This is a genomic window from Pseudomonas brassicae, assembly GCF_010671725.1.
Classification (GTDB): domain Bacteria; phylum Pseudomonadota; class Gammaproteobacteria; order Pseudomonadales; family Pseudomonadaceae; genus Aquipseudomonas; species Aquipseudomonas brassicae.
In genome coordinates this window covers 1-47,896 of sequence record NZ_JAAHBU010000170.1, presented here as the reverse complement: position 1 = coordinate 47,896, position 47,896 = coordinate 1, and the positions used below count along the sequence as shown (strand labels likewise).

Sequence of the window (47,896 nt, the reverse complement as noted above, 5' to 3'; positions counted from 1 at the left end):
CTGGCTTGCCAGCGAAGGCATCAACACGGTGTCGCTTCTGGAACACTCAGACCAGCTTGTGCTCCATCGCATACTTCACCAGCTCTGCCAGCGAGTTCACATTCAGCTTCTGCATCAGGCGCGCCTTGTGCGTACTGATGGTCTTGTTGCTCAACGCCAGTTGCTGGGCGATGTCATTGACGTTGGCGCCCTGCGCCAGGCGCTCGAACACCGAGAACTCGCGCTCCGACAGCAACGAATGCAACGGCCGCGAATCGGTCAGGCCGACTTCGAACACCATGCGGTCCGCCAGGTCGGGGTCGATGTAGCGCCCGCCACCGGCCACCCGGCGAATCGCCGTCAGCAGCAGCGCCGGGTCGCTGTCCTTGGTGGCATAGCCCGCCGCGCCGATCTTCAGCGCCCGCGCCGCCATCTGCGCCTCGTCATGCATCGACAGCACCAGGATCGCCGGCGGTGCGCTCAAGGCACGAATCCGCGGAATGGCCTCCAACCCGTTCACCCCGGGCATCGAGATGTCCAGCAACACCACCTCGCATTCGTTGTGGCGCAAGGCTTCAAGCAACTGCTCGCCATTGCCGGCCTCGCCCACCACCTGCATGTCCTTGGCCAGGCCGATCAACTGCTTGATGCCTTCGCGCACGATGGTGTGGTCTTCGGCAACCAATACTCGAATCACTGTCAGCTCCTGTCGTTGTTCAGGGGGATACGTACGCTCAAACTGGTGCCCTCGCCCGGCTCGCTGTCCAGGCACATGGTGCCACCCAGCATCAGCACCCGTTCGCGCATGCCCACCAGGCCAAACGAGGTGGGCCGCTGGTCACTCTGCACGAAACCCACGCCATCGTCGCTGATGATCAGGCACAGCATGGCGCCGTCCAGGCTCAGGGTGATCTCTACGGTATGCGCCTGGGCATGGCGCATGACGTTGGTCAGCGCCTCCTGCAGAATGCGGAACAGGCTGGTGGCCTTGGCGTCGCTCAAGGGCGGCAGGTTGTCAGGCACCTGTACCAGGCACGGGATCTGCGTGCGCGCCTCGAAACGTCGAGCCTGCCATTCGATGGCCGAAGCGATGCCGGCATCCAGAATCGGCGGGCGCAACGCGGTGGCCACATCGCGCACCAGCTGGAACAACTGCGCGATCAGCCGCTTCATGCTGCCCAGGCGCTCGTTCAGGCCCGGGTCCAGGCCGGCATAGGCCAGTTCGCACATCGAGGTTTCCAGCTTGAGCACGGTGAGCATCTGGCCCAGTTCGTCATGCACTTCGCGGGCGATGCGCGCCTTTTCTTCCTCGCGCACGCTTTCCAGGTGCGCCGACAGCTCGCGCAACTGCTCTTGGGAGCGCGCCAGCTCGAGCTCGGCGCGCTTGCTCTGGCTGATGTCCCACACCACCCCGTCCCACACCACGCGGCCATCACCCAGGCTGCGGGTACTGGCCTTGATGTCGGCCCAGCGCTGCTCGCCCTGGCGCGTCAGCATGCGGCCCTGCCATGACCAATCCTGGTCGGTGGCCAGTGCCTGGTCCTGCACACGGTGGTAGTCGGCGCGGTCATCGCCATGCACCAGGCTACGCAAGCCCATGTCCGGGTGCTGCAGTTCGGCTGGCGAATAACCCACCAGCGCCTCGCTGCCTTCGCTGATATAGGGAAACTCCAGGTCACCGACCGCCGGGTTGCGTTCAAGGCGAAACACCAGCCCCGGCACGTTGCCGGCAATGCCCTTCAGGCGTGCCTCGCTCTCGCGCAACGCGGCCAGCGCGCGACGCCGCTCGGTCACATCATTGAGGAACACCACCAGGTACTCGGCATCGCGAAAGCGCAGGAAGCTCAGCGACACATCCACCGGCAACAGGCTGCCATCGGCGCGCAGGCACTGGGTCTCGAACCGCTGCGCCGCTTCATCGCTGGCCCGTGCGCGTTTCCACAGGTCCAGCCAGCGGTCCATGTGCAGGTTGGGCTCGATGGCGATCAGCGGGCGGTCGATCAGCGCACCTGCGCTGTAGCCGAGCATGCTCTCGGCGGCGCGGTTGGCATAGCGGACGTGGCTGTCCCAATGCACCCAGAGAATGCCCACGGTGCTCTGATCTAGGGAGAACTGGCTCAGGCGCAGTGCCTCCTCGCGGGCCAGGCGCTTGGCGATGTTCTCCCGCGCCGCCAGCAGGCTCTGCTCCAACTGCTGTTGCTGACGCCGCTGCCAGATCACGATGGCGACGCAGCTGAACAGCAGCGCCGCGAACAGCAGCGCCAGGTTCTGCCAGAAGCCCGGCGACTCGCTCAGGCGCGGGTACCTGGGCTGCAGCCAGCGGCTGTGCAACTGCTCCAGGTCCTTGGCCGGAATCGCCTGCAAGCCGCGCTCGATGATGTCGGCCAACTGCGGCCAGTCGCGCCGGGAGCCCACGCGCAGCAGTTGCGGCAGGCCGATGTCACCGACCACCACCAGGTCGCTGAACTCGTTCTCGCGTGACAGCCGGCTCAATTGCGCCTCGTCCACCACGGCATAGCGCACCTGTTCACTGAGCAGCAGTTGCAGCGCCTGGCGCTCCATGGGCACGCCCTGCAGGTTGAGGTTGGAGTAGGTCGCGCGCAGGTAGTCCGCCACTGCACTGGGCATGCGCACGGCCACACGCTCGTTGCTGGCCAGCTTCTCGAGGTCGACCGCCACCGCGCCATTGCGCGGCCCGACGACCAGTTGCGGCACACGCATGTAGGGATCGCTGAACAGCCAGCGACGCAAGCCCGCCGGGGTCTGGGTCAGGCCAGGCGCCAGGTCGATCTCGCCCCCGGCGAGGGCATGCTCCAACGCGGCCTGGTCGGTAAAGTTGCGCCAGGTCAGGTCCAGCCCCAGCGCCCTGCCCAGCCAGTTCATCAGCTCGACGTTGACCCCGGACAGTTGCTGCAGGCGCCGGTCAAACTGTGCGAACGGTGCCTGCAGCACCAAGCCGACGCGCAGGCTGCGGTGCTGTTCCAGCCATTGTTGCTGGGCAGGGTCCAGTTGGACCGCGACCGGCGCTGGCACCTGTGCCGCAACCACCATCAAGGGCCAGGCAAAACAGCCGATAAGCAACAGGCAGCGCAAACGCATCATCTTCACTCTCGTCAATGCAGGGACCGCCATCGAGCATGGCCGTCCCGGACAAATACCATTAGGCTGCCGGTATCACTCTGGCCTGGATCGATCAATGTTCGTACTCAAACGCACGGCGCTTTCAGCGCTATGCCTGTCCTTGATACTACCTTGTACCGCACAAGCGCTGGCTGAAGAAGCGCCCGCCGCGCCCACACAAGCTGGAGCAGCCCCTGTGCAACGTCAGGCACTGGCCGAACGCAGCCAGGAAGATGCCCAGGCACTGGAGCGGCAAATACCCAAGGACGAGCAACAGACCCTGCAGGCCGGCAGCGACAGCTTCCTGGCCCTGTGGAAAACCGCCAACAGCCCCGCCCCCGAAGGCGTACTGGTGATCGTGCCGGGGGCCGGTGAAACCGCCGACTGGCCCAGGACCGTCGGGCCACTGCGGCGCAAGTTCCCCGACGCGCAATGGGCCAGCCTGAGCGTGAGCCTGCCGGACCGGCTGGCCGACAGCCCGGTAGCGCGCACTGAAACCGCGGCTGCGCCGCCGCAGCCGGAAAAAGACGTCAAGGGCGCACCGGCCAAGGATACGCCGGCCGATGCCAATGCCAACATTGCCCAGGCAACCGCGGCAGAAAGCGAAAACGCCGACAGCGCCGAACCGCCCACCCACACCGACCCAGGCGCCACCGACAAGGCCGACGCCGAACGCATCTTCGCGCGCCTGGACGCCGCCGTCGCCTATGCACAGCAACAGAACGCACGCAGCATCGTACTGCTTGGCAACGGCAGCGGCGCCTACTGGGCCGCGCGCTACATCAGCGAACGCCAGCCACCCCAGGTGCACAAGCTGGTGATGGTCGCTGCACAGACGCCAGCGCGGGTCGAGCACAGCCTCGACAGCCTGACCCCAAGCCTCAAGCTGCCCACTGCCGACTTCTATTACGCCAACCAGGCCTCGGCCAAACAGGCCGCCGTGGCACGCCTGCAAGCCAGCAAGCGGCTCAAGGACAACCACTACCGCCAGGTCGCCCTGACCGCCGTGCCCGGCAACCAGGCCGCCGAGCAGGAACAGCTGTTCCGGCGTATCCGCGGCTGGCTGAGCCCACAGCAGGTCGACTAGAAGCCGCGCCGCTTGCGGATGACCGAGTAGGCCTGGTGCAGTTCACGCGTGCGCTCGGTAGCGTCGCGCACCTGCGCCGGGCTGGCACCGCTGCCCACCAGCTTGTCCGGGTGATGCCGGCTGAGCAGCCGGCGGTAGGCCTGCTTGATCTGCGCCGGCTCCGCCTCCACCTGCACCCCCAACAGGCGCAAGGCATCGGGATAGCTGATGACCTGCGCATCCAGCGCCGCCCTGTGGGGTTCATAATCGCTGGCCAGTGCCTGCACCTTGGCCGTTGACCAGCCCAGCTGTTGGCCCCACTGCAGGATCAGCTCGCGCTCGTGACGGCCGACCCTGCCATCGGCCCAGACCATCCGCCAGCATGCGCGCAACAGGCCTTCTGCGGCATGCGGCTGCTGCTTGAGGCGGCGCAAGTGCGTCTTGAGCCGTTCGCCGCCATTCTTGCCGCGGTTGAACGCGGCAATCGCGCGCAGGCGAGCCGGTTCGCTCATTTCCAGGCGCTGCATCTCCTGGCGCGCCTGCTGGATGTGCCCATCCAGCACCCGGCCTTCACTCTTGGCCAGACGCCCCAGCAGCACGAACAGCACCTCATCGTCACGCAGCACCGCCTGCCCGCCCAGTCGCTCGCGCAGGTGCGCCCAGCTGTGCAATTGCAAACGGCGATCCATCGCCTGACCGAGCAACGCCCCCAGTAACGCCCCTGGAATACTGGCAACGACAAACCCCGCCCCCGCACCAATCACTGTGCTTGGCCACAACATGTCAGCGACGCTCGGCGAGCAGGCGCTCGGCTTCGGCCAGGCGCTCAAGGGTGCCCACATCGACCCAGCGACCGGTGAAATGCTCACCGCTGACCTGGCCGTGGCGCATCGCGTCACGGTACAACGGTGCAAGCTTGAAGGCCCCCGCCTGGCAACCGTCAAACAGTGCCGGGTGCAGCACGGCAATGCCGCTGTAGGTGAGTGTCGACGCGGCGCCATCGGCGTCCGCGACCTGGCCCTCCTGCAACTGGAAATCCCCCTTGCCGTGGTGCGCGGGGTTGTCGACCAGCACCAGGTGCGCCAGGCCGTTGAGCGTCGCGGGCAACTGGCTGAAGTCGTAGGCGGTCCAGATGTCGCCGTTGACCAGCACGAAAGGGCCATCACCGAGCAGGGGCAGCGCCTTGAAGATGCCACCACCGGTTTCCAGCGGCTCGCCTTCGGGCGAGTAGCGAATGCTCACGCCAAAGCGCGCACCATCGCCCAGGTGATCCTCGACCTGCTGCCCCAGCCAGGCATGGTTGATCACCACCTCGCTGATGCCTGCCGCCGCGAGCGCGCGCAGGTGGTACTCGATCAGTGGCACACCGGCCACCGGCACCAGCGGCTTGGGCGTGTGCAGGGTCAGCGGACGCATGCGCTCGCCCTTGCCGGCGGCCAGGATCATCGCCTTCATGCGCGCGCTCCGCCTGCGGCCTGCAGGCTTTCAATCAGCGTGTCCAGCTCGGCAAGCTCGGGGCGCCGGGCAATCACTTCATCTATATAGGCAAAGAAGCGCGGCACATCGGCCAGGTAGCGTGGTTTGCCGTCGCGGTGGCAGATGCGCGCGAAAATACCGATCACCTTGAGGTGACGTTGCACCCCCATCAGGTCGCTGGCCCGCTGGAAGTCCTCGAAGTCAGCCTGCACCGGCACACCCTTGGCTTGCGCGCGCTGCCAGTAAAGCTTGAGCCAGCCCTGCACCCGCGCCTGAGGCCAACTGAGGAAAGCATCCTTGAACAGGCAGGTGATGTCATAGCTGACCGGCCCGTACACCGCATCCTGAAAATCCAGCACACCCGGGTTGGGCGCGCTCTGCATCAGGTTGCGCGGCATATAGTCGCGATGCACCAGCACCTTGGGTTGCGCCAGGGCGCTGTCGATCAGCAAGGTGCTCACGCGCTGCCACATCGCCTGCTGCGCGTTGTTCAACGCCAGCCCCAGCTCACGCCCTGCGTACCATTCAGGAAACAGCTCCAGCTCGCGGCGCAGCAAAGCCACGTCGTAGCTGGGCAAGGGAGCCTGCATCGGCAGTTGCTGGAAGGCCAGCAGCGCATCGATGGCGTCGTCGAACAGCGCATCGGCGTTCTCGGAGGTGATCACATCCAGGTACGTGTGGCTGCCAAGGTCGCTGAGCAGCAGGAAGCCGCGATCCAGGTCCTGGGCATGAACAACCGGCACATGGACCCCGGCGCTGGCCAACAATTGTGCAATTTCGACAAAAGGCCGGCAGTTTTCCTGCGGCGGTGGTGCGTCCATCACGATAAAACTGCGACCGTCGGCGGCCCAGCGAAAGTACCGCCGAAAGCTCGCATCACTGCTGGCGGCGGTCAGGCAGCCCGCAGGAACCGGACCCCAGCCCTGGTTTTGGAAAAGATTTGCCAGCTGTTCGGCCAGCCACACATTAAGGTCTTGCAGGCGTACATCTTGATCGGGCATTACAAGGGTCTCCGACGGCGCTAGCCGTCAAGCGGGTCATGCTTTATTATCCAGCATCTTTTTCAGACCATCGAGAGGCGTGCGGCCCCACACGCGGGCAGATGGCACGCAGGAAGCCCGGACTAATAAGATGGCATTGAAATCCCCCGCGTTTCGTAAAAAATTCCCGTTGCTCGTCACCGGCGGTCTGCTGGCGATGCAACCCCTGGCCACGTCGTACGTGGTGGCTGCCGAGCAGTTCGACTGCCAAGTTTCCGCTGCCGGAGGTTGGGACTGCAAGCCCAAAACCAGTACTGCTGAACTGCCACCGCGCCCAGTGCACGACGGGGCAGCGCTCAGCTCGTCCGCCGAAACGCCAGCCCAGAGCGCCGACGGCAGTGCCGCAGCGCCTGGCCAGGGCTCGGCGTTGGTCACCGAAGCCAAAGGCCGCGGGCTGAAGGCGCGCAGCGCCGACTACAGCCACCTGGACTGGGTGCCGCGCGAGCAACTGACCCCAGCCCAGCTCGCCGAAACCGGCCCGTACTGCGCCGCGCCTACATCGAGCCGATCCGTCCGGGCATGGACGACACCACGCCCAAGGACGAAGCCCCGACGTTCATCGGCGCCAAGGTCTCGCGCTACCAGCAGGAGCAGCAGATTGCCACCCTCGCCGGTGACGTCGTGATGCGCCAGGGCAGCATGCAGGTGGAAGCCGACGAGGCCAACCTGTACCAGGCCGAGAACCGTGGCGAGCTGAGCGGCAACGTGAAGATCCGCGACAACGGTTCGCTGGTGGTCGGCGATCACGCCGACATCCAGCTCGACACCGGTGAGGCCAAGGTCGACAACGCCGAATACGTGATGCACAAGTCGCGCATCCGCGGTAACGCGCTGTACGCCAAGCGTGCCGAGAATGCGATCATTCGCCTCAAGGACGGTACCTACACCACCTGTGAGCCGAACAGCAATGCCTGGCAGCTCAAGGGCAACAACATCACGCTGAACCCGGCCACCGGCTTCGGCACCGCGACCAACGTCACCCTGCGGGTCAAGGATATTCCGGTGTTCTACACACCGTATATCTACTTCCCGATCGACGATCGTCGCCAGTCCGGCTTCCTGCCACCGTCGTTCAGCACCAGCAGCGACACCGGCTTCACGCTGGTCACGCCGTACTACTTCAACCTGGCGCCCAACTACGACGCCACCTTGTACCCACGCTACATGGCCAAGCGCGGCCTGTTGATGGAAGGCGAGTTCCGCTACCTGACCGAGTCCAGCGAAGGGCAGTTCGGTGGTGCCTGGCTGAACGACAAGGAAGACGAGCGCAAGCTGCAGTCCGACTACCGGGACCAGCGCTACATGGTCAACTGGCAGCACAAGGGCGGGCTGGACGAGCGCCTGATGAGCGAGGTCGACTACACCAGGATCAGCGACCCGTATTACTTCCAGGACCTGGAATCGGATCAGATCGGTGTCCAGAGCAGCGACTATGTTAACCAGCAAGGTGCGCTGACCTATCGCGCTGACGACTACACTGCCCGGTTGAACCTGCAGGCTTATCAGCTGGCGACCATCAGCAAGATCACGCCCTATGATCGACTGCCGCAGGTGACGTTCCTGGGCAAGCTGCCTTACGAACCCTACGGCCTGAACTTCACCTACAGCACTGAGTTCGTGCGTTTCGATCGTGACCTGCGCACAGGCAACTTCGTGGACAAGGACGGCACGTCGGAACGCCGCTATGACACTCGCGTGCGGGGCCTGGCTCGCGCCAACGGTGACCGTATCAACCTCGCGCCGGCCATCAGTCTTCCGTTGGAAGCATCGTATGGTTTTGTCAAACCCTCGCTGACGTATGTCTACACCAACTATCAGCTGGATCTTGACCAACAGGGCAAGAACTACCTTGCCTCACCCGCGAACTTGAATTCTCCTACGAGACAGTCCTTCAGCAGCACTCAAGACCGAAATGTGCCGATCTTCAGTGTCGACAGCGGCCTGTATTTCGACCGTGACACCCAGTGGTTCGGCAAGAATTATCGCCAGACCCTCGAGCCACGCCTGTTCTACCTGAACGTTCCCTACAAGGATCAGACCGACATCCCTGTGTTCGATAGCAGCGAATCGGTGTTCAGCTACTCCTCGCTGTTCCGTGAAAACCGCTTCAGCGGCTCGGACCGTATCGGTGACGAGAACAAGCTGTCGCTGGGTATCACCAACCGCTGGATCGAAGAAAACGGTTTCGAGCGTCAGCGCTTGAGCGTCGGTCAGGCCTACTACTTCAAGGACCGCAAGGTCCAGCTGCCGCGCATCAATTACCGCACGCGCACCGACTCGCAGTCGGACGTGTCGCCGTACGCGCTCGAATACCAGTTCCGCTTCAACCGCGACTGGCGCCTGAACGCCGACTTCAACTGGGACCCGGACACCCACCGCACCCGCTCCGGCAGCACCATGTTCAACTACCAGCCGGAAGACAACGTCAACAAGATCGTCAACCTGGGCTACCGCTACCGCAACGACGCGGTGCGCTACAACCAGAGCACCGGTCTGTGGCAAGTGGGCCAGAGCGACTACGGCACCCCGGGCAACGCGAACTACGTCAAGGACTACTACAAGATCCAGCAACATGACTTCTCGGTCATGTGGCCGATCGTCCCGCAGTGGACCGCGATCGCACGCTGGCAGCATGACTACAACCGCAACCGCACCCTGGAAGCCATGGGCGGTTTCGAATACGACAACTGCTGCTGGAAGCTGCGTCTGATCAACCGTTACTGGATGGATTACGACGAGTTCAGCCAGAACGCTCCATCCAACGAAAAAGGCGACCATGGGATCTTCCTGCAGATCGTGCTGAAAGGCCTCGGTGGTGTAGTGGGCAACAAGGTTGAAAGTTTCCTCGACGAAGGCATTCAAGGTTACCGTGCACGTGAAGACCAAGCTTATTGATTGTCTGCGCCCGCTGATGCTGGGCGCGGTATTGCTGAGCAGCGCGGTGCATGCCGCGGTGCAACCCCTGGACAGCGTCGTGGCCATCGTCGATAACGACGTGGTGATGAAAAGCCAGTTGGACCAGCGCGTGCGCGAAGTCCAGCAGACTATCGCCAAGCGCGGTGGCGCTACGCCACCGGCCGGCGTGCTCGACCAGCAGGTACTGGAGCGTCTGATCGTCGAGAACCTGCAACTGCAGATCGGCGATCGCTCCGGCATCCGCATTACCGACGAAGAGCTCAACCAGGCCATCGGCACCATTGCCCAGCGCAACGGCATGAGCATCGAGCAGTTCCGCGCGGCCCTGGCCCACGACGGCCTGTCCTACGATGATGCCCGCGAGCAGGTACGTCGCGAGATGATCATCAGCCGTGTACGCCAGCGCCGGGTGGCCGAACGCATCCAGGTATCGGAGCAGGAAGTGAAGAACTTCCTCGCCTCGGACCTGGGCAAGATGCAGCTGTCCGAAGAGTTTCGCCTGGCCAACATCCTGATCCCGACCCCGGAAAGCGCCAACTCGGCCACCATCCAGGCCGCGGCCCAGCAGGCGGGTGCGATTTACCAGCAACTCAAGCAAGGTGCCGACTTCGCCCAGCTGGCTATCGCTCGCTCGGCCAGCGAAACCGCGCTGGAAGGCGGCGAGATGGGCTGGCGCAAGGCCGCGCAACTGCCGCCTCCGTTCGACCGCCTGCTCAGCTCCATGGCCGTTGGCGAGGTGACCGAGCCTATCCGCACGCCGGGTGGCTTCATCATCCTCAAGCTGCAAGAGAAGCGTGGCGGCCAGGCCATGGTGCGTGACGAAGTGCACGTTCGCCATATCCTGATCAAGCCAAGCGAGATTCGCAGCGAAGCGGCGACCAAGCAACTGGCCGAGAAACTCTACGACCGCATCAGCGCAGGCGAAGACTTCGCCGAGCTGGCGAAGAGCTTCTCCGAAGACCCGGGTTCGGCACTCAACGGCGGCGACCTCAACTGGGTCGACCCGAATGCACTGGTACCGGAGTTCCGTGAAGTCATGACCAGCATCCCGCAAGGGCAGCTGTCCAGGCCGTTCCAGACCCAATACGGCTGGCACGTACTGGAAGTACTCGGTCGCCGCGCCACCGACAGCACCGAACAGGCCCGCGAACAACAAGCCATGACCGTGCTGCGCAACCGCAAGTACGACGAAGAGCTGCAAACCTGGCTGCGTCAGATCCGCGACGAAGCCTACGTTGAAATCAAGCTTCCTGGCGCCGACCAGGCAGCCCAGTGAACCACCAGCGCTTCGCCCTGACACCCGGCGAACCGGCCGGCATAGGTCCCGACCTGTGCCTGCTGCTCGCCGCGTACGCCCAGCCCCACCCCCTGATCGCCATCACCAGCCGTGACCTGCTCCTTGAGCGGGCCGCGCAACTGGGGGTGGCCGTCACCCTGCTGCCGGTCAGTGACGACGCGTTACCGAACGTGCCGGCGCCTGCCGGCAGCCTGTATGTGTGGGATACGCCAGTGGCCAGGCCGGTAGTGGCCGGGCAACTGGACACGGCCAACGCCGCCTTTGTGCTGCAGACCCTGACCCGGGCTGGCCAAGGTTGCCTTGACGGCCATTTTGCCGGGATGATCACCGCCCCGGTGCACAAGGGCGTGATCAACGAGAGCGGTATCGCGTTTTCCGGGCACACCGAGTTTCTTGCCGAACTGACCGGCACCGCGCAAGTGGTGATGATGCTCGCCACCCGCGGCCTGCGCGTGGCACTGGTGACCACTCACCTGCCCTTGCGCGAGGTGGCCGATGCGATTACCGCAGAGCGCCTGGAGCGGGTCACGCGGATCCTGCACGCCGACCTGCAAACCAAGTTCGGCATCGCCAGCCCGCGCATCCTGGTGTGTGGCCTGAACCCCCACGCCGGCGAAGGCGGCCACCTGGGCACCGAAGAACTCGACATCATCGAACCCACATTGGCGCGCCTGCGCAGCGAAGGCATGGACCTGCGCGGCCCGTTGCCCGCCGACACCCTGTTTACCCCCAAATATCTGGAGCACTGCGATGCAGTGCTGGCGATGTACCACGACCAGGGCCTGCCCGTGCTCAAGTACAAGGGCTTCGGCGCCGCCTTGAACGTCACCCTGGGCCTGCCGATCATCCGCACGTCGGTCGATCACGGCACCGCACTGGACCTTGCCGGCACCGGCAGGATCGATACCGGCAGCCTGCAGGTCGCGCTGGAAACCGCCTACCAGATGGCCGAGACCCATTTATGACCGAGCAATACCAACACAAGGCGCGCAAGCGCTTTGGCCAGAATTTCCTGCATGACGCCGGCGTGATCGACCGTATCCTGCGTTCGATCAGTGCCAAGCCGGGCGACCGCCTGCTGGAAATCGGCCCGGGCCAGGGCGCCCTGACCAAAGGCCTGCTCAACAGCGGCGGCCAACTCGACGTGGTAGAGCTGGACAAGGACCTGGTGCCGATCCTCAACCAGCAGTTCGCCGGCCGTGACAACTTCCGCCTGCACCAGGGCGATGCGCTGAAATTCGACTTCACCAGCCTGGATGCCGCGCCGAACAGCCTGCGTGTGGTCGGCAACCTGCCGTACAACATCTCCACCCCGCTGATCTTCCATCTGCTGGCCAATGCCGGGCTGATCCGCGACATGCACTTCATGCTGCAGAAGGAAGTGGTCGAACGCCTGGCCGCCGGCCCTGGGGGCGGTGACTGGGGCCGCCTGTCGATCATGGTGCAGTACCACTGCCGGGTGGAGCACCTGTTCAATGTCGGCCCGGGTGCGTTCAACCCGCCACCCAAGGTCGACTCGGCGATCGTGCGGCTGGTCCCGCATGCCACCTTGCCGCACCCGGCCAAGGACCACCGCCTGCTCGAGCGCATCGTGCGCGAAGCCTTCAACCAGCGTCGCAAGACCCTGCGCAACACCCTGAAGGCCCTGCTCAGCAGCGACGAGATCGCCGCTGCCGGCGTCGACGGCAGCCTGCGCCCCGAGCAACTGGACCTGGCCGCCTTCGTGCGCCTGGCCGACAAGCTCGCCGAGCAAGCGCCTGCCGCATAAGCCCTGCTATCGCCAGTCATGCCTGCATGACTGGCCCTGCACCCCGCCGATGGCCTAGACTGATGCAATCGCCGTATTCCGCGTCTGTTGCCAAGGCCCCTTGCATGTCTGATCCCCGCTACCAGATCGACGTCAGCGTCGTGACCCGCTTTCTCAACGAACAATCCGATCCTGACAATGACCGCTTCGCTTTCGCCTACACCGTCACTGTGAAAAACACAGGATCGGTGCCGGCCAAGCTGATGTCACGGCATTGGCTGATCACCAATGGCAATGGCCAGGTCGAGGAAGTCCGCGGCCCTGGCGTCATCGGCCAGCAGCCACTGATCGAACCCGGCGACAGCCACACCTACAGCAGTGGCGCGGTACTGAGCACCAAGGTCGGGACCATGCAGGGCAGCTACCAGATGTTTGCCGAGGACGGCATTCGCTTTGACGCCCCGATCAAACCATTTCGCCTCGCCGTGCCCGGGTCGCTGCACTGATGGCGGTGTATGCCGTCGGCGACCTGCAGGGTTGCCTGCAGCCGCTCAAGTGCCTGCTCGAACGGGTCCGGTTCAATCCATCGGTCGACCGCCTGTGGCTGGTCGGCGACCTGGTCAACCGTGGCCCCGAGTCGCTGGAGACCCTGCGTTTTCTGTATGCCATGCGCGACTCGCTGGTGTGTGTGCTCGGCAACCATGACCTGCACCTGCTGGCCGCCTGGCATAACATCGAGCGCCTGAAGAAAAGCGACACCCTGCGCGAGATTCTCGACGCCCCCGACGCCGACGTGCTGCTCGACTGGCTACGCCGGCAAAAGTTGCTGCACTACGACGAGCAGCGCAGTGTCGCCCTGGTCCACGCCGGCATCCCGCCGCAGTGGACCCTGGGCAAGGCGCTGGAGCTGGCTGGCGAAGTGGAGCAGGTGCTGCGCGACGACAACCGCCTCAAGCCCTACCTGGATGGCATGTACGGCAACGAGCCGAACAAGTGGAACAAGAACCTGACGGGGGTCGAGCGCCTGCGGGTCATCACCAATTACTTCACCCGCATGCGCTTCTGCACCGCCGAGGGCAAGCTCGACCTCAAGGGCAAGGAAGGCGCCGACACCGCGCTGCCTGGCTACAAGCCCTGGTTTGCGCACAAGGACCGTCGTTCGCGCCATGTGAAGATCATCTTCGGGCACTGGGCCGCGCTGCAAGGCGAATGCAAGGAGCCTGGCGTGTACGCCCTGGACACCGGCTGCGTGTGGGGTGGTGCGATGACCCTGCTCAACGTCGACAGTGGCCAGTACCATCGCTGCGACTGCACCGAACAGGGCACTCCTCGCCCGCTACCTGCCCTCGTACAACCGGCTAGAATGGCCGATCAATCCTGAAGGAAGCGCCCCCATGAGCGAATTCAAACGTATCCCTCCCGAACAGGCCCAGGCCTTGCGCGAGCAAGGTGCGGTCGTGGTCGATATTCGCGACCAGCCCACGTTTGCCGCTGGCCACATCAGCGGCGCCACGCACCTGGACAACCAGTCGGCAGCCGATTTCATCCGCGCTGCCGACCTTGATGCCCCCACCGTGGTGGTCTGCTATCACGCAATTCCAGCCAGAGTGCGGCGGCGTACCTGGTCAGCCAGGGCTTTTCGGATGTCTACAGCCTCGACGGCGGCTTCGAGCTGTGGCGCGCCACCTTCCCCGCAGAAATCGCCCAAGGTACTCCCGAATAATTTTTTTCAGCGCCTGTAGCCCGCGTCCTGCGCGGGCTCGCGCCTGACCAGACGAACGGTCGTGGCGAACTAATCGCCCAACCGCCCTTGACCTCGCCGATTACCAACTATCCTTAAGCCCAGGCCATCCAAAAAGGGGAGAGCCGGTACACCGGCGTGCGGGTCATCGGTAGCGTTTCAAGGGTGTTCTGGGGGGTATACAGCAGTCGGCAGTTGCCGCTTGCATGCCAGCATCAACTGATTGATCCGACGTCGGCTCCACGTATCGAGCGAGGTGACGTCATGAGTATTTTTAGCCACTTCCAACAACGTTTCGAGTCCACCCGCCAGGAAGAGCTCTCGCTGCAGGAGTATCTTGAGCTCTGCAAGCAGGACCGTAGTGCCTACGCTTCGGCGGCCGAACGCCTGTTGATGGCTATCGGCGAACCAGAGCTGGTCGACACGTCGAACAATTCGCGGCTGTCGCGGATCTTCTCCAACAAGGTGATCCGGCGTTACCCGGCGTTCGAAGACTTCCATGGCATGGAAGAATGCATCGACCAGATCGTCTCCTACTTCCGGCATGCCGCTCAGGGCCTGGAAGAGAAGAAACAGATCCTCTACCTGCTCGGCCCGGTGGGCGGCGGCAAGTCGTCCCTGGCCGAAAAACTCAAACAACTGATGGAGAAGGTGCCCTTCTACGCCATCAAGGGCTCGCCGGTGTTCGAGTCCCCGCTGGGGCTGTTCAATGCCACCGAAGACGGCGCGATCCTCGAGGAAGACTTCGGCATCCCGCGGCGCTACCTGAGCACCATCATGTCGCCATGGGCCACCAAGCGCCTGGCCGAGTTCGGCGGCGACATCAGCCAGTTCAAGGTGGTCAAGCTCTACCCTTCGATCCTCAACCAGATCGCCGTGGCCAAGACCGAGCCGGGTGACGAGAACAACCAGGACATCTCCGCGCTGGTGGGCAAGGTCGACATCCGCAAGCTCGAGGAATACCCGCAGAACGACGCCGATGCCTACAGCTACTCGGGCGCACTGTGCCGGGCCAACCAGGGCCTGATGGAATTCGTCGAGATGTTCAAGGCGCCGATCAAGGTCCTGCACCCGCTGCTCACGGCCACACAGGAAGGCAACTACAACAGTACCGAAGGCCTCGGTGCGATCCCCTACTCCGGGATCCTGCTGGCCCACTCCAACGAATCGGAATGGCACAGCTTCCGCAACAACAAGAACAACGAGGCGTTCATCGACCGGATCTACATCGTCAAGGTGCCGTACTGCCTGCGCGTCAGCGACGAGATCAAGATCTACGACAAACTGCTGTTCAACAGCTCGCTGGCCAAGGCCCACTGCGCGCCCGACACCCTGAAGATGCTGGCACAGTTCACCGTGCTGTCGCGGCTCAAGGAGCCGGAGAACTCGAATATCTACTCGAAGATGCGCGTGTACGACGGCGAGAACCTCAAGGACACCGATCCGAAGGCCAAGTCGATCCAGGAGTACCGTGACTCGGCAGGCGTCGACGAGGGCATGAACGGCCTGTCGACCCGCTTCGCCTTCAAGATCCTGTCCAAGGTGTTCAACTTCGACCCGCACGAGATCGCCGCCAACCCGGTGCACCTGTTGTATGTGCTGGAACAGCAGATCGAGCAGGAACAGTTCCCGGCCGAGGTACGCGAACGCTACCTGCGCTACCTCAAGGAATACCTGGCGCCGCGCTACATCGAGTTCATCGGCAAGGAAATCCAGACCGCTTACCTGGAGTCCTACAGCGAATACGGGCAGAACATCTTCGACCGCTATGTGCTGTACGCCGACTTCTGGATTCAGGACCAGGAGTACCGCGACCCCGAAACCGGCGAGATCCTCAACCGCATTGCCCTCAACGAGGAACTGGAGAAAATCGAAAAACCGGCCGGCATCAGCAATCCGAAGGATTTTCGCAACGAGATCGTCAACTTCGTGCTGCGCGCCCGGGCCAACAACAATGGCAAGAACCCGACCTGGCTGAGCTACGAAAAACTGCGGGTGGTGATCGAGAAGAAAATGTTCTCCAACACCGAGGACCTGCTGCCGGTCATCAGCTTCAACGCCAAGGCAAGCAAGGAGGACCAGCAAAAACACAACGACTTCGTCACACGGATGGTCGAACGCGGCTACACGGACAAACAGGTTCGGCTGCTCTCTGAATGGTACCTGCGGGTCAGAAAATCGCAGTGATCGAGCTGTAAGTGGCAAGCCGCAGCCCTGCCCAGGGCTGCGGCTTGAAGCTTGAGTATTCAGCTCCCCGGAGGGGCCTATGAGCTATGTGATCGACCGACGCCTGAACGGCAAGAACAAGAGCACGGTCAACCGCCAGCGCTTTTTGCGGCGTTACCGTGACCACATCAAGAAGGCCGTTGAAGAGGCCGTGAGCCGTCGCTCCATCACCGACATGGAGCATGGCGAGCAGATCAGCATCCCCGGCCGCGATATCGACGAGCCGGTATTGCACCACGGGCGTGGCGGCAAGCAGACCGTCGTGCACCCGGGCAACAAGGAATTCACCGCTGGCGAGCACATCGCCCGCCCCCAGGGGGGGGGGTGGCGGCGGCGGCAAGGGCAAGGCCGGCAACTCCGGCGAAGGCATGGACGAATTCGTCTTCCAGATCACCCAGGAAGAGTTTCTCGAATTCATGTTCGAAGACCTCGAACTGCCCAACCTGGTCAAGCGCCACCTGACCGGTACCGACACCTTCAAGACCGTGCGTGCGGGCATCAGCAACGAAGGCAACCCGTCGCGCATCAACATCATCCGTACCCTGCGCTCGGCCCATGCCCGGCGCATCGCACTGTCGGGCAGCAGCCGCGCCAAACTGCGTCAGGCGCAGGAAGAACTGGCGCGACTAAAGCGCGAAGAACCAGACAACTTCGGCGATATCCAGGAAATAGAGATCGAAATCGAGCGTTTGAGTGCGCGCATCCACCGTGTGCCCTTCCTCGATACCTTCGACCTCAAGTACAACCTGCTGGTCAAGCAGCCCAACCCCAGCTCCAAGGCAGTGATGTTCTGCCTGATGGACGTGTCCGGCTCCATGACCCAGGCCACCAAGGATATCGCCAAGCGCTTTTTCATCCTGTTGTACCTGTTCCTCAAGCGCAACTACGACAAGATCGAGGTGGTGTTCATTCGCCACCACACCAGCGCTCGCGAAGTGGATGAGGAAGAGTTCTTCTACTCCCGCGAAACCGGCGGCACCATCGTCTCCAGCGCGCTGAAACTGATGCAGGAAATCATGGCCGAGCGCTACCAGGCCAGCGAATGGAACATCTATGCCGCCCAGGCCTCGGACGGTGACAACTGGAACGACGACTCGCCGATCTGCCGCGAAATCCTCACCAAGCAGATCATGCCGTTCGTGCAGTACTACACTTACGTGGAGATCACCCCCCGCGAGCACCAGGCCTTGTGGTTCGAATACGAACGCATCGGCGAAGCCTTTGCCGATACGTTCGCCCAGCAGCAGCTGGTGTCGGCCGGCGATATCTATCCGGTCTTCCGTGAACTCTTCCAGCGCAGGTTAGCCACATGACCGCCAGAGAGAAGCGCCAACCCATTTCCACCGGGTCCGAATGGACGTTCGAGCTGATCCAGGCGTATGACCGTGAAATCAGCCGCCTGGCCGAGCGCTACGCCCTGGACACCTACCCCAACCAGATCGAGGTGATCACCGCCGAGCAGATGATGGACGCCTACGCGTCGGTCGGCATGCCGCTGGGTTACCACCATTGGTCCTATGGCAAACACTTCCTGAGCACCGAAAAGTCCTACAGCCGTGGCCAGATGGGCCTGGCCTATGAAATCGTGATCAACTCGGACCCCTGCATTGCCTACCTGATGGAAGAGAACACCATCTGCATGCAGGCGCTGGTGGTCGCACACGCCTGCTATGGGCACAACAGCTTCTTCAAGGGCAACTACCTGTTCCGCACCTGGACCGACGCCAGCTCGATCATCGATTACCTGGTATTCGCCAAGCAGTACATCACCCAGTGCGAGGAGCGCCACGGCATCGATGCGGTGGAAGACCTGCTGGACTCCTGCCATGCGCTGATGAACTACGGTGTCGACCGCTACAAACGGCCTTACCCGATTTCCGCCGAAGAAGAGCGGCGGCGCCAGAAGGACCGTGAAGAGCACCTGCAGAAACAGATCAACGACCTGTGGCGTACCATCCCCAAAGGTGCCGACAAGTACAGCGACAAGGACAACGCGCGCTTCCCCGCCGAGCCGCAGGAAAACATCCTGTACTTCATCGAGAAGCACGCGCCCCTGCTCGAACCCTGGCAGCGCGAAATCGTGCGCATCGTGCGCAAGATCGCGCAGTACTTCTACCCACAGCGCCAGACCCAGGTGATGAACGAAGGCTGGGCGACCTTCTGGCACTACACCCTGATGAACGACCTGTACGACGAAGGCCTGGTGACTGAAGGCTTCATGATGGAGTTCCTGCAGTCGCACACCAGCGTGGTGTTCCAGCCCGGCTTCGACAGCCCGTACTACAGTGGCATCAACCCCTATGCGCTGGGCTTCGCCATGTACCGCGACATCCGACGCATGTGCGAGCACCCCACCGACGAGGATCGCCACTGGTTCCCCGACATTGCCGGCAGTGACTGGCTGTCGACCATCAAGTTCGCCATGAGCAGCTTCAAGGACGAGAGCTTCATCCTGCAGTACCTGTCGCCCACCGTCATCCGCGACCTCAAGCTGTTCAGCATCCTGGACGACGACCAGAAGGACGACCTGCTGGTGCCGGCCATCCACGACGAGGCCGGCTATCGCACCATCCGTGAAATCCTCGCGGCCCAGTACAACCTGGGCAATCGCGAACCCAACGTGCAGATCTGGAGCATCGATAGGCGCGGTGACCGTTCGCTGACGCTGCGGCACCAGCAACATGACCGCAAGCCGCTGGGCGAGTCCACCGACGAGGTGCTCAAGCACCTGCACCGCCTGTGGGGCTTCGACATCCACCTGGAGACCCTGCAGGGCGACCAGCTCATGAAAACCCACCACGTCCCCCCAAAGGGCGAACACGGCGAAGGTGACTACGGGCGCCTGGACCTGGCCGTCGTTCACCTTTGACCCCGCAGGCCTGCGTTGGGGCCAGACAGGTTATCCTGTGGCCTCAACGGAGGTTTTTTCATGCAGATCTATAAAGTCGGCGGCGCCGTGCGTGACCGCCTGCTCGGCAGGCCGGTCACCGATATCGACTGGGTGGTGGTGGGGGCGAGCGTCGAGCAGATGCAGGCCCAGGGCTTTCGTCCGGTAGGGGCTGACTTCCCCGTCTTCCTGCACCCCGTGAGCGGTGAAGAGTACGCCTTGGCGCGCACTGAGCGTAAGAGCGGGCGGGGCTACGGCGGGTTCACCTTCCATGCCAGCCCCGAGGTCACCCTGGAAGAAGACCTGGTGCGCCGCGACCTCACGATCAATGCCATGGCCGAGGACAAAAACCAGCGGATCAGCGACCCGTACGGCGGCAAAAAAGATCTTGAAAATCGAATTTTACGCCACGTTTCCCCGGCGTTTGCCGAAGATCCCCTGCGCGTACTCCGCGTCGCACGGTTTGCCGCACGCTACGCCGAGCTGGGGTTTCGGGTAGCGCCCGAGACCCTTGAACTGATGCGCGAACTGAGCCAATCCGGCGAGCTGCAGGCACTGACCGCTGAACGCAGCTGGAAGGAAATCGCCCGCGCACTGATGGAGTCACGCCCCCAGGTGTTCATCCAGGTACTGCGTGATTGCGACGCGCTCAAGCAGTTGATGCCTGAGCTCGATGCCCTGTTCGGCGTACCGCAACCGCCAGCGCACCACCCTGAAATCGATAGCGGCGTGCATACGCTGTCGGTACTGGAGCAGGCCGCGATTCATCAGCAGCCACTGAGCGTGCGCTGGGCCTGCCTGCTGCATGACCTGGGCAAGGGCCTGACCCCCGAGGACGAGTGGCCGCGGCATATTGCCCATGAACAGCGTGGCGTGAAGTTGATCAAGGCGGTCAACCAGCGCTTCAAGGCACCGCGTGATTGCCAGGAACTGGCCCTGCTGGTGGGCGAGTACCATACCCATGCCCACCGGGCGCTGGAGCTGAAGGCCTCGACCCTGCTGGAGCTGCTGCAGCGTTTTGACGTGTACCGCCGGCCACAGCGCTTCGAGGAGTTCATTGCCGCGTGCGAGATGGATGCGCGCGGGCGTCTGGGGCTGGAGAACCGCGACTATCCGCAGGCAGCTTACCTGCGCGGTGCAGCCGCTGCGGCCTGCGCGGTGGCGGCGCAGCCGCTGGTGGAAAAGGGCTTTAGCGGCCAGGGCCTGGGCGAGGCGATCAAGCGTGAGCGGCTGAGGGCGCTCAAGGCCTACAAGGACCGCACCAAGGCCTGAGCCCTGCTCGCCCCTTCGCTGGCCAGCCAGCGAAGGGGGCCGTCACCCCAACGGCAACTGCCGCCCGTGCCAGGCGAACGCGACAGGTGCCAGCACCTGCTCGATCTGCGCCTCGTTCCACAGCTGCGCCATGGGTTTGCCGACACCCGGGTGCACCAGGTCTGGCGCAATCAGCGACAGCGGCCAGAGCACGAAGGCGTTTTTGAGAATTTCGGCCCGTGGCAACACCAGCCCGTCGAAACTGCCGTGCAGGTCGCCATACATCAGCACGTCGATATCCAGCGGCAGGCCCTTGCGATCAGGCGCATAGCGGCCGTTGTCGGCCTCGATGAACTTCAACCGACGGTCCAGCTCCAGCAACGGCAGTTCGCTAAGGCCCGTCACCACCAGATTGAAGAACGGCCCGCTCTTGATGCCGACCGCCTGGCTTTCGAACACCGTCGAACAGCGCATGTCCCGCAGTAACCCGGCCAGCGCGTCCAGCCCCGCACACAGGTGCAGCTCGCGCTCGCTGTTGCTGCCAAGGCCTAGGTAAACCGGGGTCAGAGACATCCGCGCTCGATCTCCACGCCAACCCCGCTGGCCGCCGCGACGGCGCCAGGCTTGGTCAGCTTCAACTGCAGCCAGGGAATCTGGAATTCGTCCATCAGCACCTTGGCCAGGCGCTCGGCGAAGGTTTCGACCAGCTCGTACTGGGCCTGCTCGGCAAACGCCAGGATACGCGCGGACACGCTGGCGTAATCCAGTGCCAGGCTCAGGTCGTCACCCGCCGCTGCCGGGCGGTTGTCCCAGGCGAATCGCAGGTCCAGACGCAGACACTGACGAATGCCGCGCTCCCAGTCATAGGCGCCGATCACGGTGTCGACTTCCAGCCCTTCGATGAACACTCTGTCCAAGCACTTCTCTCCACAGCACGACAAGGGCGCCTTGCGCCGCTAGAATCAGGGCGTCCTCGCCCGGAATAGTTAGCATGTTTTGGTTACTGGCGCTGCTCGCCTACCTGCTTGGCTCGCTGTCCTTCGCCATTGTTCTCAGCCGCCTGAGCGGCAGCCCCGACCCGCGTGCATGCGGCTCCGGCAACGCCGGCGCCACCAACATGCTGCGCCTGGCCGGGCGCAAACTGGCGATCCTGACCCTGCTGGGCGACCTGTGCAAGGGCTTGTTGCCCGTACTGATCGCCAGCCTGATCGACCTGAGCCTGCAACAGCAAGCCTGGATCGGCCTGTGCGCGGTGATCGGCCACCTGTTCCCGCTGTACTTTCGCTTTCGCGGCGGCAAGGGCGTGGCCACTGCCGCCGGCATGCTGCTGGGCCTGTATCCCCCGGCCGCGCTGCTGGCCATCAGCGCCTGGCTGCTGACCTTCTACCTCACCCGCACCAGCTCGCTGGCAGCGTTGATCGCAACGCCCCTGACCTTGCCACTGCTGGCCTGGCGCGAGCCTGAAGCACTGTTGCCCATCAGCGTACTCACCGCCCTCATCGTGTGGCGCCACCGCGGCAATCTACGCGACCTGCTGGCCGGGCGCGAACGGCATTTCTGAACACCGCGCACGCACCCTGCGCATGTTTACAACGCCTGCAACTGCTCCATCGGCCAGCGTGCCTGCACACTGATCGCCAGGGTTTCCTGCTGCCCTGCCGCCAGGCGCTGGCAACCGGCATAGGCGATCATCGCGCCATTGTCGGTGCAGAATTCGGGGCGCGCGTAATACACATTGCCCTTGAGGCCGGCGAGCATGCCTTCGAGGGACGTGCGCAACGCCTTGTTGGCACTCACGCCGCCCGCGATCACCAGGCGCTTGAGCCCGGTCTGCTTGAGCGCACGCTTGCACTTGATGGTCAAAGTTTCCACCACCGCCTGCTGGAAGGCCAGCGCGATGTCGCAACGGGTTTGCTCGCTGTCGTCCCCGGCACGCCGGCACTGCTGCCAGGTGTTGAGAGCGGAGGTCTTGAGCCCACTGAAGCTGAATTCGAGGCCCGGGCGATCAGTCATCGGCCGCGGGAACACGAAGCGTCCAGCCACCCCCTGCTGCGCCAGCCGTGCGATTTCAGGGCCACCGGGGTAGTTGAGCCCCATCATCTTGGCGGTCTTGTCGAACGCCTCGCCGGCGGCATCGTCCAGGGTCTCGCCCAGCAGCTCGTAGCGGCCGATGCCATCCACGCGCACCAACTGGGTATGCCCACCCGACACCAACAAAGCGACGAACGGGAATTGCGGTGGCTGCGCCTCCAGCATCGGCGCCAGCAGGTGGCCTTCCATGTGGTGCACGCCCAGCGCCGGAATGCCCCAGGCAAACGCCAGCGCCTGGGCACAGGAAGCGCCCACCAGCAGCGCACCGACAAGGCCGGGGCCCGCGGTGTAGGCGATGGCGTCGATCTCGGTGGCCACGCAGTCGGCTTCGGCCAGCACCTGGCGGATCAGCGGCAGCATGCGCTTGACGTGATCACGTGAGGCCAGTTCCGGCACCACGCCGCCATAGGCTCGGTGCAGGTCGATCTGGCTGAACAATGCATCGGCCAGCAGGCCGCGTTCACTGTCGTATAATGCGACGCCGGTCTCGTCGCAGGATGTTTCCAATCCCAGTACTAGCATGGGTTTGCGCCTTGTTGGGGCTGAATTCGAAGGCGCGCATGATAGTCCTCGCTCCCGGTGCCGACCAGCGGTTTTCGATCAGAGGCTTTGCATTCGGGCCAGCTAAGGGTTAACATCCGCAACCCTTAAAAACCGACGTTCTCCAGTGCACATATTTGCCACGAGTTCGTTGACCCCCGGTAATGAATGAAGGTAGCTCTGGATGCCAGCCGTCAAAGTTAAAGAGAACGAACCCTTCGACGTAGCTCTGCGTCGTTTCAAGCGCTCCTGCGAAAAAGCCGGTGTACTGGCTGAAGTTCGTAGCCGCGAATTTTACGAGAAGCCAACTTCTGAGCGTAAGCGCAAAGCAGCAGCCGCTGTTAAACGCCACGCCAAGAAAGTTCAGCGCGAACAGCGCCGCGCCGTTCGCCTGTACTAATACAGACGTTCGTCGCCAGCTTCTGCCATGCCCGGTGCAAGCCGGGCTGTCGGCAGTTGATGCTGTTTCCTCTGGCCTGGACCTTAGGGTCAAGATGCCCGAGATGCCCAAACTGCTCTGCAGCAAGGGCAAGCCTGCCTCACACGTCAGACCTGGCCTAACCGCCAGCAGTGCACGTCACCCCTGACGAGCCTTTACCGGCTGCAGACGAGCACACCCCTTCCCTGATTTGCGTTACGCCATTCGAGCTTGCGTCGAATGCGCCGCTGTTCCCGCAGCATTAGCGATTACACTTGATTGTCGCCTGATGACGAGAGTGCCATGGCCGGGCTGATTCCCCAGAGTTTTATTGACGACCTTCTCAACCGCACCGACATCATCGACGTGGTGAGTTCGCGCGTAAACCTGAAAAAGGCCGGCAAGAACCACACGGCATGCTGCCCGTTCCACAAAGAGAAAACCCCCTCTTTCAGCGTCAGCCCCGACAAGCAGTTCTACTACTGCTTCGGTTGCGGCGCCGGCGGCAATGCCCTCGGCTTCATCATGGACCACGACAACCTGGACTTTCCCCAGGCGGTCGAAGAGCTGGCCAAGGCTGCCGGCATGGAAGTCCCGCGCGAAGAAAGCAGCCGTGGGCACAAACCCCGGCAGCCCACCGACTCACCGCTGTACCCGCTGCTCGAAGCCGCCGCCGAATTCTACCGCCAGGCCCTCAAGAGCCACCCCACGCGCGCTCGGCGGTGGAATACCTCAAGGGCCGCGGCCTGTCCGGCGAGATCGCCCGCGACTTCGGCCTGGGCTTTGCCCCACCGGGCTGGGACAACCTGTTCAAGCACCTGAGCAGTGACACCTTGCAGCAAAAGGCAATGATCGACGCCGGGCTGCTGATCGAGAACGCCGAAAGCGGCAAGCGCTACGACCGCTTCCGCGACCGCGTGATGTTCCCCATCCGCGACAGCCGCGGCCGGGTGATCGCCTTTGGCGGCCGGGTACTGGGCGACGACAAGCCCAAGTACCTGAACTCACCGGAAACCCCGGTGTTCCACAAAGGGCAGGAACTCTACGGGCTGTACGAGGCGCGCAAGTTCAACCGCAACCTCGATGAAATCATCGTGGTCGAAGGCTACATGGACGTCATTGCCCTGGCCCAGCAAGGCTTGCGCAATGCCGTCGCCACGCTGGGCACCGCCACCAGCGAGGAGCACCTCAAGCGCCTGTTCAGGGTCGTGCCCAGCGTGCTGTTCTGTTTCGATGGCGACCAGGCTGGCCGCAACGCCGCCTGGCGCGCCCTTGAAGCCACGCTGTCGAGCCTGCAGGACGGGCGCAAGGCGCGCTTTCTGTTCCTGCCCGAAGGCGAAGACCCCGACACCCTGGTGCGTGCCGAAGGCACCGACGCCTTCCGCGCCCGCATCAACCAGCATGCCCAGCCGCTGGCCGACTACTTCTTCCAGCAACTGACCGAAGAAGCCGACCCGCGCTCGCTCGAGGGCAAGGCGCACATGGTCACCCTGGCAGCGCCGCTGATCGACAAGGTACCCGGCGCCAACCTCAAGGCGCTGATGCGCAATCGCCTCAAGGAAATCACCGGCCTGGACCTGCAGCAGGCCGAGCAGGTGGCGCAGCATGCCCCCGGCGAAGCGCCGCCGGCGTACGATCCGGGCATCGACTACGATGCGCTTCCCGACTACAGCCCTGATTATGGCGACTTCCACCCGGCGGAGCATTTCCAGCCCCAGCAGCAACAATGGACGCCCAACGCGGGCGGGCAGAAGAAAAAGTGGGAAGGCAAACCCTGGGACAAGAAGGGCAAGCCATGGGACAAGAACGGCAAGCGCGACTTCCAGCCGCCGCCGCGGGTGCCGACCTCGGTCGAGCCGCCGACGCTGAGCGCCCTGCGTACCCTGATGCACCACCCGCAACTGGCCAAGAAAGTCGAGGACGCCAGCCACTTCGCGGCCGAAGAGCATGTGTACGCCCAGCTGCTGGTGGCGCTGCTCGAAGCCTTGCAAAAGAATCCTGAGCTACGCTCATTACAGCTGATCGCACGTTGGCACGGCACCGAACAGGGTCGATTGTTGCGCGCATTGGCAGAAAAGGAATGGCTGATCGATGCCGACAACCTTGAACAACAGTTTTTCGACACCATAACTAGGCTGTCGACGCGCCAGCGTGAACAAAAGCTGGATAAATTGCTCAAAAAAGCGAGAGCAAGCGGATTGGACGCCGACGAGCAAAAACAGCTCGTAGAGCTGCTACAGCGGAATGTTCCCGCACAAACCCCGACCTCAACTGGCGCGTGAGGTCCTAGCTCGGGTATAATCCTCGGCTTGTTTTTTGCCCGCCAAGACCTTCAGTGGATAGGGTGTTATGTCCGGAAAAGCGCAACAGCAGTCTCGCATCAAAGAGTTGATCACCCGCGGTCGTGAGCAGGGCTACCTGACTTACGCGGAGGTCAACGACCACCTGCCTGAGGATATTTCAGATCCGGAGCAGGTGGAAGACATCATCCGCATGATCAACGACATGGGGATCAACGTATTCGAGAGTGCTCCGGATGCGGATGCCCTTTTGTTGGCCGAAGCCGATACCGACGAAGCCGCCGCTGAAGAAGCCGCCGCAGCGTTGGCGGCTGTGGAGACCGATATCGGTCGCACGACAGACCCGGTGCGCATGTACATGCGTGAAATGGGTACCGTCGAGCTTCTGACCCGTGAAGGCGAAATCGAAATCGCCAAGCGTATCGAAGAAGGTATCCGTGAAGTCATGGGCGCTATTGCCCACTTCCCGGGCACCGTCGACTACATTCTCGGCGAATACGACCGTGTGACCACCGAAGGTGGCCGCCTGTCCGACGTACTCAGCGGTTACATCGACCCGGATGACGGCATTGCGCCGCCAGCCGAAGTGCCGCCGCCTGTCGACCCCAAAGCCCCGGCCAAGGCCGATGCCGAAGATGACGACGAAGAGGAAAAGGCAGACGCCAGCGATGAAGAGGAAGAGGTCGAAAGCGGCCCCGATCCGGTCATCGCCCAGCAGCGTTTCGGTGCTGTCGCCGATCAGCTGGAAGCCACGGCCAAGGTGCTGAAGAAGCACGGTCGCAACAGCAAGCAAGGCATTGCCGAACTGCTGATGCTGGCTGAGCTGTTCATGCCGATCAAGCTGGTACCCAAGCAGTTCGAAGTACTGGTGGAGCGCGTCCGTAGCGCCCTGGAGCGCCTGCGTGCCCAGGAACGCGCCATCATGCAGCTGTGCGTGCGTGATGCCCGCATGCCACGTGCCGACTTCCTGCGTCTGTTCCCGAGCAACGAAGTGGACACCACCTGGAGCGGCGATCTTTCCAAGCGCAGCACCAAGTGGGCCGAAGCGCTGGGCCGCCTGGACGCCGATATCGTGCGTTGCCAGCAGAAACTGATCGACCTGCAGACCGAAACCGGTCTGACGATTGCCGAGATCAAGGACATCAACCGTCGCATGTCCATCGGTGAGGCCAAGGCCCGCCGTGCGAAGAAAGAGATGGTTGAAGCGAACTTGCGTCTGGTGATCTCCATCGCCAAGAAGTACACCAACCGTGGCCTGCAATTCCTCGATCTGATCCAGGAAGGCAACATCGGCTTGATGAAAGCGGTGGACAAGTTCGAATACCGTCGTGGCTACAAGTTCTCGACCTATGCCACCTGGTGGATCCGTCAGGCGATCACTCGCTCGATCGCCGACCAGGCCCGCACCATCCGTATTCCGGTGCACATGATCGAGACGATCAACAAGCTCAACCGCATTTCCCGGCAGATGTTGCAGGAAATGGGTCGTGAACCGACCCCGGAAGAGCTGGGTGAACGCATGGAGATGCCTGAGGACAAGATCCGCAAGGTATTGAAGATCGCCAAAGAGCCGATCTCCATGGAAACCCCGATCGGTGACGACGAAGATTCGCACCTGGGTGACTTCATCGAAGACTCGACCATGCAGTCGCCAATCGATGTCGCCACGGTCGAAAGCCTGAAGGAAGCGACCCGTGACGTGCTCTCCGGTCTGACTGCCCGCGAAGCCAAGGTGCTGCGCATGCGGTTCGGTATCGACATGAACACCGACCACACGCTCGAAGAGGTAGGCAAGCAGTTTGACGTGACCCGCGAGCGGATCCGTCAGATCGAGGCCAAGGCGCTGCGCAAGCTGCGCCACCCGACGCGAAGCGAGCATTTGCGCTCCTTCCTCGACGAGTAATGACGAACCCCGGCCAGCGCCGGGGTTTTTCTTTTCTGCGCCTGCACTTTTAAGCCTTTGGCCACTGGCCCTTGGGCGAAAGGCACGTCTACACTCGAACCAATCCACTTGTGCGACGAGGCCGCTATGCCCAGACTGCCGGCCCTTTGGCTGCACCTCCTGCTGGTCTGGAGTGCAACGGCCGGCGCCTTGACCCTGACCGACGAAGAGCAGGCCTGGCTCAGCGCCCATCCGCAGCTGCGCCTGGGCGTCGACGCCTCATGGCCACCGTTCGAATACCGGGACCACGAGGGCCACTACCAGGGATTGGCCGCCGACTACATCGCCGTGATCCAGGAGCGCCTGGGCACACAGTTCACGCCGATCGAGCCGGTCAGCTGGTCTGCGGTGCTCGAACAGGCCCGGCACAACAAACTGGACCTGCTGCCCGGCATCATGTCCACCCCCGAACGCCAGAGCTACCTGGCGTTCACCCGCCCCTACCTGGATTTCCCCATTGTGATCCTGGCCCATGAGGGCGGGCCCAGGCCCCGCGACCTCAAGGACCTGTACGGGCTGAAGATCGCCGTGGTGGAGAACTACGCCCCCCACGAACTGCTGCGCACCCACCATCCGGACCTCAACCTGCTGGCACTGCCCAATGTCAGCTCGGCCCTTCAGGCGCTGGCAACCGATGAAGTGGATGCGGTGGTCGGCGACCTCGCATCGAGCGTCTGGAGCCTGCGCCAGCTCCGGCTCGAAGGGCTCTACGTCAGCGGTGAAACACCCTACCGCTATCAACTGGCGATGGCCGTACCGCGCGAGCAGAAGATCCTGGTCGGCATTCTCGACAAGGTGCTCTCCGACATGAGCGCGACCGAGATCAATCACATCCAGGAGCGCTGGGTGGGCAAGGTCCTGGACAACCGCAACCTGTGGCAGGACCTGCTGATTTACGGCCTGCCCGGCATCCTGCTGCTGGTGGCCATCCTGGCCGCGGTAATCCGTGTGAACCGCCGGCTCAGCTCCGAAATCTCCCGGCGCATCGCCCTGGAGCAGGAACTGCGCAGCAGCGAGTACCACTACCGCGGCCTGGTCGAAAGCCTCTCGGCGATTGCCTGGGAAGCCGACGCCAACGACTTCACCTACAGCTACGTTTCACCGCACGCCGAGGAACTGCTTGGCTACCCGGTCAGCCAGTGGCTCAAGGCAGGCTTCTGGCGTGACATCCTGCACCCGGACGATGCGTTGTGGGCCCAGGCCTATTGCGACAGCGAAACCGCCGCAGGGCGCGACCACAGCCTCGACTACCGGGTGATTCGCGCCGACGGCAGCATCCTCTGGGTGCGTGACATCGTCAGCCTCATCGAGCACGGGCACACACCGGTCATGCGCGGCCTGATGATCGACATCAGTGAAACCAAGAACACCGAACACGCCCTGCGCCTGTCCGAGCAGAAATTTGCCTCGGTGTTCCAGCAATGCCCGGACATCCTGCTCATCGCCCGGGTCAGCGACGGCTGCCTGCTGGAGGTGAACGAGGCGTTCGAAGAACAGATCGGCATGGGCCAGGACCAGGTGATCGGCCGCACTGCCACCGAGCTCAACCTGTGGGGCATCGAAGGCGCAGGCCCGAGCGTGCTGCAGCGTTTGCAGGCCGGCAACATCCGCAACCTGGAGATGCCGTTCCGACGCAGCAATGGCCAGGTGTTCACCGGGCTCACCTCGGCCGAGATCTTCGACCTGGACAGCACGCCGGCGCTGGTGGTGGCGGTACGCGACATCAGCCAGTTGAAGCACACCCAGGAGCAATTGCAGACCTCCGAAGAAAAGTTCGCCAAGGCCTTCCACGCCTCGCCCGACGGGCTGCTGCTGTCACGCCAGAGCGACGGCCTGCTGCTCGAAGTGAACGAGGGCTTCTGTCGCCTGACCGGCTTCGAGAGCCACCTGTCGCTGGACCACACCACCCTCGACCTGGGTATCTGGGTCGACCTGAACGAGCGGCGCGCCATGCTCGAACGCCTGAAGGAGCACGGTTTCGTGCGTGACTTCAGTTGCCACATACGCCGTGCCGACGGGCAGATCCGCCTGTGCGAGCTGTCGGCACGCCCGCTGCCGATTGCCGGCGTCGACTGCATGCTGACCATTGCCCGCGACATCACCGAACGCCACCTGATGCAGGAAAAGCTGCAACTGGCGGCCACCGTATTCGAAAACACCGCCGAAGGCGTACTGATCACCGATATCGACCAGCGCATCAGTGCCGTCAATCGCGCCTTCAGCGAAATCACCGGTTACAGCGAGTTCGAGGCGCTGGGGCAGACACCGCGCCTGCTCGCCTCGGGCCAGCACGACAGCGCCTTCTATGCGGCGCTGTGGCACCAGTTGAGCGCCGAAGGCCATTGGCAGGGCGAGATCCAGAACCGGCGCAAGAATGGCGAACTCTACCCGGCCTGGCTGACCATCAGCGCGGTGCGCAACCCCGACCGCGACATCACCCACTTCGTGGCGGTGTTTGCCGATATCTCCAGCCTCAAGCACGCCCAGGCCAAGCTCGACTACCAGGCCCACCATGACCCGCTGACCGGCCTGCCCAACCGCACCCTGTTCGAGAGCCGGCTGCTGGCCGCGCTCAGTTGCCCACAGAGTCGCCAGGGCGCGGTGTTGTTCCTCGACCTGGACCGCTTCAAGCACATCAACGACAGCCTCGGCCACCCGGTCGGCGACCTGCTGCTCAAGGCGATTGCACAGCGCCTGAAAGAACAGGTGCGCGACATCGATACCGTGGCGCGGCTGGGCGGTGACGAGTTCATCATCCTGCTGCCGGGCCTGCACCAGGCCAGCGATGCCGGGCATATCGCCAACAAGCTGCTGACCTGCTTCGGCGCACCGTTCCAGGCTGGCGAACACGAGTTCTTCACCAGTGCCAGCATCGGCACCAGCCTGTACCCGCAGGACGGCACCGACGTTGCCTCGCTGATCCGCAACGCGGACGCGGCGATGTACCGCTCCAAGGCCAAGGGCCGCAACCGGGTCGAGAGCTACACCCGCGACCTGACCGCCCAGGCAGCCGAACGGATTGCCCTGGAGCATGCGCTGCGCCGTGCCATCGAGCGCAATGAACTGAGCTTGAGCTACCAGCCCAAGTTCAGCCTCAAGACCCAGAGCCTGGTCGGCGCCGAAGCGCTGATTCGCTGGCATCACCCGAGCTTTGGCGACGTACCGCCCGAGCACTTCATTGCGTTGGCCGAAGAGAACGGCATGATCCTGCAACTGGGTGACTGGGTGCTGGAGCACGCCTGCCGGCAGATGCAGTCATGGAAACAGCACTACCTTGCGTTCGGGCCACTGTCGGTCAACCTGGCCGGGGCGCAGTTGCGCCAGCCGCTGCTGGTCAAGCGCATCGAGCAGTTGCTCAAGACCTATCAGCTCAGGGCTGGCGACCTGCAGTTGGAGATCACCGAGAACTTCATCATGAGCCAGGCCGAAGAGGCGCTGGCCATCCTGCATCAGCTCAAGCGCCTGGGCGTGCAACTGGCGATCGACGACTTCGGCACCGGTTATTCCTCGCTCAGCTACCTCAAGCGCCTGCCGCTGGACATCCTCAAGATCGACCAGTCGTTCATCCGCGGTTTGCCGGACGACCCGCACGATGCGGCGATTGCGCGGGCGATCATCGCGCTGGGGCGCAGCATGCAGTTGACCATCATTGCCGAGGGTGTGGAGACCCAGGCGCAGCAGCAGTTTCTGGCGGCCGAGGGGTGCGAGCAGATCCAGGGCTACATCGTCAGCCTGCCGTTGCCGGCGGCGGAATTTGCCGCGACCTTTCTGCGCCGGGCAGTTTCGGATCTTTCGGATAGCACAGCCTCGAAACCCTCGCTATAATCCGCGTCCACTGGGGCCTATAGCTCAGTTGGTTAGAGCAGAGGACTCATAATCCTTTGGTCCACGGTTCAAGTCCGTGTGGGCCCACCAAATCGAAAGCCGCGCATTGCGCGGCTTTTGCATGAATGGTCGCTTTAAACGCCCCCTCAAAACCGCCGCGTACTGATCAACTCATCCAGCACCCGCGTAGGGATGCGAAACGGCACCGACATGTGGTCCTCGCCCGCCTCGATCTGGAAATCGCTGCGCAGCCCGTACTGCGACAAGTCCTGCAGGCGCAGTTGCAACGCGCGTGCGTCCTGGATCTCCTGCACCATGTCGCGCTCGCCCATCAGCAACGTCAGGCTGCGATGGGTCAGGTCCACCTGCCCTGCATGCGCCTGCTTGATGAACGCACGCTCCGGCGCCATCAGGTAACGATCGCGCCACCACAGGCTCGGGCTCACCGCCACCACATGCTGGAACAACGCCGGCCGGGTAAACAGCGCATACACCCCGAACATGCCGCCAAACGAATGCCCTACCAGGCTGCGCTGGTCCGGGTCGACCTTGAAGCGCTCGGCCACCTTGGGCATCAGGCGCTTCTCGATGAACGCCAGGAACAGGTCCTGCCCGCCCTGTGGCGGGGTATTACGCTCGGCCGGCTGCGGCGGCGACAGGTCGAATGCACGGCGCTCGAAGTCCAGCGGCGTATCGCTCGGGTAGCCGATGGCTACCAGGATCGCGCCGCGCAGCCGGTCCTGCGCGCGCTTGGCCGCATGAAAGGCCGGGAAGTAGGCGTTGCCGTCCAGCAGGTAGATCACCGGATAGCCACCCGTCCACGGCACATCGCCCTCCGGCAGGCTGATCATGATGCGGTACTCGCGCCCCTCGGCACTGTTCATCGTCCACTGCTCGGTGCCATCGAGCGTCACCGGCTGCGCCTGCACCGCCGCAACACCACTGAGCACCAGTGCACCCAGCCAAACCATTACTCTGCCAATCATGCTCGTTCTCCTTACCAGCGATAGCTCAGACTGGTGACCAGGCTGCGGGCCTCGCCCCGATAGCAATAACCCTGCTGACAATTGATGTAGCGCTTGTCGGCCAGGTTGCGCACGTTGAAAGCCAGACGCACCCCGTCCAGGCCACCACCGAAGTCGTAATGCACACCGGCATCGACCAGCGTGTAGCCCTCGTTCTTCACCCTGTTGTCATTGTCGCCATAGTTGCTGCCGGTATAGCGCGCACCACCCGACACTCCCAGGCCGAACGGCAGGCGGTAATCGAGCCACAGCGATGCCAGGTGGCGCGGCACGTTCAGCGGTGCCTTGCCTTCGTTGCCGTCATTGCTTTGGGTCACCTCGGCGTCGTTGTAGCTGTAGCTGGCAGTCATTCTCAGACGCTCGCTCAGGTCGGATACGGCTTCCAGTTCAAGCCCGCGGGATACCTGCTCGCCCGTCGCGATGCTCTTGAGCGGGTCGGACAGGTCGCGGTTGAGCACGTTGCGCTGGGTCAGGTGATAGAGCGACGCCGTCAGCATCGTCTCGGTGCCTGGCGGCTGGTACTTCAGGCCCACTTCGTACTGCTTGCCCTCGGTCGCCTTGTACGGCGAGCCATCAGGCTGGCTGCTGCTCTGCGGCAGGAACGAGGTGGCGTAGCTGGCGTACGGCGCAATGCCGTTGTCGAACAGGTAGAGCACGCCGAGCTGGCCGGTGGTCGCCGAGTCGGTGTCCTTGCGGTTTGTATCGGCCAGGTTGTTGCTGCGCCGTACATGCACGAAGTCGCGGCGCAGGCCAGCCGACAGGCGCCAGCGATCGATCTCGAGCTGGTCCTGCAGGTATACGCCGCTGCGGTGCTCCAGCCCGTCTTCGTCGGCCAGCGGGTCGCTCGGGCGCGCCACCGGCTGGTGGTAGTCCGGTGCATGCCGGTCCAGCGACGGGCCCGGGCCATGGCATACAACAGCGAGGTCTCGACCAGCGCGTAGTCCCAGCCGCTGACCAGCGTGTGGCGCAGCGCACCGGTGTCGAAACGGCTGACCAGCCGGGTGTCGGTCGACAGCGAAGACATGTCCTCGTAGACACCGATCGCATCACGGTTGAGGGTGTGACCATCGCCGGCGTCCGTCGGCTCCAGGTACTGGTTGGTGGTGTTCACCTGGCCATAACGCAGGTTCTGCTGGAAGGTGAAGGTGTCGTTGAAGCGGTGCTCGAACTCGTAGCCGAGCGTCCACTGGCGCTGCTCCAGCTTGTCGAAGTATTCGTCGCCCTGCCAGAAGTTGGTCAGGTGGTCACCTTGCTGGTAGAGCATCGGCGAGCCTGCGGTTTCACGCTCCTGGTACTGCGCCAGCACGGTCAAGCTGGTGTCGGGGTCGATCTGCCAGCTCAGCGACGGCGCGAGCATGCGCACATCGTTGTTCAGTTGTTCGATGTAGTTCTCGGCATCGCGATACACGCCGACGCTTCGAAACAGCACATCACCGTCCTCATCCAGGCGACCACCGATATCGAACTGGCCCTGTTGATGGTTGTAATTGCCGGATTGCACCTGCACTTCGTTGCTGGCCTGCAGGCTGGGTCGCTTGCTCACCCGGTTGACCATGCCGCCCGGGCTGATCTGCCCGTAAAGCACCGAGGCCGGGCCCTTGAGCACCTCGATACGTTCCAGGTTGTAGGCCTCGGTGGAGTACAACGACAGCCAGCCGCTGCCGGGCTGACGCAGGCCGTCGAGGAAGTCGGCGGCATGGTGGTCTCGAAACCGCGCACGCTGATCATGTCGAAACGCGGATCAAGCCCCGAACTGCCCACCCGCACGCCTGCGCTGTAGGCCACCGCGTCCTCCACCCGGTTGACCTTGCGGTCGGCGATCTGCTCGGCGGTCACCACGCTGATGCTCTGCGCGGTTTCCAGGATTGGCCGATCGGTCTTGGTGGCGCTGCTGGCCGTGCTGGCGAAGTACCCCGTAACCGGGGCAAACGCGCTTTGCACGGCGCTTGCATCAATGCTGGTGGCATCCAGTTCAAGGCTCGACGCGGTCGGCGCCGGCACCACCACATAGCCGGACGCCGTCTTGCGCGCCACCAGGCCGCTGCTGCCCAGCAGGGCCGCCAGCCCGTCCTCCAGCGACCCGCCGCCGGCCAGGCCCGGGCTGTTCAGGCCGCGCACCTGTTGCGGCGAATACGACAGGGTGATGCCTGCGCGTTCGGCGAACGTGCTCAACGCCTGCCCCAGCGGCCCGGCCGCAATGCGCGGTGCAGCCGCCGCAGAGGCAGGTGTTGCGGCCTGCACCGGCAGGCTCGCGGCAGTGCCCATCAAGGCCAGCACCAGGCACACAGCCATGGGCAGCGCACGCGGCGCGTGAGGGAGCGGCAGGGGTTTGGCAGAACGCATGAGGGTATCCATTGAGAGAATGATCTTCCCTAACCGGACGAGTCGAAAAAGTCCGACAGTTTTTTATGCCACTGCCACGATGCGAACCCACCAACGGGTTCGCTCGACGATTTTCACCGGCAACAAATGGCTGATGTTGCGCAGCATCTGCATCGGCTCGTCCAAGCGGAACACCCCGGACAGGCGCAGCTCGGCCACGGCACTGTCGCAGCCCAGCCAGCCCTTGCGGTAACGCCCGGCCTCGGCCAGGAACGCGGCCAGGCGAATATCGTTGACCACCATCAGGCCACGCGCCCAGGCAAACGGGTCGAGCGGCCCAGGGGCCAGCGGGGTCATGCCCTGGGCCGACACGCCCAGGCCCTCGCCCGCCTGCAGCAGGCGCTGCTGGCCTGCAGCGCGAACCTGCACCTGGCCACGCACCACGCGAATCTCGCTGTAGCCATCCTGCTCGCGCAACAGCACGCGGGCCTGCTGCCCCTCGCACCCGGCAAAGCGGCAGCGCGCCTGCCATAGGACGCCCTCCACCAGCACTTCGCCGGCACGCAGCACCAGCTCGCGCCCCTGTACATCCAGCGCACTGCCGGTGTTGAGCAGCACCTGCGCACCGTCCGCCAGCGTGAACTGCCGACGCTCGCCAATGGCCGTGGAGAAGTCGGCATGCCAGGCCGGCGGCGCATTGACCGCCAGCAGCGTGGCACCTGCCGCGCCCAGGCCGAGCACCTTCAACGCGCGGCGCCGTCCCAGGTCCACGTCGGCCCGACGCAACAAAGGGATGGTCTGGGCTGCATCGGGCAACGGGCTGGCCCGGAACAGCCCGCCCATCTGCTGCAAGCGTTGCCAGGCGAGCAGATGGCGGGCATCGCGGCCCAGCCACTCCTGGAACTGGCACTGCACCTCGGCACTGGCGGCATTGGCACGCAAGCGCATCTGCCAGGCAATGGCCGCCCGGACGATGGGCTCAGGCAGGCGCTCGGCCTTCACCTTCACGGCTGCTCCTCGAAACACACGCGATAGCAGTGCAGCAGCGCGCTGGCCACATGGCGCTCGACGGTGCGGCTGGACACACCCAGTTCCAGCGCCACCTGCGCGTGGCTCAAACCGCCCAGTTGATACAGCATAAAGGCTTCACGCACCGCCGGCTTGAGACCGTCGAGCAACTGCGCGATGCGCTCCAGGCACTGCAGAGCTGGTGGCGAACCTCCGGTGATGGATGGCTGCTCACGGGCAATTGCGCCAGGGTCTCGAGATAGGCCCGCTCCAGTGCATCGCGCCGCCAGTGATCGATCATCAGGCCCCGCGCGATCCGCGCGAGCAAGGCCCGTGGCGCCAGGTTGCTGACCGGTTGACCACGCACCAGCAGGCGCAGGAACGTGTCCTGCGCCAGGTCCGCGGCGTGCTGCGAACACCCTACCGAACGCCGCAACCAGCCATGCAGCCAGCCGTGGTGCGCACCGTAGAGCACATCAAGGGAGATCGAGTCGGTTTCAGGTTGCGACATGGCACGCCCCAGCCCGGGAAGCCCAAAAAAGCCACGAATACGCATGGCGACCGCGCGCACCTTAATAGCGAATCATTCCCATTACAAACATTCGCTGACGAATGTCACCCCGGGTGGTGTGTGCACAGGAGGTTTTCAGCCGGATGAGCTGGCCAGGCTGAGGGCATAGACCCCCGACGGCTGGCTGATCGCTGCACCGTGGACAGTGAGCCGATTAGCTGCGTTAATCGGCTCACCTATCGAGCCAACTGAAACGAACCCTGTCCATGCCCACCCGCCCCGCAGCCCTCGACGAAATCGACCGCCAACTGATTGCCGCCCTGCAGATCAACGCCCGTGAAAGCGTGGCCATGCTGGCCCGCCAACTGGGCATTGCGCGCACCACCGTGACCTCGCGCCTGGCGCGCCTGGAAAACACCCACGTCATCAGTGGTTACGGTGTACGCCTGGGCCAACGGGTGATCGACGGTGGCTTGCAGGCGTACGTCGGCATCACCGTACGCCCACGAGCAGGCAAGGACGTGGTGCGCCGATTGAGTGCCATGGGCCAGGTTCAGCAGTTGTGTGCGGTGAGCGGCGAGTACGACTACGTGGCGTGGCTGCGCAGCGACTCGCCGGAGCAACTGGACCAACTGCTGGACCAGATCGGCAACGTCGAAGGGGTGGAAAAGACCACCACCTCGATCATCCTCAGCAGCAAGGTGGACCGCGGCCAGCCGGTTTGACACTCACAGCGCCGAGGTGATCAACACGCGCAGAGCCAGCGTACACACGCATCATTCTGCATATCAGCATCGTCACAATGACCAAAATCACCACAAAACGACGACACTCTGTACCTTAATAACCAACACCCGCGCCCCGTAAAATGACCGCCAGGCATTTCCTATACTCAAGCTTCGCCTCTCGCGCAGCCCTTGGCCAGGTCCCCTATGAACAAGAACAATCGCCACCCCGCCGACGGCAAAAAACCCATCACCATTTTCGGCCCCGACTTCCCCTTCGCCTTTGACGACTGGATCGAGCACCCGGCCGGCCTGGGCAGCATCCCCAGCGATCGCCACGGCGAAGAAGTCGCCATCGTCGGCGCCGGTATCGCCGGGCTGGTCGCCGCCTACGAACTGATGAAGCTGGGCCTCAAGCCGGTGGTCTACGAGGCCTCGAAAATGGGCGGGCGTCTGCGTTCGCAAAGCTTCGCCGGCACCGATGGCATCGTCGCGGAACTGGGCGGCATGCGTTTCCCGGTATCGTCCACCGCCTTCTATCACTACGTCGACAAACTCGGGCTTGAAACCCGCCCGTTTCCCAACCCGCTGACACCCGCCTCCGGCAGTACCGTGGTCGACCTCGAAGGCCAGACCCACTACGCCGAGACACTCGCCGACCTGCCCGCGCTGTTCCAGGAGGTCGCCGACGCCTGGGCCGATGCGCTGGAAGACGGTGCACGCTTCGGCGATATCCAGCAGGCCATCCGCGAACGCGACGTACCGCGCCTCAAGGAACTCTGGAACACCCTGGTGCCGCTGTGGGACGACCGCACCTTCTACGACTTCGTGGCCACCTCCAAGGCCTTCGCCAAGCTCAGTTTCCTGCACCGCGAAGTGTTCGGCCAGGTCGGTTTCGGCACCGGCGGCTGGGACTCGGACTTCCCCAACTCGATGCTGGAAATCTTCCGCGTGGTGATGACCAACTGCGACGATCACCAGCACCTCGTGGTCGGCGGGGTGGAGCAGGTGCCGCAGGGCATCTGGCGCCATGTGCCGCAGCGCTGTGCGCACTGGCCCGCCGGTACCAGCCTCAGCAGCCTGCACCATGGCGCACCGCGCTCAGGCGTGAAAAGCATCGCGCGCGCGGCCGACGGCCGCCTGGCCGTTACCGACACCTGGGGCGACACCCGCCATTACGCCGCCGTGCTCACCACTTGCCAGAGCTGGCTGCTGACCACCCAGATCGAATGCGAAGAATCACTGTTCTCGCAGAAGATGTGGATGGCCCTGGACCGTACTCGCTACATGCAGGCGTCGAAGACCTTCGTGATGGTCGACCGCCCGTTCTGGAAGGACAAGGACCCACAGACCGGTCGCGACCTGATGAGCATGACCCTCACCGACCGTCTCACCCGCGGCACCTATCTGTTCGACAACGGCGACGACAAACCTGGGGTGATCTGCCTGTCGTACTCGTGGATGAGCGATGCGCTGAAGATGCTCCCGCACCCGGTGGAAAAGCGCGTGAAGCTGGCCCTGGACGCGCTGAAGAAGATCTACCCCAAGGTCGATATCGCCGGGCACATCATCGGTGACCCGATCACCGTGTCGTGGGAAGCCGACCCGCACTTCCTTGGCGCCTTCAAGGGCGCCCTGCCCGGCCACTATCGCTACAATCAGCGCATGTACGCGCACTTCATGCAGCAGGACATGCCCGCCGAACAGCGCGGCATGTTCATCGCCGGTGACGACGTATCCTGGACCCCGGCCTGGGTCGAGGGCGCGGTGCAGACCTCGCTCAACGCGGTATGGGGCATCATGCACCACTTCGGTGGCCGTACCCACGCCGACAACCCGGGCCCGGGCGACGTCTTCAACCAAATCGGCCCGATTGCCCTGGCCGACTGAAAGGAGAACCCCATGCGCATAGCACTCTACCAGGGCCCGCCACACCCGCTGGACGTGCCCGGCAACCTGGAGCGCCTGCATCAGCAGCGCAACTGGCTGCCGCGCGCGGCGCCGAGCTGCTGGTGTGCCCGGAGATGTTCCTCAGCGGCTACAACATCGGCAGCGAAGCGGTGGCACGTTTGGCCGAAGCGCAGGACGGCCCCTCGGCCATGCGTGTGGTCGAGATCGCCCAGGCCAACCGCATCGCCATCGTCTACGGCTACCCCGAGCGTGGCGACGATGGCCAGCTGTACAACAGCGTGCAGTTGATCGACCCGCACGGCAGCAGCCTGGCCAACTACCGCAAGACCCACCTGTTCGGCGGTCTCGACCGCGCCATGTTCAGCCCCGGCCCCGAGCATTTCCCGGTGGTCACGCTCAATGGCTGGCAGGTCGGGCTGCTGATCTGCTACGACATCGAGTTCCCGGAAAATGCCCGGCGCCTGGCCATGGCCGGTGCCGAGCTGATCCTGGTGCCGACGGCCAACATGCAACCCTACGACTTCATCTGCCAGTTCACCGTGCGCGTGCGCGCGCAGGAGAACCAGTGCTACCTGGCCTACGCCAACTACTGCGGCGCGGAAGACCCGATCCGCTATTGCGGCCAAAGCAGCATCGTCGGCCCGGATGGCAGCCTGCTGGCCATGGCTGGGCATGACGCCACGCTGCTGGTGGCCGACCTGGAACTGCAACGGGTGCGTGAGGGCCGCGCCAGCACACCCTACCTGCACGACCTGCGCAGCGAACTGCACGGCGGGCCGCGCAACCACTGATTTATCCGCTAGCATGACGGTTCGCACGTTTTCGGAGCCGTCATGCCCAGCGCCCGCCTCACCCTGACCAACGGCCTGCAGGTCACCCTGCGCCACGCGCCGCACCTCAAGCGCTGTGCTGCGGCAATACGGGTGCGCGCCGGCAGCCATGATGCGCCGCAGGCGTGGCCGGGGCTGGCGCACTTTCTCGAACACCTGTTCTTCCTCGGCAACGCGCGCTTCCCGGTCGACGATGCACTGATGCGCTACGTGCAGCGCCAGGGCGGCCAGGTGAACGCAAGCACCCGCGAACGCACCACCGACTTCTTCTTCGAAGTGCCGGTCGCCGCATTCGAAGGCGGCCTCACGCGCCTGTGCGAAATGCTCGCCAGGCCGCAGGCAGGCCTGGCACAGCAACAACGCGAGCGCGAGGTGATCCATGCCGAGTTCATCGCCTGGGCGCGCAACCCCGAGGCACAGCGCCAGTTCGCCCTGCTGCAGTGCGTGTCGGCGCAACACCCGCTGGCGGCTTTCCATGCGGGTAACCGCTATAGCCTGCCGCTGTACGCCGGGCGTTTCCAACAGGCGCTCAAGGACTTCCACCAGCGCTTCTATCACGCCGGGCAGATGACCCTGAGCCTGGTCGGGCCTCAGTCGCTGAGTGTGCTGCAGGGCTTGGCAGAACATGCAGGTGCGTTGTTTGCGCCGGCTTGCGCGTGCGCAAGGCCCGGCGCCGGCCTTGCTCGCCGACACCGCAAAGCTGGCGCAACGGCCCGCCCAACTGGATCTGCTGTACGGCTACGAACAGCTACCCGAGGGCGCCGCCGGCGCAATCGCGTTTCTCGACAGCTGGCTCTCGGACACCCGCCCCGGCGGCCTGCTGGCCACACTGCGCGAGCGCGGCTGGCTGCGCGGTTTCAGTTTTGCACCGCTGTACACATTCGCCGGGCAAGCATTGCTGCATACCCAATTCAAGCTGACCGACAGCGCGCCCGCCGACCAGGTACAAGCCCTGCTGGAGGACGGGTTGCGCTGGCTGCGCAGCACCGCGCCCGAGGCGCTGAACCCTGAGTTTTCACGCCTGCAGGCGTCACGTGCACAGGCGGCGGGCGCACTGGAGCTGGCGCGCCGCGACAGCAGCGACCAGCCGTTTGCCGCCCTCGACGAGGCCGGCCTGGCAGCGCTGACGGCGCTGCTTACACGCTTCCCTGGCCCGCCCCGGCAGGCGTGGCAATTGCCTGCGGCCGAGCCATTGCTCGCGGCCACGCTGTGCGGTGCGGCCAGCGCATCGACACCCGCCGCCTGAGCCCGCTCACGCTGCTGCCAGCGCGCGCGAATATGGCGTGGTCTACCTGCGCTGGCAGGTACGCTCGGCACTGCGCGAACGCTTGTGGCGGGTGCTGGAGCGGCCTTGCGGCCGTTGCTGGAGCGCGCCACGCGAGCCTCGGTCGAACTGCAACTGAGTGCCAGCGAACACGTCTGGCAACTGCGCTGCGCCGGTGCCCCCTGCCGCGGTGGTCGGCGTGACGGCACAGGCGCTGGCCCTGCTGCAGGTGCCCGGCGAGCAGTACTGGCACGGCAACGATGCCCCTCGAACCTGCCCTCATCCCCCATCCGCCTGCTGCTTCAGCAGTTGCCCCACGTACCTCGTCGGGCGCGACGACAGCCCGCAGCCATCATGCCTGATTGGCCAGGCCGAGCTGGATGCGCTCTGGCAGCACGGAGACTGGCACGGCATCACCTGCGGTTTTGCAGCGCCGGCGCAAGCGGCACTCAACGCGGTGCTGGCACACGTGCCCGGGCGCGCCAGCGTGCTCGCGCGCCCCACGCGCACGCCCCACTCCCAGTGGCAACATGTCGACCTGCCGGCGGAAGCACGCGCTGCTGGTGTTCTGCCCGGCGCCCGAGGGCGCCGAGGCGGTCTATCGCCTGCTCGCCCATCGCCTGCAAGGCCCCTTCTACCAACGCCTGCGGGTCGAGCTGCAACTGGGCTACGCGGTGTTCAGTGCACTGCGCCAGGTCCACGGCGTCACCGGCATACTGCTGGGCGTGCAGTCACCCAGCGCCAGCCCGGCCTCGATACTCGGGCACATGCGCAGCCTGCTGTGCGACTTCAGCCACGCGCAGGCCGACGATGCCGACGCGCGCCAGGCGCTGGCAGCACAGTTCCACGAAACCGACATGAGCAACGCCGACGTCGCCGAATGGGCCTGGCAGACGTACTTGTCCGGTGTGCAAAGCCCCAGCCTGAGCACCTTGCAGGCCGCGATACTGGCGGTAGAACCCCACGCACTCGAACACGCCGCCACGCACGTGCTGGACAACGCGCTGTACCTGGCCAGCACGCCGCAAGACAGCCAATTGTTACCTGTGGCGCAATAACCTTTCACGCACGTTTAACCATACGGTCCAATATTTTTAGTAAGATGGCGCTACCCGGGCCGTTGTAACACCTTGTTTCACTGGCAGCCTAAATAAGTAGCGCCCTACCCCAAACCTATCCGGAAGGAGTACTCCCATGTGGACCAAACCTGCTTACACTGATCTGCGAATCGGCTTTGAAGTGACCATGTATTTCGCAAGTCGCTGAGTCTGCTTGCGGTACAACGCCTCGGTCAGCCGGGGCGTTTTCATTTTCAGACGGTGCAGGAGTGGCCATGTACATCCAGATTCTAGGTTCCGCCGCCGGTGGCGGTTTCCCGCAGTGGAACTGCAACTGCGTCAACTGCAAGGGCTATCGTGACGGCAGCTGCGTGCCCATGCGCGCACCCAGTCGTCGATCGCCCTGTCCGACGACGGCATTCACTGGGTGCTGTGCAACGCCTCGCCCGACATCCGCGCGCAGCTGCAAGGCTTCGCCCCGATGCAGCCAGGCCGTGCCCTGCGCGACAGCGGGATCGACGCGATCATCCTGCTCGACAGCCAGATCGACCACACCACCGGCCTGCTCAGCCTGCGCGAAGGCTGCCCGCACCAGGTATGGTGCACCGACATGGTCCACCAGGACCTGACCACCGGCTTCCCGCTGTTCACCATGCTCAGCCACTGGAACGGCGGTCTGCAGTGGAATCGCATCGCGCTCGAAGGCAGCTTTGTCATCCCGGCCTGCCCGAACCTGCGCTTCACTCCGTTCCCGCTGCGCAGCGCCGCCCCGCCCTATTCGCCGCACCGCTTCGACCCACACCCCGGCGACAACCTGGGGCTGATGGTCGAAGACCTGCGCAGCGGCGGCAAGCTGTTCTATGCACCGGGCCTGGGCCAGGTCGACGCCACGCTGCTGCAGATGATGCAGGACGCCGACTGCCTGCTGGTCGACGGCACGCTGTGGGAGGATGATGAGATGCAACGCCGCGGTGTCGGCACCCGCACCGGCCGCGAGATGGGCCACCTGGCGCAGAACGGCCCCGGCGGCATGCTCGAAGTGCTCGAAGGCTTCCCCGACCAGCGCAAGGTGCTTATCCACATCAACAACACCAACCCGATTCTCGATGAAGACTCCCCCGAGCGCGCCGAACTGGTACGCCGCAACGTCGAAGTGGCCTTCGACGGCATGAGCATCGAGCTGTAGGAGCCCCCATGAGCGACGCCGTACCGCTGTCCCCCGCTGCCTTCGAGCAGGCCTTGCGCGCCAAGGGCGCCTACTACCACATCCATCACCCCTACCACGTGGCGATGTATGAAGGCCGCGCCAGCCGCGCGCAGATCCAGGGCTGGGTCGCCAACCGCTTCTACTACCAGGTCAATATCCCGATGAAGGACGCGGCGATCCTGGCCAACTGCCCGGACCGCGAGATCCGCCGCGAGTGGATCCAGCGCCTGCTCGACCACGACGGCGCGCCCGGCGAGGACGGCGGCATCGAAGCCTGGCTGCGCCTGGGCCAGGCTGTAGGGCTCGACCCGGACCAGTTGCGTTCGCAAGAGCTGGTGCTGCCCGGTGTGCGCTTTGCGGTCGACGCCTACGTCAACTTCGCCCGTCGTGCCAGTTGGCAGGAAGCCGCCAGCAGCTCGCTGACCGAGCTGTTCGCGCCGCAGATCCACCAGTCGCGCCTGGACAGCTGGCCACAGCACTACCCGTGGATCGACCCGGCCGGCTACGAATACTTCCGCACCCGCCTGGGCCAGGCCCGGCGCGATGTAGAGCACGGCCTGAGCATCACCCTGCAGCACTACACCACCGTCGAGGGCCAGCAGCGCATGCTGGAGATCCTGCAGTTCAAGCTCGACATCCTCTGGAGCATGCTCGACGCCATGAGCATGGCCTATGAACTGAACCGCCCGCCGTACCACAGCGTCACCAGCGAACGGGTGTGGCACAAGGGGATCACCTTATGAGTTTCGATCGTTCAACCACGCCACGCTGGCGCCCCGGCTACCGCTTCCAGTACGAACCGGCACAGAAGGGCCACGTGCTGCTTTACCCTGAGGGCATGATCAAGCTCAACGAAAGCGCCGCGCTGATCGGCGGGCTGATCGATGGCGAACGCGATGTGGCCGCGATCATTGCCGCGCTGGATGAGCAATTCCCCGGTGTACCCGAACTCGGTGACGACATCGAGCAATTCATGGAGGTCGCCCGTGCGCAACACTGGATCGTCCTTGAGTGAGCTGCCGGCCAAGCCGCAGTCGGCCTGCCGCTGTGGCTGCTGGCCGAACTGACCTACCGCTGCCCGCTGCAATGCCCGTACTGCTCCAACCCGCTCGACTTCGCCGAACAGGGCAAGGAACTGAGCACCGAGCAGTGGTTCAAGGTCATGGCCGAGGCGCGCGAAATGGGCGCCGCACAGCTGGGTTTTTCCGGCGGCGAGCCGCTGGTGCGCCAGGACCTCGCCGAACTGATCGGCGAGGGCCGCCGGCTGGGCTACTACACCAACCTGATCACCTCCGGCATCGGCCTGACCGAGCAGAAGATCGCCGACTTCAAGCGCGCCGGCCTGGACCATATCCAGATCAGCTTCCAGGCCAGCGACGAGCAGGTGAACAACCTGCTGGCGGGCTCGAAGAAGGCTTTTGCACAGAAGCTGGAGATGGCCCGCGCGGTCAAGGCACATGGCTATCCGATGGTGCTGAACTTCGTCACGCACCGGCACAACATCGACAAGATCGACCGCATCATCGAGCTGTGCATCGCGCTGGAAGCCGACTTCGTCGAACTCGCCACCTGTCAGTTCTATGGCTGGGCACACCTGAACCGCGCCGGCCTGCTGCCGACCCGCGCGCAGTTGGAGCGTGCCGAACGCATCACCAACGAGTACCGCGACAAACTTCAGGCCGCAGGCAACCCGTGCAAGCTGATCTTCGTCACCCCGGACTACTATGAAGAGCGGCCCAAGGGCTGCATGAACGGCTGGGGCAGCATCTTTCTCACCGTCACCCCCGACGGCACCGCACTGCCGTGCCATGGCGCGCGCCAACTGCCGGTGCAGTTTCCCAACGTGCGCGAACACAGCATGCAGCACATATGGTATGACTCGTTCGGCTTCAATCGCTTTCGCGGCTACGACTGGATGCCCGAGCCGTGCCGCAGTTGCGACGAGAAGGAAAAGGACTTCGGTGGCTGCCGCTGCCAGGCCTTCATGCTCACCGGTGACGCCAGCAATGCCGACCCGGTATGCGCCAAGTCGGCGGACCACGGGATCATCCTCGCTGCGCGGGAGGAGGCCGAAACCGCCAGCCAGACCATCGACCAGATGACCTTTCGCAATGATCGAAACTCCCGTCTCATCGCCCGCGGCTGAGCGTTTCAGCGCACAACAGGCGGTTGCCGCCGGCACCGACTACGCCGAACTCATGGCCAGCCCGCAGGGGCTGTTCTGGAACGAGTTCCGCCCCCAGGACGGCGCCTGCCGGATCTGGCAGTGGCGCGACGGCCAGGCGCGCTGCCTGACCCCTGATGGCTACAGCGTACGCAGCCGGGTCTACGAATATGGCGGCGGCAGTTTCTGCTTGAGCGAGCATGGCCTGGTGTTCGTCAACGAAGCCGACCAGCAGCTCTACAGCCAGGGCTTTGACGGCGGCCAACCGCAGCCATTGACCGCAGGCCAGTGCCGCTACGGCGACGTGCGCTGTGCCGCAGGCCAGGTGCTGGCCGTGGAAGAAAACGCTGACGAACACCGGTTGGTTGCGATCTCGGCCGGCACCCGCCAGATACTCGCCGAGGGCGCCGACTTCTACGCGGCCCCAACGCTCAGCGACGACGGCCAGCGCCTGGCCTGGATCGAGTGGAGCCGGCCGGAACAACCGTGGACCGCCACCCGCCTTGTGTGTGCCGAACGCCTCGATGCACATACCTGGGGCGAGCCGCGCTGTGTGGCCGGTGCCGATGCACAGCCCGAATCGCTGCAACAGCCGCGCTTCGATCCTGCCGGGCGCCTGTATTGCCTGTCGGACCGCAACGGCTACTGGCAGCCCTGGGCCGAAACGGCAGGCGGCTGGGCGGCACTGCCCGCCGCCGCTGCCGACCATGCCGGCGCGCCGTGGCAACTGGGCGCCAGCACCTGGCTGCCGCTGGGTGGCGACGAGTATCTGGCGAGCTGGTTCGAGGGTGGCTTCAGCCGCCTGGGCGTGCGCCGTGCCGATGGCACGCTGGACGATTACAGCGGTGCCTACAGCCGCTTCCGCTGCCTGGACATCGACGACCGGCACCTGTACGTCATCGCCGCCTCGGCCATCAGCACGCCGGCCATCCTCGTCATCGACCGCCGCAGCCACGCAGTGCAGTTGCTGGCCGGTGGTGTACTGCCGTTGCCCAGCGAGCACATCAGCCAGCCGCGCAGCATCAGCTACCCCAGCGGCGACGGGCAGGCGCACGGGTTCTTCTACCCGGCCATGAACGCTGCCGAAGCGCCGCCGCTGGTGGTGTTCGTGCACGGTGGGCCCACCTCGGCGTGCTACCCGGTGCTCGACCCGCGCATCCAGTACTGGACCCAGCGCGGCTTTGCCGTGGCCGACCTCAACTACCGTGGCAGCAGCAGTTATGGCCGCGCCTATCGCCAGGCGCTGCACTTGCGCTGGGGTGAGGTGGATGTGGAGGATGCCTGCGCGGTGGTGGGCTACCTGGCAGGGCAAGGGTTGGTCGACCCGACGCAGGCGTTCATTCGTGGCGGTAGCGCGGGTGGCTATACCACCTTGTGCGCGCTGGCCTTCCACGACGTATTCAGGGGCGGCGCCAGCCTGTACGGCGTCAGCGACCCGCTGGCGCTGACGCAATCGACGCACAAGTTCGAGGGCGATTACCTCGACTGGCTGATCGGCGACCCGCAGCGCGATGCCGAGCGCTACCGTGCGCGCACGCCGCTGCTGCATGCCGCGCAGATCAAGGTGCCGGTGATTTTCTTCCAGGGCGAGCTGGATGCGGTGGTGGTACCGGAGCAGACGCGTTCGATGCTGGCGGCGTTGAAGGCCAACGGGGTGCGGGCCGAGGGGCACTTCTACCCAACCGAGCGGCATGGGTTCAGGACGGCGGCAAACCTGGCGCATGCGCTGGAAGAGGAATGGAAGTTCTACCGGGAAGTACTGGGCCAGCCTTGATGGCCTCTTCGCTGGCAAGCCAGCTCCCACAGGTTCTTGTGAACACCGCAGAACCCTGTGGGCGCTGGCTTGCCAGCGAATGGGCTCACTCCATTTCGATGATGACCTGCTCCTGCCACTTCTGCGGCAGGGCCTTGGAGGTGGCTTCCCACGCCGCCGCATCCTTGATCGGTTGCGCCGCCTTGTACTGCTCGTTGGGCAGCAGCTTGGCCTGCACCTCGGCCGCAGCTCAGTG

The 47,896-nt window shown here is 64.1% G+C and carries 35 protein-coding genes, 1 tRNA gene and 9 pseudogenes; 30 read left to right on the top strand and 15 right to left on the bottom strand.

Features of this window, described 5'->3' with window-relative positions:
• Positions 1 to 46: 46 nt before the first annotated feature.
• Both G3436_RS13625 and G3436_RS13620 read right to left on the bottom strand, forming a co-directional pair.
• Positions 47 to 676 (bottom strand): response regulator, encoded by a 630-nt coding sequence (locus G3436_RS13625; protein WP_163945765.1) that lies wholly within the window; start codon positions 674 to 676, stop codon positions 47 to 49.
• Between the two features lie 2 nt (positions 677 to 678).
• Positions 679 to 3,081 (bottom strand): PAS domain-containing sensor histidine kinase, encoded by a 2,403-nt coding sequence (locus tag G3436_RS13620; RefSeq protein ID WP_163945764.1) that lies wholly within the window; start codon positions 3,079 to 3,081, stop codon positions 679 to 681.
• A gap of 94 nt (positions 3,082 to 3,175) precedes the next feature.
• Between G3436_RS13620 and G3436_RS13615 the strand changes: the two genes are divergently transcribed.
• The gene (locus G3436_RS13615) at positions 3,176 to 4,186 is read left to right on the top strand and encodes an alpha/beta hydrolase family protein (protein ID WP_163945761.1); all 1,011 of its coding nucleotides are present in this window, start codon (positions 3,176 to 3,178) and stop codon (positions 4,184 to 4,186) included.
• Here the strand turns inward: G3436_RS13615 and G3436_RS13610 are convergent.
• The 3 genes from G3436_RS13610 to G3436_RS13600 are packed head-to-tail and all read right to left on the bottom strand — an operon-like array spanning position 4,183 to position 6,642.
• Positions 4,183 to 4,947: a DnaJ domain-containing protein gene (locus G3436_RS13610; protein ID WP_163945757.1), complete on the bottom strand. Its 765-nt coding sequence runs from the start codon at positions 4,945 to 4,947 to the stop codon at positions 4,183 to 4,185. The two genes, G3436_RS13615 and G3436_RS13610, sit on opposite strands and share 4 nt — an antisense overlap.
• A 1-nt stretch (position 4,948) precedes the next feature.
• Positions 4,949 to 5,620, bottom strand: a complete 672-nt coding sequence (gene murU / locus G3436_RS13605; RefSeq protein ID WP_163945754.1) for an N-acetylmuramate alpha-1-phosphate uridylyltransferase MurU — start codon at positions 5,618 to 5,620, stop codon at positions 4,949 to 4,951.
• Positions 5,617 to 6,642: an aminoglycoside phosphotransferase family protein gene (locus tag G3436_RS13600; protein ID WP_163945752.1), complete on the bottom strand. Its 1,026-nt coding sequence runs from the start codon at positions 6,640 to 6,642 to the stop codon at positions 5,617 to 5,619. Before G3436_RS13600 ends, murU begins: the two co-directional genes overlap by 4 nt.
• A 130-nt stretch (positions 6,643 to 6,772) precedes the next feature.
• On the opposite strand from G3436_RS13600, the pseudogene G3436_RS13595 reads away from it, so the two are divergent.
• The 11 genes and pseudogenes from G3436_RS13595 (at position 6,773) to G3436_RS13545 (ending at position 20,767) form a co-directional block, all read left to right on the top strand.
• A pseudogene (locus tag G3436_RS13595) lies at positions 6,773 to 9,576 on the top strand (LPS-assembly protein LptD).
• Complete coding sequence (surA, locus tag G3436_RS13590) at positions 9,557 to 10,873, top strand: peptidylprolyl isomerase SurA (RefSeq protein ID WP_163945749.1); 1,317 nt, start codon at positions 9,557 to 9,559, stop codon at positions 10,871 to 10,873. Before G3436_RS13595 ends, surA begins: the two are co-directional and overlap by 20 nt.
• Positions 10,870 to 11,859, top strand: a complete 990-nt coding sequence (pdxA, locus tag G3436_RS13585) for a 4-hydroxythreonine-4-phosphate dehydrogenase PdxA (RefSeq protein WP_163945746.1) — start codon at positions 10,870 to 10,872, stop codon at positions 11,857 to 11,859. The genes surA and pdxA overlap by 4 nt, the downstream gene beginning before the upstream one ends.
• Complete coding sequence (gene rsmA, locus G3436_RS13580; RefSeq protein WP_163945743.1) at positions 11,856 to 12,662, top strand: 16S rRNA (adenine(1518)-N(6)/adenine(1519)-N(6))-dimethyltransferase RsmA; 807 nt, start codon at positions 11,856 to 11,858, stop codon at positions 12,660 to 12,662. Before pdxA ends, rsmA begins: the two co-directional genes overlap by 4 nt.
• Positions 12,663 to 12,766: 104 nt before the next feature.
• Complete coding sequence (gene apaG, locus G3436_RS13575; RefSeq protein WP_163945740.1) at positions 12,767 to 13,147, top strand: Co2+/Mg2+ efflux protein ApaG; 381 nt, start codon at positions 12,767 to 12,769, stop codon at positions 13,145 to 13,147.
• Positions 13,147 to 14,022, top strand: coding sequence for a symmetrical bis(5'-nucleosyl)-tetraphosphatase (locus tag G3436_RS13570; RefSeq protein WP_163945737.1), 876 nt, complete (start codon positions 13,147 to 13,149; stop codon positions 14,020 to 14,022). Before apaG ends, G3436_RS13570 begins: the two co-directional genes overlap by 1 nt.
• Positions 14,023 to 14,035: 13 nt before the next feature.
• Positions 14,036 to 14,364: pseudogene (gene glpE / locus G3436_RS13565) on the top strand (thiosulfate sulfurtransferase GlpE).
• A 282-nt stretch (positions 14,365 to 14,646) separates the two neighbouring features.
• Positions 14,647 to 16,569, top strand: coding sequence for a PrkA family serine protein kinase (locus G3436_RS13560; protein ID WP_163945734.1), 1,923 nt, complete (start codon positions 14,647 to 14,649; stop codon positions 16,567 to 16,569).
• Between the two features lie 79 nt (positions 16,570 to 16,648).
• Positions 16,649 to 17,921: pseudogene (locus G3436_RS13555) on the top strand (YeaH/YhbH family protein).
• A complete protein-coding gene (locus G3436_RS13550; RefSeq protein ID WP_163945731.1) occupies positions 17,918 to 19,477 on the top strand; it encodes a SpoVR family protein in 1,560 nt (519 codons plus the stop codon). Before G3436_RS13555 ends, G3436_RS13550 begins: the two are co-directional and overlap by 4 nt.
• A 60-nt stretch (positions 19,478 to 19,537) precedes the next feature.
• Positions 19,538 to 20,767, top strand: coding sequence for a multifunctional CCA addition/repair protein (locus G3436_RS13545; RefSeq protein ID WP_163945728.1), 1,230 nt, complete (start codon positions 19,538 to 19,540; stop codon positions 20,765 to 20,767).
• 42 nt (positions 20,768 to 20,809) lie between these two features.
• On the opposite strand, the gene folK is transcribed toward G3436_RS13545, so the two are convergent.
• Together folK and folB are read right to left on the bottom strand one after the other, a co-directional pair.
• Positions 20,810 to 21,319 (bottom strand): 2-amino-4-hydroxy-6-hydroxymethyldihydropteridine diphosphokinase, encoded by a 510-nt coding sequence (gene folK, locus G3436_RS13540; protein WP_163945725.1) that lies wholly within the window; start codon positions 21,317 to 21,319, stop codon positions 20,810 to 20,812.
• On the bottom strand, positions 21,310 to 21,663 hold the full coding sequence (gene folB, locus G3436_RS13535; RefSeq protein ID WP_163945722.1) for a dihydroneopterin aldolase: 354 nt from the start codon (positions 21,661 to 21,663) through the stop codon (positions 21,310 to 21,312). Before folB ends, folK begins: the two co-directional genes overlap by 10 nt.
• 74 nt (positions 21,664 to 21,737) lie before the next feature.
• Between folB and plsY the strand changes: the two genes are divergently transcribed.
• On the top strand, positions 21,738 to 22,307 hold the full coding sequence (gene plsY / locus G3436_RS13530) for a glycerol-3-phosphate 1-O-acyltransferase PlsY (protein ID WP_163945719.1): 570 nt from the start codon (positions 21,738 to 21,740) through the stop codon (positions 22,305 to 22,307).
• A gap of 26 nt (positions 22,308 to 22,333) precedes the next feature.
• On the opposite strand, the gene tsaD is transcribed toward plsY, so the two are convergent.
• Complete coding sequence (gene tsaD, locus G3436_RS13525) at positions 22,334 to 23,359, bottom strand: tRNA (adenosine(37)-N6)-threonylcarbamoyltransferase complex transferase subunit TsaD (protein WP_163945716.1); 1,026 nt, start codon at positions 23,357 to 23,359, stop codon at positions 22,334 to 22,336.
• A gap of 202 nt (positions 23,360 to 23,561) precedes the next feature.
• On the opposite strand from tsaD, the gene rpsU reads away from it, so the two are divergent.
• From rpsU to G3436_RS13500, 5 genes and pseudogenes are all read left to right on the top strand, one after another.
• Positions 23,562 to 23,777, top strand: coding sequence for a 30S ribosomal protein S21 (rpsU, locus tag G3436_RS13520; protein WP_002551877.1), 216 nt, complete (start codon positions 23,562 to 23,564; stop codon positions 23,775 to 23,777).
• A 321-nt stretch (positions 23,778 to 24,098) separates the two neighbouring features.
• A pseudogene (dnaG, locus tag G3436_RS13515) lies at positions 24,099 to 26,077 on the top strand (DNA primase).
• 67 nt (positions 26,078 to 26,144) lie between these two features.
• On the top strand, positions 26,145 to 27,998 hold the full coding sequence (rpoD, locus tag G3436_RS13510; RefSeq protein ID WP_163945713.1) for an RNA polymerase sigma factor RpoD: 1,854 nt from the start codon (positions 26,145 to 26,147) through the stop codon (positions 27,996 to 27,998).
• Between the two features lie 126 nt (positions 27,999 to 28,124).
• Positions 28,125 to 31,862, top strand: a complete 3,738-nt coding sequence (locus tag G3436_RS13505) for an EAL domain-containing protein (protein ID WP_163945710.1) — start codon at positions 28,125 to 28,127, stop codon at positions 31,860 to 31,862.
• A gap of 13 nt (positions 31,863 to 31,875) precedes the next feature.
• A tRNA-Ile gene (locus tag G3436_RS13500) sits at positions 31,876 to 31,952 on the top strand.
• A gap of 56 nt (positions 31,953 to 32,008) precedes the next feature.
• On the opposite strand, the gene G3436_RS13495 is transcribed toward G3436_RS13500, so the two are convergent.
• From G3436_RS13495 to G3436_RS13480, 5 genes and pseudogenes are all read right to left on the bottom strand, one after another.
• Positions 32,009 to 32,848: an alpha/beta hydrolase gene (locus G3436_RS13495; RefSeq protein ID WP_163945706.1), complete on the bottom strand. Its 840-nt coding sequence runs from the start codon at positions 32,846 to 32,848 to the stop codon at positions 32,009 to 32,011.
• An 11-nt stretch (positions 32,849 to 32,859) separates the two neighbouring features.
• A complete protein-coding gene (locus G3436_RS27610) occupies positions 32,860 to 33,744 on the bottom strand; it encodes a TonB-dependent siderophore receptor (protein WP_338001251.1) in 885 nt (294 codons plus the stop codon).
• Between the two features lie 901 nt (positions 33,745 to 34,645).
• Positions 34,646 to 35,152: pseudogene (locus tag G3436_RS27605) on the bottom strand (STN domain-containing protein); the annotation flags it as partial.
• Positions 35,153 to 35,293: 141 nt separating this feature from the next.
• Entirely contained in the window at positions 35,294 to 36,217 is a 924-nt protein-coding gene (locus G3436_RS13485; protein WP_163945703.1) for a DUF4880 domain-containing protein, read from the bottom strand.
• A pseudogene (locus tag G3436_RS13480) lies at positions 36,214 to 36,728 on the bottom strand (sigma-70 family RNA polymerase sigma factor). Before G3436_RS13480 ends, G3436_RS13485 begins: the two are co-directional and overlap by 4 nt.
• A gap of 266 nt (positions 36,729 to 36,994) precedes the next feature.
• Between G3436_RS13480 and G3436_RS13475 the strand changes: the two are divergent.
• The 5 genes and pseudogenes from G3436_RS13475 (at position 36,995) to G3436_RS13455 (ending at position 41,440) form a co-directional block, all read left to right on the top strand.
• Positions 36,995 to 37,453, top strand: a complete 459-nt coding sequence (locus G3436_RS13475) for an Lrp/AsnC family transcriptional regulator (RefSeq protein ID WP_163945700.1) — start codon at positions 36,995 to 36,997, stop codon at positions 37,451 to 37,453.
• A 207-nt stretch (positions 37,454 to 37,660) separates the two neighbouring features.
• Entirely contained in the window at positions 37,661 to 39,343 is a 1,683-nt protein-coding gene (locus G3436_RS13470; RefSeq protein ID WP_163945697.1) for a flavin monoamine oxidase family protein, read from the top strand.
• A 12-nt stretch (positions 39,344 to 39,355) separates the two neighbouring features.
• Positions 39,356 to 40,155 (top strand): annotated as a pseudogene (locus tag G3436_RS13465) (carbon-nitrogen hydrolase family protein).
• 42 nt (positions 40,156 to 40,197) lie between these two features.
• A complete protein-coding gene (gene pqqF / locus G3436_RS13460) occupies positions 40,198 to 41,205 on the top strand; it encodes a pyrroloquinoline quinone biosynthesis protein PqqF (protein WP_163945693.1) in 1,008 nt (335 codons plus the stop codon).
• Positions 41,162 to 41,440: a hypothetical protein gene (locus tag G3436_RS13455; protein ID WP_163945691.1), complete on the top strand. Its 279-nt coding sequence runs from the start codon at positions 41,162 to 41,164 to the stop codon at positions 41,438 to 41,440. The genes pqqF and G3436_RS13455 overlap by 44 nt, the downstream gene beginning before the upstream one ends.
• Positions 41,441 to 41,482: 42 nt before the next feature.
• Here the strand turns inward: G3436_RS13455 and G3436_RS13450 are convergent, their stop codons facing one another.
• Positions 41,483 to 41,716, bottom strand: coding sequence for a hypothetical protein (locus G3436_RS13450; protein ID WP_163945688.1), 234 nt, complete (start codon positions 41,714 to 41,716; stop codon positions 41,483 to 41,485).
• Between the two features lie 272 nt (positions 41,717 to 41,988).
• Here G3436_RS13450 and G3436_RS13445 point away from each other — a divergent pair, with 272 nt between their 5' ends.
• From G3436_RS13445 to G3436_RS13415, 7 genes and pseudogenes are all read left to right on the top strand, one after another.
• On the top strand, positions 41,989 to 42,516 hold the full coding sequence (locus G3436_RS13445) for a hypothetical protein (RefSeq protein WP_163945686.1): 528 nt from the start codon (positions 41,989 to 41,991) through the stop codon (positions 42,514 to 42,516).
• Positions 42,517 to 42,652: 136 nt separating this feature from the next.
• Positions 42,653 to 42,724 (top strand): pyrroloquinoline quinone precursor peptide PqqA, encoded by a 72-nt coding sequence (gene pqqA, locus G3436_RS13440; RefSeq protein ID WP_008365141.1) that lies wholly within the window; start codon positions 42,653 to 42,655, stop codon positions 42,722 to 42,724.
• 67 nt (positions 42,725 to 42,791) lie between these two features.
• Positions 42,792 to 43,702 (top strand): annotated as a pseudogene (gene pqqB, locus G3436_RS13435) (pyrroloquinoline quinone biosynthesis protein PqqB).
• Between the two features lie 8 nt (positions 43,703 to 43,710).
• Positions 43,711 to 44,466 carry a pyrroloquinoline-quinone synthase PqqC gene (gene pqqC, locus G3436_RS13430; protein WP_163945684.1) on the top strand — a complete coding sequence of 252 codons (756 nt, stop codon included), beginning with the start codon at positions 43,711 to 43,713 and terminating at the stop codon, positions 44,464 to 44,466.
• The gene (gene pqqD, locus G3436_RS13425; RefSeq protein WP_163945682.1) at positions 44,463 to 44,738 is read left to right on the top strand and encodes a pyrroloquinoline quinone biosynthesis peptide chaperone PqqD; all 276 of its coding nucleotides are present in this window, start codon (positions 44,463 to 44,465) and stop codon (positions 44,736 to 44,738) included. The genes pqqC and pqqD overlap by 4 nt, the downstream gene beginning before the upstream one ends.
• 24 nt (positions 44,739 to 44,762) lie before the next feature.
• Complete coding sequence (gene pqqE / locus G3436_RS13420; RefSeq protein WP_163945771.1) at positions 44,763 to 45,869, top strand: pyrroloquinoline quinone biosynthesis protein PqqE; 1,107 nt, start codon at positions 44,763 to 44,765, stop codon at positions 45,867 to 45,869.
• Positions 45,835 to 47,661, top strand: coding sequence for an alpha/beta hydrolase family protein (locus G3436_RS13415; RefSeq protein ID WP_163945679.1), 1,827 nt, complete (start codon positions 45,835 to 45,837; stop codon positions 47,659 to 47,661). Before pqqE ends, G3436_RS13415 begins: the two co-directional genes overlap by 35 nt.
• 85 nt (positions 47,662 to 47,746) lie before the next feature.
• Here G3436_RS13415 and G3436_RS13410 read toward each other — a convergent pair.
• A pseudogene (locus G3436_RS13410) lies at positions 47,747 to 47,884 on the bottom strand (ABC transporter substrate-binding protein); the annotation flags it as partial.
• Between the last annotated feature and the right edge of the window lie 12 nt (positions 47,885 to 47,896).

Bases quoted from the DNA above. Each gene is read 5' to 3' on its own strand.
- G3436_RS13415 (WP_163945679.1), top strand. From the start codon at position 45,835: ATGATCGAAACTCCCGTCTCATCGCCCGCGGCTGAGCGTTTCAGCGCA.
- rsmA (WP_163945743.1), top strand. From the start codon at position 11,856: ATGACCGAGCAATACCAACACAAGGCGCGCAAGCGCTTTGGCCAGAAT.
- pqqD (WP_163945682.1), top strand. From the start codon at position 44,463: ATGAGTTTCGATCGTTCAACCACGCCACGCTGGCGCCCCGGCTACCGC.
- G3436_RS13600 (WP_163945752.1), bottom strand. From the start codon at position 6,642: ATGCCCGATCAAGATGTACGCCTGCAAGACCTTAATGTGTGGCTGGCC.
- apaG (WP_163945740.1), top strand. From the start codon at position 12,767: ATGTCTGATCCCCGCTACCAGATCGACGTCAGCGTCGTGACCCGCTTT.
- G3436_RS13445 (WP_163945686.1), top strand. From the start codon at position 41,989: ATGTCGACCTGCCGGCGGAAGCACGCGCTGCTGGTGTTCTGCCCGGCG.
- folK (WP_163945725.1), bottom strand. From the start codon at position 21,319: ATGTCTCTGACCCCGGTTTACCTAGGCCTTGGCAGCAACAGCGAGCGC.
- G3436_RS13620 (WP_163945764.1), bottom strand. From the start codon at position 3,081: ATGATGCGTTTGCGCTGCCTGTTGCTTATCGGCTGTTTTGCCTGGCCC.
- G3436_RS13495 (WP_163945706.1), bottom strand. From the start codon at position 32,848: ATGATTGGCAGAGTAATGGTTTGGCTGGGTGCACTGGTGCTCAGTGGT.
- pqqF (WP_163945693.1), top strand. From the start codon at position 40,198: ATGCCCAGCGCCCGCCTCACCCTGACCAACGGCCTGCAGGTCACCCTG.
- G3436_RS13475 (WP_163945700.1), top strand. From the start codon at position 36,995: ATGCCCACCCGCCCCGCAGCCCTCGACGAAATCGACCGCCAACTGATT.
- G3436_RS13610 (WP_163945757.1), bottom strand. From the start codon at position 4,947: ATGTTGTGGCCAAGCACAGTGATTGGTGCGGGGGCGGGGTTTGTCGTT.
- rpoD (WP_163945713.1), top strand. From the start codon at position 26,145: ATGTCCGGAAAAGCGCAACAGCAGTCTCGCATCAAAGAGTTGATCACC.
- G3436_RS13615 (WP_163945761.1), top strand. From the start codon at position 3,176: ATGTTCGTACTCAAACGCACGGCGCTTTCAGCGCTATGCCTGTCCTTG.
- G3436_RS13505 (WP_163945710.1), top strand. From the start codon at position 28,125: ATGCCCAGACTGCCGGCCCTTTGGCTGCACCTCCTGCTGGTCTGGAGT.
- pqqC (WP_163945684.1), top strand. From the start codon at position 43,711: ATGAGCGACGCCGTACCGCTGTCCCCCGCTGCCTTCGAGCAGGCCTTG.
- G3436_RS13470 (WP_163945697.1), top strand. From the start codon at position 37,661: ATGAACAAGAACAATCGCCACCCCGCCGACGGCAAAAAACCCATCACC.
- G3436_RS13545 (WP_163945728.1), top strand. From the start codon at position 19,538: ATGCAGATCTATAAAGTCGGCGGCGCCGTGCGTGACCGCCTGCTCGGC.
- G3436_RS13550 (WP_163945731.1), top strand. From the start codon at position 17,918: ATGACCGCCAGAGAGAAGCGCCAACCCATTTCCACCGGGTCCGAATGG.
- tsaD (WP_163945716.1), bottom strand. From the start codon at position 23,359: ATGCTAGTACTGGGATTGGAAACATCCTGCGACGAGACCGGCGTCGCA.
- murU (WP_163945754.1), bottom strand. From the start codon at position 5,620: ATGAAGGCGATGATCCTGGCCGCCGGCAAGGGCGAGCGCATGCGTCCG.
- G3436_RS13570 (WP_163945737.1), top strand. From the start codon at position 13,147: ATGGCGGTGTATGCCGTCGGCGACCTGCAGGGTTGCCTGCAGCCGCTC.
- rpsU (WP_002551877.1), top strand. From the start codon at position 23,562: ATGCCAGCCGTCAAAGTTAAAGAGAACGAACCCTTCGACGTAGCTCTG.
- G3436_RS13560 (WP_163945734.1), top strand. From the start codon at position 14,647: ATGAGTATTTTTAGCCACTTCCAACAACGTTTCGAGTCCACCCGCCAG.
- plsY (WP_163945719.1), top strand. From the start codon at position 21,738: ATGTTTTGGTTACTGGCGCTGCTCGCCTACCTGCTTGGCTCGCTGTCC.